Consider the following 41626-nt stretch of genomic DNA (forward strand, 5'->3'; position numbering starts at 1 on the left):
CAGACAGGCACAGTTGCTCAACATTTTCATAATATGCATTGAAAAGTGAGAAAAAGGGGTGACTATTTATGAATACGGTAGGCTTATTTTCAATTTTTTTAATTGGGATCGCTTCTAATTTAGATAATGCAGGTGTTGGGATTGCGTATGGCATTCGTAAAATTCGTATTTCGTGGTTTAACAATTTTATCATCGCATTCTTTGGATTTTTATTTACTTTACTAGCTGGATTTTTTGGGAACTGGATTGCATTATTTATTTCAGAGTTTACAGCAAACCTGATTGGAGCAATCGTTTTAGGGATAATTGGGGTGTTTATTTTATGTCAGCCTTTCTTGGGTCAAAAAAATACTGTAGGTTCTAAAGATGATAATGTACTTATGGGAATTTTACGTGATCCAGAAAAAGCAGATTTTGATGGATCTAAAACAATTAGTTTTTCTGAAGCACTTGTTTTAGGAGTTGCATTATCTATTAATAATATTGCAGGTGGGTTTGATGCTGGGGTAACAAATTTAAATCTTTGGCTTACAGCGACTATTTCTGGGGTGTTTAGTTTTATTTGCATAAGTGGTTTTGCATATGTAGGGAAACGATATTTAGCAGCTTACTTAGGGAAATGGGCGACGGTTATTGCAGGAGTGTTATTAATACTTATTGGGATTGATCAGTTGTTGTAAGGAGAGTAGAAAACAAGGTTCGAGTATTTCCTTGGAAATACAGCAAGGGATTGCATATATCGACGTACTTTTCTCCATACTAATACGGATTTCTTTTAAGAAAGGGGGATTTGTATGGGACGCGGGAAAGCATTTGATCATAAGAAAAAAGGGCATGATCATCAACCACCTAAAGGTGCGTTCATTCATAAAGATGTAAATGAACATACTTTGGAAGAGGAAGAGCTACCAGTAAATATTGAGGCGTATAAAAATAGTTTAAAAAAACATTAAAAGCACCTACATAGGTGCTTTTTTTACCGTATATCTTCAATTAATTGTTCGGATTCTTCATGCATACTGTACTCACTTAATACTTGAATGCAAAGCCACTTTAATTCTTCGATCGTATGCTCAAGTTCTTCAGGAAGCACATGGTGAATGTCTTCAAGTCCCATTCCGAAATGAATAAGTTCAAGTACTTGATCATCGATGTTCCGGTCCATTAATAGTTCAAGTACTTCTAAATTGAATATGTATCGGTGAGCTTCATCGAGTGAAACAACTTTTAGCTTTAAGCTTTCTACAATACTCAATATAAAAAGAAGAATTGTTTTTTCAAGAACAGGCTGTTTTCCCATTTGAAATATTAGTTTCATCTTTCACACCTCCACATATAGCGCTAGGTTGTACTATATTATTCAGGAGGGGGGAACAAATATGCATGATATAGAGAAACTTTCAGCACTGTTTTTGTAAGAGGATTGATAACTGACAAAAGTGAGGTTTTGGTGAAATAAAAAATCCTGCTAGTATAGCAGGATAACTCGCGATTAAAAAATACTCCAGCCTTCTTGAGCAGAAAGAAGTTCAAGAATTTTAAAACCAGCAATGCTATTTCCGTTTGCATCTAAAGCTGGTCCGAAAATACCGATTCCCATGTCTCCTTTTACGCAACCGAAAATACCACCGGCTACACCACTTTTTGCAGGGATACCAACACGAATTGCAAATTCACCAGATTCGTTATACATACCACATGTGACCATAAATGTTTTGCAAATTTTTGTAATATGTTTAGGGATGATTTGTTTCTTTTTATATGGATCATATCCATCCATTGCAAAAATTAAGCCGATACGTGCTAAATCGATGCAGTTTACTTCAACTGCACATTGACGAGTATATAAATCCATAAGTTCTTCAATATCACAATCGATAATTCCGTTTTGTTTCATATAATAACAAAGTGAACGGTTTAGATAAGCTGTCTCTAATTCTGAATCGGCAACTTTAGAGGAATAATTAATAGTAGGATTATCTGTTATTTCACGTACAAAATGAAGAATACGTTCCATTTTTTCCTCGTTATCTTTTCCTGCTAACATGCTTGTAATAGCTAATGCTCCTGCATTTATCATTGGATTAAGGGGTTTGGACGGACTTGTCGTTTCTAACTTAATAATAGAATTAAATGGGTCACCCGTTGGTTCCATTCCAACTTTAGAAAATACATATTCTTCGCCACGGTCTAAAAGGGCAAGGGCAAGTGTAATTACTTTGGAAATACTTTGAAGAGTAAATAGTGTTTGTGAGTTGCCTGCATGGATATATTCTGTTTCTTTATGGAAAATGGCAATCCCTAAATCGTCTGGATTTGCATTTCCTAGTTCGGGGATATAAGTAGCAAGTTTTCCTTTTTTCGTATATGGTTTTACTTGTTCTAACAACTGTTGTAAGTTGTTTGTTTCAATGCACTGCATAGTACCAACGCTCCTATTTTGAATTAACTAAGTTTACTTTTCCCGATATGCTCGGAAATAAATAATAACATGAAAAAGTGGAATGATAAAACGAAAGTTCAATGTGCTATAATAGGTCTTTCATTTCGAGTATTCTGTATTTTGAAAAGGAGAATTTTCCTTTTATATAACAGTTTGGAAATAGGAGATTTATCCATAAAAAGTTCGGAAATAAAAACTACACATCTATACAACTATATGTTATTATGGTTATGTAATAGAAAGCGTTTTCTAAAGCGTACTTATAATGATAACGATTTCATAAATTAGATTAGGGGGAATTAAAATGTTGCAGTTTTTACAACGTATTGGTAAAGCTTTAATGCTTCCGATCGCAGTACTACCAGCAGCAGGATTATTGCTTCGTTTAGGGCAACCAGATGTATTTGATATTCCTGTTATGGCACAGGCCGGCGCAGCAGTTTTTGATAACTTAGCACTTATTTTTGCAATTGGTATTGCAATCGGTCTTTCAGTGGATGGTAGTGGTGCAGCAGGTCTTGCAGGTGCAATTGGTTATCTTGTTATGAAAAATAGTATTGATGCACTTAGCAAAGGGTATTCAACTGCTGAATTACAAGGTAAATTAGGTAAAGTTCAAGATTTAATAGGTAATAGCGCAAATGTAGATCCATCTAAGCTTGCGGATACAATGACACAAGTATCTAAGGCTGCTGAATTATCGACTAAAGTAGATATGAAAGTCTTAGGTGGTATTATTGTTGGTGTTATAGCCGGACTTCTTTATAATAAGTTCCATAAGATTAAACTTCCAGAATGGTTAGGTTTCTTTGCTGGAAAACGTTTCGTTCCAATTGTTACATCAGTTGTGATGTTGATATTAGGAATTCTATTTGCACAAATTTGGCCAACAATTCAAAATGGTATTGATGCATTAGCTCATGGAATTGTTAATTTAGGTGCAATTGGTTCAGGATTATTTGGTTTATTAAACCGTTTATTAATCCCAATTGGTTTACACCACGTAATGAACACATACTTCTGGTTTGTATTTGGGGACTTTACAAATGCAGCAGGTAATGTTGTTAATGGTGATATTGCTCGTTTCCTTGCAGGTGACAAAACAGCAGGTATGTTTATGACTGGTTTCTTCCCAGTTATGATGTTCGGTTTACCAGCAGCATGTTTCGCAATGATTGCAGCTGCTAAACCAGAAAAGCGTAAAGCAGTTACTGGTATGTTAGCTGGTCTAGCATTAACTTCATTCTTAACTGGTATTACAGAGCCTATTGAATTCTCATTCATGTTCTTATCACCAGTATTATATGGTATTCATGCTGTACTAACAGGTCTTTCTTTATTCATTACAACATCACTTGGCATTCATGATGGTTTCTCATTTAGTGCCGGTGCAATCGATTACGCTTTAAACTTTGGTATTGCAACAAAACCAGTCTTACTAGCAGGTATCGGTTTAATTTACGCAGCAATTTATTTCATAATATTCTACTTCTTAATTAAGAAGTTCGATTTAAAAACTCCTGGTCGTGAAGATGACGATGAGTTAGTTGAAGATGGTGATGCACCAGTTGCAGGTTCAATTGGTGAAACTTACGTAGCAGCTTTAGGCGGAAAAGAAAACTTAACAGTTATTGATAACTGTGCAACACGTCTACGCTTACAAGTAAAAGATGCTGGTCAAGTAAATGAAGCAGCATTAAAACGTGCTGGTGCAAAAGGTGTTATGAAATTAAGTAATACAAGTGTACAAGTTATCGTAGGTACAAATGTTGAATCTGTTGCCGATGATATGAAAAAACACGTATAAATAATGAATAAGGGGATGTCCCAAAAGATTGATAACATCAATTTTTTAGAGGATATCCTCTTTTTTTGTTAATAATTTAACGGGAATCTTACTTTTGTAAATTTTCTTTTTCTTTTTTGTACATATAGGTTGGTAATATGTGCAGTGCGTGATAAAGTAGGGATGATATAGAATGGATTATCCATAATCTACTAAAACGAATCTTTAGTAGAGGAATTAAATTATTGGTGAGTAAGGGGAAAAAAGCAATTATGGATCAGGAAAAAAATAATACGAATGGGAAAGCACATCGGCCGATTGTATACATAAAAAGAACAATCATTCTCGTCTTACTATTATCACTTGTATATTTCATGTATATAAAAATTGTTGCGTATAATAAGAAAGAAGAAACTTTAAAAGCGGCAGCAGAAATGAAGAAACAAGAAGAGCTAAAAAAGAAAGAAGAAAAAAAGAAACAAGACGTACAGAAGCAAAAACAAAAAGAGCAGGAAGAACAAGTGAAGCAAGCGCAAGCTGCGGAACAGCCTGCTGAAGGACCACCTCAAGAAATTAATGAAAACGCTCAATTGGACCAGTATTTACAAAACGCAGGATTTAGCGGGACAGCTGTTATTGTGAAGAACGGAAAAGTTCTTCTGAATAAAGGGTACGGTATGGCAAATAAAGAGCAGCAAGTACCGAATAATTCAGAGACAACTTTTTATATTGGTTCTATTTCAAAGGCGTTTGTAGCAACTGCTATTATGCAATTGAAAGATCAAAATAAATTACAAGTAGAAGATACTGTTGCGAAGTATATTCCAGATTTTCCACAAGGTAATAGTATTCAGCTAAAACATCTATTAACACATACATCAGGGATTCCCGAATATGAGCAAGGAAAAGAAGATATTTCTCATGAAGAACTGATAAAGCGAATAGGAAATCAAAAGCGTATTGGTGGTCCAGGAGAGAAGTGGAAGTATTCCGATTCGAACTACTCTATACTTGCATACATTGCCGAGAAGGTAAGTGGACAGTCGCTTGAAGAATATATTAAACAACATATTTTTGCTACTGCTGGTATGAAACATTCTGGTTTTGGCACAGCGATAGAACAAACAAGATTCCCATCAACGGGTTATAAAATAGTAAATAATAATATGACAACACCTAATATTCCGAGCATGTCACAACTATATGGTTGTGGTGATATATATACGAGTGCACATGATTTATATTTATTTAATGAAGCGTTATACTCTGGAAAGTTAATTTCAAAAGCGAGTTACGATCAAATGTTTACAGCCGTGAAAAAGGATTACGGATTTGGCTGGTACGTAGACCCAGGAAGCTATTCGAATCACGGTGTAATGCCAGGTTGGAATTGTTTAAATGGATTTAGTAAAAATGGTAGTGTGTATGTTGTTTTATTATCTAACATTCAAAATAACATTAAATCATTTGGTAAAGTGAATAATGACATTTATACGATGTTGCGAAATATTGAAGTGTAAAAAACTATCCTTTTGGATAGTTTTTTTTTGCCCTGAAACAAATATTTCTTTTGAAAATGTATGCCTTACCTATCACAAAAATATCTATTTTGTATACATTAAGATGTATGGATGTAAAATTTTATAATCTAAAAATAATAGGAGGAGAAGTGTATGTGTCTGTTCAGAAAATATTGGCATAAATTATCAAGATTGTTTAATAGACAATTAAGCTATTTTTTAGATGATAAATTATTGCCTGCTGTGGAACGACTTTTATTTTCGCAAAACTTTGCAAGGTTTATTCAAAGAAACTCTAAGCAAGCTACGGAAGAATTTATAAAGTCAAGCCAATTTCAATCTATTATTTGTAACATTTTAAAAGAATGCAATACATCACCTTTTAAAGAAATTGCAAAGCAGTATTTAGGTAAAAACGTTGAAATTACGGTGACAGTTGGACAATTAACAGGCGTTATTGTAGCAGTCGGTGATGATTTCTTAACATTGCAAGAAGGTATAGGAACTGAAATTTTATTACCATTTACAAGTATTATATCAATTAAAGAAGTGTAAGAAAGGAGAGCTATATATGTTATTTACTGATGAATTACGTAACCATGTTGGTGAGTTAGTGCAAGTTGTTACAGCTGTAGAAATTGTTGCAGGCATTCTGTTATCTGTGACGGATGGGGCAGTAAGTGTTCGTACTTCTCCTTCTTATGGACCACCGGAAGATGTAATCGTGCGTACTCCTATTATTGCTTATGTTCGCTTGGAAGGGTAAGTGTGATACAAGTATGAGAGTATCAGTTGTTATTCCAGCGCACAATGAAGCGAGTACTTTATCACAAGTTTTAGTAGAAGTGGAGAAGCTCAAGCCTTATGAAATTATTGTAGTAGATAATGGCTCCACAGATGGAACGAAAGACATAGCGTTACAACATCATTGTCACGTGATTTATTATAAACATTCTCTTGGCAATGATGTTGGACGGGCTATTGGGGCTAGAGAAGCAAAAGGTGAAATTGTTTTGTTTTTAGATGGTGATATTGTTATTGGTAGTAAAGAGTTACAACGTTTCGTGAAAGGAATTCGACAAGGGCATCAAATTGTTGTGAATAATTTAACATGGTCGGTTTATTTAAAGATGAGACCACATTATACGACAGTTGGAAAGTTCATGTTGAATCGCTATTTGAATAAAAAAGAGCTTGTTGTTGGATCTTTAATCGCAATTCCACATGCGATGAGCAGGGAAGTTATCGAGAAACTTGGGTGGTGGAATTTAGCAGATCCAGCACTATTTCAAGCGATAGCGATGTCTAGAGGAGTAGATATTGTTGATACGGCTTCGGTCGATGTAATTCACACAAATAAGGTTCGTCCTGTGCATACAGGAACATCACCTGGTTCTCCTTATCCGAAAGCGACTAGCCGTATTATGGGTGATCATTTACGTGCTTTGCAATATGTAATCGAAACATATGGTAAACGCGGCGGTTTTTCGGAGGGAAACAGGGATAGGGAGTTTATAGGGAACTATAAACCAGTTGTATTAAAGAAGGAAAAAGCGAAATATAGTGCGATTATACCAGTGTCAGAAGAAAAAATGACGATAAGATCTGTTATACAAGAAGTGAAAAAAGCAGGGGTAGATGAAATTATTGTTGTCGCGAATGGAGCAGATTTTGAGACTGTTAAACAGGCAAAGTTAGAGAATGTTATCGTTATTGAATTCGAGGAAGCACTCGGACATAATGTAGCTCGAGCAATAGGAGCTATGCATGCCACAGCCGATATTTGTTTATTCGTTGATGGTGATTTTGTTATTCCAGCAAAAAAACTCACTCCATTTTTGCAAGCTGTTGAAGATGGAAGTGACGTGGTTTTAAATGATTTACAATGCTTATTAGATATGTTTCATCCTGCAGATCCAATTAGTATGGGGAAATATTTTATGAATTTAGTAGCGAAAAGACCGGATTTATGGAATAACTCATTAACGGCAGTACCACATGCTATGCATAAAAGGGTAATAGAGAAAATAGGATATAACTCGCTTGTTATTCCGCCATTAGCTCAAATGAAAGCTATTTTGGAGCTTTTTTCTATTACAGCAGTAGAATTTGTAGATGTTATAAAAACCAATCGGATACGCCCGGAGCAACATGGATTTGTAAATGGGCGTATTCCGGCATTTGACCGTATTTTCGGTGATCAACTTGAGGCGATTGCTTATCTATTGCAATATACAGACGAACGTGGGAGTTTTACAGATGGAGATCGCGATAGAGACACTATTCAACAATTGAGAAAGGAAGAAAAGAATACAGATGAATGCTAGTAGTAAAGTAGCTATTATTGGATTAGGGTATGTTGGTCTTCCTTTAGCAGTCCATTTTGCAGAAAGAGGACATACCGTACTTGGATTAGATAAAGATACTAGAAAAATAGAATCGATTATAAAAGGAGAAAGTTATATTCCAGATGTTTCTTCTAAAGTGTTGCAAAGTTTATTGACTAAAAATAAATTAATAGTAAATACACCAGATAAAGGTATTACTGATTTCCAAAATAGTGATTATGTTATTGTTACTGTTCCAACTCCAATTAATGAACGAAGAGAACCAGATTTAAGTGCCCTCATTTCAGCTTCGCATTATATACAACAAAATCTCCAAAAAGGACAAACCTTCATTTTTGAAAGTTCCACATATCCAGGCACACTTGAGGAAGTTATTATTCCTATTATTTCTCAAGCTGGCCAAAAGGTAGGAGAAGATTTCTATATCGGATATTCCCCTGAGAGAATTGATCCAGCAAATAGTCAATATTCAGTTCAATCTATTCCAAAAGTTATTAGTGGACAAACAGAAAAGTGTAAACAAAAAGTACAGGATTTATATAGTACCATTTTTGACGTAGTTGTACCTGTTAGTTCGCCGAAAGTAGCAGAGATGTGTAAGCTATTTGAAAATATTCAGCGCTTAGTTAACATCTCTTTAGTAAATGAGTTAAACACATTATGTGAAAGTTTAGGGATTGATTTTTATGAGGCCATTGAAGCGGCATCTACAAAACCTTTTGGATTTACTCCGTATTGGCCAGGACCAGGGATAGGGGGGCACTGTATTCCCGTAGACCCCTTATATTTTCAATGGCGAATAAAAAAGAATGGGGCAATTAGTCAATTAATTGAGGCGGCACATGTAATTAATGAAGAAATGCCAGAGAAAATAGTCCGGAAAGTAAAGGGCATGGTGCAATCACCCGGACTAGTTTTAATTGTAGGAATCGCATATAAGAAAGATGTAAATGATTTGAGAGAATCACCGGCTTTGCCAATTATTCAATTACTAATAAAAGAAGGATACGAGATAAAATACCATGATTCATATATTTCTTCCGCGGAAATTGGAGATAAGGTGTATCAATCTGTTGCTTTGGATGAACAAACAGTTAAAGAGGCAGGTTGTGTTTTAATTTTAACTGACCACTCTAATATCGATTGGAAGCTTTTTAAAGGAATAGACCGAGTAATAGATACACGGGGAATTATAAAGAAGGTGAGTGTATGAGTAAGAAATGTTTAATTACAGGTGGGGCCGGATTTATTGGATCTCATTTAGCTGAAGAGTTGGTGAGAAGGGGTTATGAAGTCACGATTGTGGATAACTTCTATAAAGGGAAAAATAAGTATCATAATGAGCTAATGAGAGAGATTCGGGTTATTCCAATAAGTGTTTTAGATAAAAATTCTATGTATGAATTAGTAAACCAACATGATGTAGTGTTTCATTTAGCAGCAATTTTAGGTGTTAAAACGACAATGGAAAAAAGTATAGAGCTCATTGAAACGAATTTTGACGGAACGAGAAACATTTTACAAGCAGCATTAAAAGGAAAGAAGAAAGTAGTTTTTGCATCTACTTCAGAAGTATATGGTAAAGGCAAACCGCCTTTCTCTGAAGAAGGAGATCGATTGTACGGGGCAACTTCTAAAATTCGTTGGAGTTATGCAGTTTGTAAAACGTTAGAAGAAACATTATGTTTAGGATACGCATTAGAAGGCTTACCTGTAACGATTGTTCGTTATTTTAATATTTATGGTCCAAGAGCGAAAGATGGTCCATATGCAGGAGTAATCCCGCGATTTATCCGTGCAGCTTTGCAAGGAGAAGACATTCTCGTATATGGAGATGGAAAGCAGACACGTTGCTTTACGTATGTGAGTGATGCGGTAGAAGCAACAATTCGGGCAATGGATGAGAAGGTAAATGGTGAGATTATTAATATAGGTTCTGAGAACGAACAGAGTATAAAAGAAGTAGCAGAAACAATAAAAAAACTAACGAAATCTTCTTCGAAAATTGTACAAGTTCCTTTTGAGGAAGTATATCCACATGGCTTTGAAGAAATTCCGAATAGAAGGCCGAACGTAACAAAGTTAAGAGAACTTGTTCAATTTCAAGCGACAGTAACGTGGGAACAAGGATTGAAAGAAACTATTAAATGGTTTCGTGAAGAAAACAATGGCTAAGTCGCTATCAGTTATTATTCCTGCAAGTAATGAAGTAGATACGATTTCAGACGTTATTCAATCGGTAAAACCGTTAAATCCAGTAGAGATTATTGTCATAGCAAATGGTTGTAATGATGGTACAGAAGAGGTTGCTGATCAGCTAGGTTGTAAAGTAATCAGGTATACAGAACTATTAGGAAACGATGTTGGGCGTGCAGTTGGCGCAAAACATGCGATAGGTGATGTATTACTATTTATAGATGGGGACTTTGCTATTCCAACTTCCAAATTACAATTGTTTCTTAATCCAATTTTACATGATCAGACTGACATCGTTTTAAATAATTTGGACGCATTGTTTTTAAAGAAACAAAAACCCCATTCCGTTACAGTGTGGCGTCAAATATTAAATGCAATGTTAGAGCGTGAAGAATTAAAGATAGATTCTTTATTATCTGTACCTCATGCGTTGACGAAAGAAGTCGTCCAAAGTATTGGATATGAATGTTTAGTTAATCCTATTGTAGCTCATTTACGTATAGCACAAAGTAAATGGAGAATTAACCGTCATTGTGCTATTGATGTTATTACGCCGAATAAATTTCGACCGATTGAACATGCTGCATATGGCACGAACCTTTCTCAATCTGAAAGACGAATGATAGGTGATCATATAGAAGCAGTTGCAGAACGAATAGTAAGCAGTGATATACGCGGGGGATATTATGATGGAAATAGGAAAAGGGATAGCGTCTATCATACTTTAAATTTCGAAGATTTTTATCAAGGATGGGGCGTTACATCCAATTTGTATAGAGAAAAGCAACTATCGGTTGTTATTCCTGTACAAAATGAAGAGAAAACAATTGGAAAGGTTATAGAAGAGCTTCGTAAAATTGAACCTTTTGAAATCATCGTTGTCGTAAATGGTTCGTCAGATAAAACAGCAACGATTGCAAAAGACAAAGGCGCAACAACCATTGTATATAAAGAAGCCCTTGGAAACGATGTAGGGCGTTCACTTGGAACTTATTTTGCAAAAGGAGAAATTGTGTTATTTATAGATGGTGATTTTGTTATTCCAGCTAGTGAACTATATCCTTTTGCAAAAGCTATTGCAGATGGAAAGGACGTCGCATTAAATGATTTAAATCATTATTTAGATTTAAGAGTACCACTTCATCTTGTAACTGCATTTAAGTATGCACTAAATTTAGCTTGTGATAGAAAGGATTTAGGGGTAGGCTCACTTATTGCGGTACCTAATGCATTTAGCCACAAGTGTTTGAAAGCAATTGGATATAAATCTTTATTGTCACCTTGTGTAGCACAGGTGAAGGCTCTTCTTTCTGGATTTGAAATTGCATGTGTATGTCGTGTTGAGGTTGATAAGATGAACCGTATTCGTCCCAGTGAACATTTTGCAAAAATAGGTCATCCTCCAGCTGTACTTCGAATTATAGGTGATCATATAGAAGGACTAGAGCAAATAATTGCATCAACAGACAATCGTGGCGGATTCTATGATGGCAATAGAAAAAGAGATGTTTTATAGAAGTAACAAAAAAAGTGTACAACATGTGTACACTTTTTTGTTCTGTTATAAAAACTATAACAGATTAGGAGATAAGAGTATTACAGCTCTACAATGGGTATTGTTCTTATATTACAAAATAGGACTCGTATATAAGGATACCAAAAAAATACAATTAAGGAAAGGGTTAATTTTAAAGACTTTTAAATGAAGTTAACACTATATATATAGTAGTTTGCTCAACATTTCACAAACATGTCACAACTATTTCGTTCACTTTCGTAAAAAAGTAGTATTCTAAGTGTGTAAGCTGTTATATAAAAAATCTTAGTCCTGTACTAATCAAAAATGGAGGAGATTAGGATGACTCAAGTATTAGAAAATGTTAAAAACGCATGGGAAAACTTTAAAGGTGAAAAATGGAAAGCAGAGATTGATGTTCGCGATTTCATTTTAAATAATGTAAACGTTTTCGAAGGAGACGAATCTTTCTTAGCAGAAGCAACTGAAGCAACGAAACAACTTTGGGATCAAGTAATGGATTTAACAACAAAAGAACGTGAAAACGGTGGCGTTCTTGATATGGATACAAAAATTGTTTCTTCTATTACATCACATGACCCAGGATACTTAAATAAAGATATTGAAAAAGTAGTCGGTTTCCAAACTGATAAACCATTTAAACGTTCTTTACAACCATATGGTGGTATTCGTATGGCAGAACAAGCTTGTGAATCTTATGGATACGAAATGGACAAAGAACTTAGTCGTATTTTTAGAGATTGGAGAAAGACTCATAACCAAGGTGTATTTGATGCTTATACACCAGAAATGAGAAATGCACGTAAATCAGGTGTTATTACTGGTCTTCCAGATGCATACGGTCGTGGACGCATTATCGGTGACTATCGACGCGTAGCATTATATGGTATTGATCATTTAATTGAAGCGAAAAAAGCTGATTTGAATTTAACTGGTGGTGTAATGAGCGAAGATACAATGCGTTTACGCGAAGAGTTATCTGAGCAAATGCGTGCACTTCAAGAACTAAAACAAATGGCTGCTTCTCATGGTTTCGATATTTCTAAACCAGCAACAAATGCACAAGAAGCATTTCAGTGGTTATACTTCGCATATCTTGCAGCGATTAAAGAGCAAAACGGAGCTGCAATGAGTCTTGGACGTACTTCTACATTCTTAGATATTTATATTGAAAGAGATTTAGCAAATGGTACTTTAGCAGAAGAAGAAGTACAAGAAATTGTAGATCACTTCATTATGAAATTACGTCTTGTGAAATTCGCAAGAACACCTGATTATAATGAATTATTCTCTGGTGACCCAACTTGGGTAACTGAATCTATCGGTGGTATGGCATTAGATGGTCGTCCATTAGTAACAAAGAACTCATTCCGTTTCTTGCATACATTAGATAATTTAGGACCAGCTCCAGAACCGAATTTAACAGTTCTTTGGTCTAAACAATTACCAGAGAACTTTAAAAACTACTGTGCGAAAATGTCCATCAAAACATCAGCAATTCAATATGAAAATGATGATATTATGCGTGCTGATTACGGCGATGATTACGGAATTGCTTGTTGTGTATCTGCAATGAGAATCGGTAAGCAAATGCAGTTCTTCGGAGCTCGTGCAAACTTAGCGAAAGCATTATTATATGCGATTAACGGTGGTAAAGATGAAAAATCAAAAGCACAAGTTGGTCCTGAGTACGCACCAATTACTTCTGAAGTACTAAATTACGAAGAAGTTATGCATAAGTTTGATATGACAATGGAATGGTTAGCGGGTCTATATTTAAACACATTAAATGTTATCCATTACATGCATGATAAATATAGCTATGAACGTATTGAAATGGCACTTCATGATACAAATGTTCTTCGTACAATGGCAACAGGTATCGCGGGTCTATCTGTAGTAGCAGACTCATTAAGTGCAATTAAATACGCACAAGTAAAACCAATCCGTGATGAAAATGGTATTGCAGTTGACTTCGAGATTGAAGGAGACTTCCCAAAATACGGTAACAATGATGATCGTGTAGATGAGATCGCTGTAAATCTCGTGAAAACATTTATGAATAAACTGCGTAAACATAAAACATATCGTAATTCCGTTCATACAATGTCAATTTTAACTATTACATCTAACGTTGTATACGGTAAGAAAACTGGTAACACTCCAGATGGACGCCGTACTGGAGAACCATTTGCACCAGGTGCAAATCCAATGCATGGACGTGATACAAAAGGTGCATTAGCTTCATTATTATCTGTAGCTAAATTACCATATGAAGATGCACAAGATGGTATTTCTAATACATTCTCTATTATTCCAAAAGCACTTGGTAAAGAAGATGATGTACAAGTACGTAACTTAGTATCTATGCTTGATGGCTATGCAGTAAAAGAAGGCCATCACTTAAATATTAACGTATTTAATCGTGAAACATTAATGGATGCAATGGAACATCCTGAGAAATATCCACAATTAACAATTCGCGTATCTGGTTACGCTGTAAACTTTATTAAATTAACTCGTGAACAACAAATTGATGTAATTAACCGTACAATGCATGAAAGCATGTAAATGAAAAAAGTGTCCCTTCGCTTTTAATACATAGCGAAGGGAGGCTGTTTCAATAAAGGAGGAAGTAACATGGTAAAAGGAAGAATACATTCTGTAGAGTCTTGTGGTACTGTTGATGGCCCAGGGATTCGTTATGTCATATTTACACAAGGTTGTTTATTACGTTGTCAATATTGTCATAATGCTGATACGTGGGAAATCGGTAAAGGTAAAGAAATAACAGTTGAAGAAGTGATGCAGGATGTGACATGTTACCTTCCATTTATTGAAGCCTCCGGAGGCGGTATAACAGTTAGCGGTGGAGAGCCATTATTACAGCTAGACTTTTTAATTGAGTTGTTTAAAAAGTGTAAAGAGGCTGGTATCCATACAACAATCGACTCTTCTGGTGGGTGTTATTCTGAGGAACCAGAATTCCAAAATAAGCTAGATATTTTAATGGATTATACAGATTTAGTTTTATTGGATTTGAAACATATCGATTCCAAAAAGCATCGTAAATTAACAGGGAAACCAAATGAACATATTTTACAATTTGCTCGTTATTTATCGGATAAGAATAAAGCGATTTGGGTACGACACGTATTAGTTCCTGGTGTTACGGATAATGAAGAGGATCTACAAAAACTATCTAGCTTTATTCAAAGTCTGTCTAATGTTCAAAAAGTTGAAGTGTTACCATATCATAAGCTTGGTGTATATAAATGGGAGGCGCTTGGACACAAGTACCCACTCGCAAATGTAGAACCACCTACTGAGAAAAATGTAGAACATGCTAAACATATTTTACAAGCGGTCTAATCCAAATATTGGATTAGGCTTTTTGCTTTCTTTACAATAAAATCTAGAGTATATATTGATAAAAGAGTATACTGAAAGTAGAATATCCATAATTTTGTACGGATTAAGTGGATAAATTTACATAATTGTAAAGGGAAATCAAAATAGTAAAAAGAATTAAGAAGTAAAAGAGTGAGTATCATGGAATAGAGAAGATTTGTAAGTTATTGCGAAAGCTCTTATAGGAAAGTATAATGTAAAGATATGAGCACAGATAGGATTAAGGGGTCAATCTTATATGCTTTGCATATCCACGACAGGTACATAGCTGAAAAGGGAATTATTAGAATCTGTTTATGTAATTTTTAAGGAAAATGTTTTTCCTATTGTCGTATATGCAATATGGAGAAACAAAAAGCTAGGAGTGGATTTGTTTGATAAAAAACCCCAAGGTTTTAATATTAACTGCACATTACGGTAATGGTCATGTGCAAGTAGCAAAAACATTAGAACAAACATTTCGCCAAAAAGGAATTGAAGATGTTATTGTATGCGACTTGTTTGGAGAATCACATCCATTTATAACTGACATTACAAAATATCTATATTTAAAAAGTTATACAATAGGAAAAGAATTATATCGTTTGTTTTATTACGGGGTAGAAAAAATTTATGATAAGAAAATAGCATCTTGGTATGCGAACTTTGGAAGAAAACGTTTGAAAACACTGTTACAGGTGGAGAAACCTGATATTGTGATTAATACATTTCCAATTATTGCTGTACCAGAATTGAAAAAACAAACGGGGATTTCAATTCCTGTCTATAACGTATTAACGGATTTTTGCGTGCACAAAATATGGATTCATCGAGAAGTAGATCGTTATTTTGTTGCAACGGATTACGTGAAAGAATTGATGGTTGATATCGGTGTACCTGCGGAACAAATTGTTGAAACAGGAATTCCAATTCGGAGTAGTTTTGAGTTAAAGGTAAATTCAGACATCATATATAATAAATATCAGTTATGTAAGAATAAAAAGATTTTACTAATTGTAGCAGGTGCTCATGGGGTATTAGGAAATGTAAAAGAACTATGCCAATCATTTATGTCAGTGCCTAATTTACAAGTAGTTGTCGTTTGTGGAAAAAATGAAGCTTTAAAACATGATTTATTAAGTTTACAGAAGCAAAATTCCGATGCATTAAAAGTGTTTGGGTATGTTGAAAATATTGATGAATTATTCCGAGTTACTTCTTGTATGATTACGAAGCCAGGCGGAATAACATTAAGTGAAGCAGCAGCGTTGCAAGTACCTGTCATTTTATATAAGCCTGTTCCAGGACAAGAAAATGAAAATGCGATGTACTTTGAAAAAAAAGGAGCAGCAGTTGTCATTCGCGATGATAGTGAGGTTTTCGCAAAAACAGAGGCATTATTACAAGATGATGTGAAGCTTCTTCAAATGAAAGAAGCAATGAAAAGCATCTATCTTCCAGAGCCAGCTGGTCATATTGTAGATGCAATTTTGGCAGAAAATCATGCAGAACCGCGTCATATACCTATTAAATCACCTGCTCTTGCACAATCTTTTACTTAATATGAAACCCTCTTTGTATATGTAAAGAGGGTTCTTTATTATTTTCAAAGAAAATTTAGCCAGTTATCCACAAAATAATAGCGCTTTCATTAAACGGTAAAGTCGGAATATTAACAACTATATCCACATTGTCCACAATTTTTAGAAAAATATCCACAATTAAAACAGCTGATATATGCTTTAATATAGAAAAATATTAAGTGTTTTTGAAAATTACTAACAATTGCATCAGTTTTGTGGATAAAGTTGTCCACAGCAAAAAAACCCCTTATGCATAAGCATAAGGGGTCTTTTTACTTACTTCTATCAGTCGAGAAAATTATGTAATGAAAATGAATAATTAGGGGGGAAACTTCTAATTATTCATTTTCACTTTAAATGCTTTTCGAGCGATATCCTGCTGCACGATCTGCTTTTTGAAATTCGCGTTGATAGAGAACTTCTTGTGTACTAGATAATGTGTTTTTTGCTTTATCACGTTTCTTTTTATCCATTACAAATCACCTCGTGTCTTAAAGTTACTATTTATCGTTTCCAAAGACATGAGGGGATATACGCATATGGAAAATGTTAATGATTGATTATCATTTCAGAAAATTTAGATTATGCTTCTTTTAATTGATGAGCATCTTGGAAGGTTGTATCTCGCATTGTAGCAAGTGTGTATTGATCTTTTGGAATTTCATATAAGTTATATACTTCTTCGTTTGCGTTAATTTCATCATATACGGCTTTTCTTGTTTCATTTGCTAGATTCACATATTGCAGTTTTTCTGCAGCTTTAATAGAACGAATATTTATTTTACGAATACGCATGAAAATTGTTTCAATATCTAATTCATAGAAAAGTTCACTAAAAAATGAATCTTTTGCCAATTTATTATAGCCTTTTCCATGATATGGTTTGCCAAGCCATGTCCCGAGAAATCCAGCTTTTTCTTGCACATCAAATAAAGTAATTGTTCCGATAGGGTTACCCCATTCATCTAAAATTGTGCGTGAAATTAATTCACCACGCTCTTCAGCTTCAATCGTTTGTTTCGTTAAGAATAAATATTCTTCATAAGAATAAGCCTTTTGACGCACAAAAGGGAAGACAGCTGGATCCACCATTAACTCGTATAGAACGTGGCTGTCGTGTAAGTCGCGTTTTTTCAACATACTAACTCCTCCTCACACGAGGGTAGCATGACGAAAAAACACCCCACCCTCGAAATTTTTATATCAATCTTTAAAAAATTTCGGGGTGGGAATCGAACCCACTAGAACCAGTTTCTAACGCTGGTGGCGCACCATTTGCCTTCCCCATTCATCAATTTGAAAATGATAATCACGACACAAATTGATTATGGTTTCATTCAGTTTATAATCGTATAATACTTTATCTAGTCAAAAAAATAAACTAGTTTTTTTTATTTTTTTTGTAAATTATTTTTCCATCAATCATAGTTAGTACAGGCTTGGCTAAATAATGGAAAGGATGATGAGTCCATAACACGAGATCGGCGTCTTTTCCAACCTCGATGCTTCCAATTCTATCCTCTAAACGCAAATTTCGCGCTGGGAATATGGTGATTCCTTCTAGTGCTGTTTTCTCGTCTAATCCTTCTCTTACTGCGACAGCGGCACAAATATTTAAATATTGAATGGGTGTATAAGGATGATCGGTTGTTATAGAAACTTCCACACCATTTTTGGATAATATATGGTAAGTATCCCATGTCTTGTTTTTTAGTTCGATTTTAGAACGGCGTGTCAGAGTGGGACCAACTGAAACCTTCAAATTGTGTTTCGAAAGCTCTTCAACAAGAAAGTGTCCTTCTGTACAATGTTCAATACGTAGATCGAGGTTGAATTCCGTTGCAAAGCGTAGCGCAGAACTAATATCATCTGCTCTGTGAGCGTGGATACGTACGGGTATTTCACGACGTAATGCTTTTAAAATAGGAAGCATTCGAAAATCAGCTTCGTGCCCGTAGTGTTGTGCTTCATAGAATGATTCCCGAAGTAACCCCATAATCCCCATACGTGTTATGGATTCTTTTGTTCCATTACTATGGACTTTTTTAGGGTTTTCTCCAAAGGCAATCTTTAAACCAGCAGGTTCTTGAATAATCATATGATCAATACAAGTTCCAGCTGTTTTTATTACACAAGTAGTACCCCCGATAATATTTTGACTGCCAGGCATAACGTGAACGGTTGTAATTCCATTTTGTACAGCGTCTTGAAAGGCGATATCGAGAGGATGGATTCCATCTAAAGAACGAATATGTGGTGTTGAAACTTCAGATGTTTCATTGGCATCATTTCCAGCCCAACCAGTACCTTCATCATAGAGACCAAGGTGAGTATGGACATCAATAAAGCCAGGTAAGAGATGGAGTGCTCGTGCATCTATAACGGTCATATCTTGAGTAGGTTGAATAAAAGGTTTGACCTCGGTAATTCGCTCTCCTGTAACGAGTACATCGCCTTGAAACTTTGGAGATGTAATAGGGTATACAATGGCTTGTTTGAGCAATATTTTCATAGGTACCTCATTTCTGTTACTTTATAATGCTAATGGAAGTTGAGGGAAAGTAACTGAAAGGTTATTTGTATGGTAATGCTTCGGATCCTAGAAAATGAAAGTTTTAAAAGGGCCCATGTAAAATTGTGTTTTAGAAGTACTACATTGTATGCGAAAGTATATTTTGTAATGCATGGTCTATTGCCGGAAATGTGTATTGGTATCCATGTTTAATTGCTTTACTAGGTAATACATGTTGCCCTTCTAGTACAAGTATGCTCATCTCACCTAATAAGGCGTGAAGCATAAATGAAGGGACAGGCAGCCAATGTGGTTTTCTCGTTGCAGCAGCGATGGTCTTTCCAAATTCCTTCATTCTTATAGGTGTTGGTGCTGTCATATTAAGAGGACCATCAATTTCTTTTTTGTGTATGATGAAATCCATCATACGAACGACATCGTCTATATGAATCCATGATAACCATTGTTTCCCAGAACCAATGGTGCCGCCGATATAGAATTGATAGGGAAGTAACATTTTTGGCAAGGCTCCGCCATCTGCACCTAATACAACGCCAAATCTTGTGTAAATTGTTCTTATTCCGAGAGAACATGCTTTAGCTGCTTCTTGTTCCCATAAAAATACTGTTTCTGCTAAAAAGTCATTTCCGGGAGTTTCTTGTTGCTCAGTAAAAGACTCTACTTCAGATGTTCCGTAGTATCCAATAGCACTTGCATTAATAAATGTATGTGGTTTTTTATGGAGTGCCTGCAATTGTTTAATGAGTCCTTTTGTTGTTTGAATTCTACTGTTTAAAATGGCTTTCTTTTGTTTCTTTGTCCATCTACTATTAATAGACTCTCCGGCTAGATTAATAACTACATCAATAGAAGAGAGGGGGAAGGTTTGTAAATCTGGTGTCCATTGAACATACTGAAGGTTAGGGTCGGAAGTTTCAGTAGTTTTTTTTCGTGTGAGGATGTAAACAGTATATCCTTTTTGAACAAAAAAAGTAGAAAGATATTTACCGATAAAGCCTGTACCACCAGAAATTGCGATTTTCACAAGTATTTCCTCCTCATTATATATATTCTTGAAAAGAAAAAATGTTCCTCGACTATGTTAAAATAATAGAGAGGTGAGAGTATGGCTGTCATTACAAAAATAGAAGTACAAAAACGATCGAAAGAACGATTTAATATTTATATTGATAAAGGCCAAGGTGAAGAGTACGGGTTTAGTGTGGATCAAGTAATCTTAATGAAACATGGATTACAAAAAGGCTTAGAAATTGATGAAATAGAGTTAGGAAATATTTTGTACAATGAAGAGGTACAAAAAGCATATTTACAAGCAATCTCCTATTTATCCTATCAAATGAGAACAAAACAAGAAATAGAAGATTTTTTACGAAAAAAAGAAGTGGGACAAGCCATCATCTCTGAAGTCGTTTCGAAATTATTACATGACCGATATATTAATGATAAAGAGTACGCTGTTTTATATACGCGAACGCAAAGTAATGTGAATCGAAAAGGTCCAACTGTTATTAAAAGAGAGTTGTTAAATAAAGGTGTTCAAGATTTACTTATTATGCACAGTTTACAAGAATATCCGAAGGAAAAGCAAATTGAGAATGCCTTGTTTCTCATAGAAAAGAAGAAAAAATCTTATCAAAAGCATTCTTTTTTACAAATGAAGCTAAAGTTAGATGAGATGCTTGTTCGAAAAGGATATTCTAGAGAAGTAATTCAAATTTGTTTGGAAGAATTGAAAGACGAAAGAGATGACGAAAAGCAACAAGAAGCGTTACACTATCATGGGAATAAATATTATGAGAAATATAAGAAGCATGATGGATGGACATTTGAAAACAAGATGAAACAAGCGTTATATAGAAAAGGATTCTCTATTGATGAAATTGAGATATTTTTGCAAATGAAACGCGAAGAGGAATGAGGAGAATAAGATGAATATGCCAAAACGCTACAGTGAAATGACACCGCATGAGCTAAGGGAAGAAATTGGCGCTTTGAAGGAGCAAGCAGTAAAAGCTGAGCAGCTTGGGATTGTCAATGAATTTGATGTATTAATGAGAAAAATGGCAATGGCTCGTGCTTATATGACGGATATAAACAAGTTCCGTATTGGTGAAATATATGAATTAGTAGAAGAACCTGGTGTATTATTTAAAATTACGTATTTCAATGGGGTATTTGCTTGGGGATATAAGCAAAATGATAATGAAGAGATTGGCATACCAATTTCCTTATTGCAAGAAAAATAAAAACCAGAGAGCACATATCTCTCTGGTTTTCATCTTTGGTAGGCGTTAAAGGAGATAGGAGATTCTAAAATTGGCGTTTTTTACATTCATTTGCCAATATAATGAGAGACTGGGTTTGTTGCGTCTGTCCGTTAACTTGCGCTTTCGCATGTTTTGGACGAGTCCACGTATGGTTAAATAATTCAGAACGACTATCTAAGCGATCACGGTAGCTCATCTTTATCACCTCGTGTAGGAAGTTAATTTAATTTGTACTACTCTTCCTGCTGATTTGCAGCACGCATACGTTCTTGTGGGTGCGTGTTAATTGTGCCGTTAGGTCGCTTCGAAGCGAAGCGTGATTTCGCTTTCGGCTGACCGTCGATTTTGCTGTTGTTTTTTGACTCAGACCAAAATTCGGCTTGTTTACCCATTGCGAACGCCCTCCTCCTCATCAGTTGATACCTCTTTAAGAAGTATCACTTATAGAATGTGCAAAACAGAAGAAACTATCCTTTAGAAATGAAGGGATAAATAGGTAAAAGGAGATTAGAACATGAATGATATTTATGAAGCATTAACGAAAGAATTATTAGACAAGAATGACAAGCTTTCTTACGGACAAGCTCGTGCATGGGTTGAATTACTTTGGGAAGATTTTCAAACAACTTATGCAAAATCAGGGCGTTATCAAGGTGAGGAAATGACTGAGCAAGTGGTACGATCATGGATTAATAATCATGGTGTACGCCTTCATGAAATGCGTACAAACAATCCGAAGTATAGTCATTTAATTAATCAAGAAGATCATTTGAAACATTAAAAAAAGCGACTTGAGTCGCTTTTTTTAATGTGGAAGTAATTCCAGTTTTTTTCGAAGTTTTTCTTCACTAAAAATCCATCCTGTATAGGAACTAATAATATTTAAATTATGGTCGAGCTGAACAATCGCGACAAATGGATAATAATCTTTACTTCGATACCGTAAATCAATGAATCGTACTTCGTAATAATGATCATGATCAAAAATATCCCAGCGATATACAGGAGAGAAAGATAGGAAGGCTGAGATGTTTTCATCTTGTTTAGCTGCTCGCATAATATCATTGTCTGGGAACGGTACCCGATCGAACTTGTCATATATCATGATGTTACCACGGTGCCATCTCGCAACGTAGTAATAATCAGCTGTAACGACTGCTAAATGATAATGATAAAATCGGTAAGAAGGAGAAATGATAATCTTTTCGACATTTTTGAAACGTTTGTGTACAACGCTTCTTATATTTCTGTGCATCATAATTCGTCCGATATAGTAAACAATCATTAATATATATGCTGCTAAGGCAGTGTATCCTTTATGAGAACCGACGAGCATGCAAGCAATTGCAAGTATATGGATAAAGAAAATTACGGTATCGAATGTATTAATCACGCCGAGTGCGACCCATTTTTTTGTGAAAGGCCGTAATGCTTGTGTACCATAGGCGTTGAAAATATCTACAAAGACGTGAAGGAAGACTGCAATAAATGACCAAAGTAGTAGATGAAGATATGGAGCGTCTGAAAAGAAGGCGAAAGAGATGCCACTTATAAGGAATGACCAAAGAATTACCGCGGGAATGGAATGAGTAACTCCGCGATGATTTCTTATATATTTAGCGTTATTACGCAATTTTAAAACTGTGTCAATGTCAGGAATGTTGGAACCAGCAATTGTAGCAAGCATAACAGCTTGTGGGCCAATATCACTTTGTGCTATGGCTGGATCTAATGTTGCTAAGCTACCTAAAGTGATACCCATAACAAGGTGAGTGGCTGTGTCCATAGAAATCCACCTCCGTTTTTTATTAATGTAACTCTTTTTATTCGATACCTCAAGTCCTTTGCCTTCAATTTCCTATGTCATCTTACTTAAATTTTTTCCTAAAATCTTTATAATAGTACTTATATGCAAAAAAATGAGGGGGATCAAGTTTGACACTTGAAATACTAAAAAATTTTAATATAGAGCAGTTTCAAAATGATTTAATTGGTTGGTTTGAAGAAGAACAGCGCGACTTACCATGGAGAAAAAATAAAGATCCATACCGCGTTTGGGTTTCGGAAATTATGTTACAGCAAACAAGAGTAGAAGCTGTAAAACCATATTACGCAAATTTTATGGGGAAGTTTCCTACACTTGAAGCGTTAGCGAACGCAGATGATGAAGAAGTATTAAAAGCATGGGAAGGTTTAGGATATTATTCTAGAGCACGTAATTTACATGCGGCAGTAAAAGAGGTAAAAGAAGTATACGGCGGGGTTGTACCGAGTGATGTAAAGAAAATTGAAAAGTTAAAAGGTGTCGGACCATATACAAAAGGCGCTATTTTAAGTATCGCATATGGTATACCAGAGCCGGCAGTTGATGGAAATGTTATGCGTGTATTATCTCGCATTTTATCAGTATGGGATGATATTGCAAAACCAAAGACTCGAAAAGTTTTTGAAGAGATTGTGCGTGAAATTATTTCGAAAGAAAATCCATCTTATTTTAATCAAGGTTTGATGGAGTTAGGTGCATTGATTTGCATTCCAAAAAATCCATCTTGCTTACTTTGTCCTGTACGTGAGCATTGCAGAGGATATGCTGAAGGTGTTCAAAAAGAACTACCAGTAAAAAGTAAAGCGAAAGCTCCTACAATGGTACCGCTTGTTGCAGGAGTACTTCAAACTGAAGATGGTCGTTACGTTATTAATAAACGTCCAAGTAGCGGATTATTAGCTAATATGTGGGAGTTTCCGAATATTGAACTTGGCGAAGGGATTCGAAGTCAGAAAGAACAGCTTATAGATTATATGAAAGAAAAGTTTGAGCTTTCGATTTCTATTGATGAGTACGCAATGAATGTACAACATACATTTACTCATCGTACTTGGGATATATTTGTATTTTACGGAAAAGTAACCGGTGATATTGTTGAAACAGATACATTGAAACTTGTATCGAAAGAAGCATTTGAGCAGTTACCTTTCTCTAAATCGCATCGTACGATTTATGAGAGTTGTGTTGAGAAAATTACAATGCAATAAACAAAAAAGTGTTCCCTAAATTGGGAACACTTTTTTAATCGTAAGAAATTTTTGTCCCATGAGTCCAACTGGCATCACCTTCTTGTAAGCCGCCCCTTGATTCGATCTCTATTACAATTTCTTTATAAATACTTTGCCCTTCCGCATTTAAATAGGGCAAAATCTGTTGTAATGAATGATGAAAATAAGCTAATTCATCTTCTTTCCATTCGTTTTTTGAAAGCATCGTTAGTTCAGTCATATCGCGTCCTATATACATATTTCCACCTCCATTTTCTATAGTTTGAATGAGTAACAAGAGATATATGCGGAATTTTTTTAAAAGAAAATTACGGATAGCTTCTAGTTGAATTGGTTACATTATTGATTGTGGAGGTGAGAAAGATGAGTAAAAAACAACAAGGTTATAACAAGGCAACTTCTGGTGCTAGCATTCAAAGTACAAATGCTAGTTATGGTACAGAGTTTGCAACTGAAACAAATGTACAAGCAGTAAAACAAGCAAACGCACAATCAGAAGCAAAGAAAGCACAAGCTTCTGGTGCACAAAGTGCAAACGCTAGTTATGGTACAGAATTTGCAACTGAAACAGACGTGCATGCTGTGAAAAAACAAAATGCTAAGTCAGCTGCAAAACAATCACAATCTTCTAGTTCAAACGAGTAATGAAAGAAAAACACTTCTCCAATTCGAGAGAAGTGTTTTCTTTGTGTGCGGGTCATTGTAATGAAAAGAAAGTGAACGACATAACTTCTAATAAGTCAACAAATGTTGTCAAAGGAGAAGGAAGTTAAAGATTAGAAATATGTAATTAGGAATAATAACTGATGAAGAAATCCAAAAGGGGGTAAGTAATGAACGATTTTGATAAGTTGGTGGGAGAACAATTGGAAACGATGGATGAGCTGTTAAAATTGCAATCACACTTAGAGAAGTATCAACAAATTGAAATGAATGAAAAAGATACGTGCGATAAAAAAGAACTGCATTTTATCCGTCAGGAAATATATAGAACAGAAGTAGCGTTGAAGATGTTACATGAGAAATTTGAAGAACAAACGAATAGTGTAATCCAATCTTTTACAACTGAAAAAATGATTTCAAATTTAGGATAAGATATATTATTGCCTTCAGGTGAAAAGTCCTTCAAATAGAGAGGGGCTTTTTCTATTACATGTCCTCGTTTATAAATAATACAGTACAATCCTTGTGTTCTGAGAAGATTGGGTATTATTGTATTCAACGATAAACCTCCTGCATATTCAGTGTGGAAAATAGAGTCTTATCCCTTTAGTTTTAAAATTTTGACAAAAAAGTTATAATAGAAGAAAAGTGAATGCCGTTCAAAGGGCATTTGCAGTTGAAAGAAGGGAGCATATATGGGATTTCCCAAAGAAGGAGAAAAAGTACAAATACATAGTTATAAACATAATGGCTCCATTCATAGAATGTGGGAAGAAACAACAATTTTAAAAGGGACACAGAGTCTTGTGATCGGAGCGAATGATCGTACAGTAGTTACAGAATCGGATGGCCGAACATGGATTACGCGTGAACCAGCAATTTGTTATTTTCATGCCAACTATTGGTTTAATGTGATTGGGATGCTTAGGGAAGAGGGCGTATATTATTATTGTAATTTAAGCTCCCCTTTTGCGTATGATTCTGAAGCATTAAAGTATATTGATTATGATTTAGATATTAAAGTGTATCCAGATATGACATATACGCTTCTAGATGAAGATGAGTATGAAAAACATAGTCAAATTATGCAGTATCCACCTGTTATCGATACAATTTTAAAACGAAATGTAGCACATTTAACACAGTGGATTCATCAAAGAAAAGGTCCGTTCGCACCAGACTTCGTAGATATGTGGTATGAACGATATTTAATGTACAGAAATTAAAACAAACCTGCAGGGGGCTTCCCGGCAGGTTTGTCCTATTAGAGGGGGGATTATGTGCAGGGCATAAAAAGATATTTACAATTTGTTAAACCATATCGATGGCTTATCGCTATTACAATTATTATTGGACTAGTTAAGTTTGGTATCCCACTTATTATGCCGTGGTTATTAAAGTATATTATCGATGATGTAATTCAAGGAGGAGGTTCACTTCAAGATAAAACATCTCAATTAATAACAGCGATTGGAATTGCTTTTTTTATTTTTGCGGTATTAAGACCACCGATTGAATATTATCGTCAATATTTCGCGCAGCGTATCGCAAATACAATACTGTATGATTTGCGGAAGTATATTTTTGGTCACTTACAAAAGTTAAGTTTACGTTATTACTCCAATACAAAAACAGGAGAGATTATTTCGCGTGTCATCCATGATGTAGAACAAACGAAGGATTTTGTAATTACTGGTTTGATGAACGTCTGGTTAGATACTGCAACAATTGCTATTGCCATCATTGTTATGTTTTCTATGAATATAAAATTAACATTTGTTGCGTTATTGATTTTACCTATTTATGTAATTGCAGTGAAATATTTTTTCGGACGTCTTCGGAAATTGACGAAAGAGCGTTCACAAGCGTTAGCGACGATGCAAGGGTATTTGCATGAACGTATTCAAGGAATGCAAGTGACACGTAGCTTTGCGTTAGAAGAGTATGAGGGGAAGCAGTTTGAAAAAAGAAATAATGAATTTTTAACGAAAGCATTAACCCATACAAGTTGGACGGCGAGAACATTCTCGGCAGTAAATACGTTAACAGACTTAGGTCCGTTACTTGTGATTGGTTTTGCAGCATATGAAGTAATTCAAGGGCAGTTAACGCTAGGGACGATGGTAGCTTTTGTTGGATATATGGATAGTTTATATAGTCCGCTTCGCCGCCTTGTTAATTCATCTACAACATTAACACAATCTTTTGCATCGATGGACCGTGTGTTTGAACTGTTAGATGAAAAATACGATATTGTTAATGTGCCAAATGCGGTACAAACGAAAAAATTAAATGGAGAAATTGTATTTGATAATGTTTCTTTTCGTTATAATGCAGATGAAAAAGAGATATTACACAACTTGTCATTAACTATGCAGCCTGGAGAGAAAGTAGCGCTTGTAGGAGCGAGTGGGGGAGGAAAGTCATCTCTTGCTAGTTTGATCCCGCGTTTCTATGATGTTTCTGAGGGAGCGGTTTATGTAGATGGGATAGATGTAAGAAAGTATAATATGAGAAATTTACGTAGTAATATTGGAATTGTACTGCAAGATAATTTATTGTTTAGCGATACAATTGGAGCTAATATATTATATGGAAATCCGAAAGCTACAGAGCAAGAAGTGATTGCAGCTGCCAAAGCTGCGCAAATTCATGATTTTATTATAGACTTACCAGATGGTTATAATACTGTCGTTGGAGAACGTGGTGTAAAGCTATCGGGCGGGCAAAGACAACGTGTGGCAATTGCACGAGTGTTTCTAAAGAATCCTTCGGTACTTATATTGGATGAAGCAACTTCGGCATTGGATTTAGAAAATGAAAGGTATATTCAAGAGGCGCTTCAGACGTTAGCTGCTGACAGGACGACGATTATAATCGCACATCGATTAGCGACGATTACGCATGTTGATACGATTATTTACATTGAAGACGGTGAGATTAAAGAGACTGGTTCTCATGAAGAGTTAATGCGAAAAAAAGGATTTTATTACAATTTATATCAACTTCAACATATAACAGAAACAGCTCCTTTAGCATAAAAGGAGCTGTTTTTTTATTCGTCTTCTTTTTTATCATCGATTTGGAGTTCTTTTTCTGGTTTATGGTATGTGTAGAAGCTATCTACAAGTAAATCTAAATGCTCTACTTCTTCACTATAGTTAATAATGGAAGAAATAAGAGGGAAGAGATGTAACCATGTTTTATATGCTTCTTCATCGTCCTTATTTTGATATTCCATAAAGATATCAATTAATTCTTGTTTACCTGTTTCAACTTCATCAAGCATCTCAACAGACTGTTGTTTTTTTGCTTTACCAATAAATTTTAATAAAACTTGTTCATGATAATGCGTTAATGAGTCAAGTTCGTTTTGGATAGATTCCTGAAACTCTTCTGGCATGTAACGCAGTTCGTTTTCAGTACGGTGTAATGATTTTAACGTACTTAAAGCACGGCTTGTTGTCGCTAACATTTGTCTGAATAAAACGAGCTTACGAATTTTTGCGAACTTTACTTTTTTCGTGTAGCTTCTTTCTTCTTTATACAGCAAATAGTAATGGTTTAATTTGATCATTTTTTCTTTCATACGATCAATATCAGTTTTTAGCGTTGTAAAATCAGAAGCTTGCCTGCTATTCATTCGAATCCATTTTACAATTTCTTCAGTATTATCAACGATACGATGATAAAGTTTTGTTTCATATTTCGGCGGCATAAATACTAAATTTACAAGTGAAGCCGCAATAATACCAATCATAATCGTCGCAAAGCGAAGTAAGGCAAAACTAAAGAAATCTTCGCCTTGATACTCCATAATGGCGATAACTGTTACTAAAGCAATTGATATTGTGTTTTCTAATCGTAATTGCAGTGTAAGAGCAATTACTAATATACATGTTAATCCAATAATAAAAGGATTATGTCCAAAAGCAGTAGCAAATGCGATAGCAAATATCGCACCGATTACATTTGCTTGAATTTGTTCAAGTGCGGTTAAATAAGAACGGTATACAGACGGTTGAACAGCAAAGATAGCTGAAATTCCCGCAAATACCGGACTCGGTAATTGAAGTAAAATACAAGCAAATAAAGCTAACGTGATGGCAATACCCGTTTTTAAAATGCGAGCACCAAGTTTCATACCCTTAATAAGATCCTTTCTCTTGTCATAATGAATGTACAACATGATACTATACATTCATTACAATATGTTAGCAAGTGATATTTTAGTGACGTTAAAAGAAATTAGTATTCATTTTATCGCGCTAATTGTGAACAGTAAGATTCCCGCCTCTAAATTCAGTAGCTGGATGCCGGTAAACGCTCAATTGCTGTAGGCTAATCAAAGTTTCACTTTATAATTTTTCCTAATTTCTTTTAAACATCAGTTTTTAGTAAAAAGACCTGCTGAATTTCAGCAGGTCTCAAATTGTTACTATAGATTACTATGAGAAGTGTACTTCGTCAATTTTTTCTTAATAATGAAAATTACTCATGTTACTCTGTTGAGATAGATGGATCTGCCTGTTCTTTTTTCGGGATAATTTCAAAAAACTGGTTCTGTATATCATCTAATAACGGGGTTAACAAAGCAACTTCCTCGTATTGCTCATGCTCGTTTAGTACACGAATATAGTCTAGCAATAATTCAGTTACATCTTTCAAACCATTTTTACTAATTGGTTGTAATGTAACATTTGCCCCTTTTGCGATTCTTCTTTTTAAGGCCTGTTCTGTTAAGCCTAAGTTTGAATCATGACGTAAATAAACAACACCGCCAGTCATGCCGGCGCAAATCCATGGACCAGGGTCACCTAAAACAAGCGCTCGCCCATTTGTCATATATTCAAAAGCAAACCCTTTAATATTGGAGTATGCCCCTATATTTCCGTGCTCTTTTTCACGGAGTGGTTTTGTTATTCTACCTCCAATTATCATGTCTGCCCCAGAAAGGCGAATGCCAGCGCGAGCATCAGCGTTCCCTTGCACGTATAGTGCCCCTTTTTGTGCACCATATCCAAATCCTTTTCCGACAGAACCGTTATAATATACTCCATCTTCTCCTTTTGATTTCGTTATATAAATACCACCACCAAAGGAAGTTTTACCAATGCCATCTTGTGCGCCGCCATTTACGTGTATAAATAAATTTTCACTATTGTAAGCACCTAACCCATTTCCGGGAATAGAACCATTCGTATACTTTAATGTAAGTGGTTCAAGTTGAGTAGCTTCATATAGTTTACTGCGAACGCGATAACATGATTCTAGACCACCCATAACGCGTTGCTCTACACCAACGCCTACTAATTCTTTTGAGTCAGCGGAATGAACGGTTTTAAATTGTTTTTTCGACACATCTTCTGTTTTTGTAACAGATGGATGTTCTATTATTTGTAGTAAATTACATAAGTTTAATAAATTTTCGCCTCGAACTTGCTCTAATAAATCAGAACGCCCAACAATTGCTTGTAAATTTGTATATCCAAGCTGTCCTGTTAATCGTTGTAGTTCTACACCGAAAGAGGTGAATAAATTTAACAGGCCGGCAACTGCGCTTTCTAATTCGCGCGGAACGAAGCGGCGTAATCCGTGTTCTTTTGCTTGTGCTTCAGACTCGATTTGTGTCGCAATTCCAACATGGCAAGTATCTAGATGGCACCCACGGCAAGTAGTACAGCCGATTGCAATCATTGATAGTGTGCCAAATCCAATACGGTTTGCTCCGAGGAGCATGATTTTCAAGGCATCATTTACACTTCGAATACCACCATCTGCCCAAATCTCTACTTTATGTCTCATACTTGCTTCTAATAAAGCGTTGTGAGCGGCTTTAACACCAATTTCTACAGGGAGACCTACATGCTGCAATGCGTGAATACGTGCAGCACCTGTTCCGCCATCGAATCCGCTAATGTTAATAAAATCAGCGCCAGCTTTGGCGATACCGACAGCAATTGTTCCGATATTAGGAACGACAGGGACTTTCACGGCTACTTTGGCAAGTTGATTAGCTGTTTTAATTTCTGTAATCATTTGAGCTAAATCTTCAATTGAATAAATATCATGGTTATTAGAAGGTGAAATTAAATCTGAGCCGATTGTCGCATTACGTGCTTCAGCTATTTTGGCTGTCACTTTTGAACCAGGTAAATGTCCACCTTCCCCAGGCTTTGCGCCTTGACCGATCTTGATTTCAATTAAGTTTGATGAGTTTAGTAGTTCGGCATTTACTCCAAATCGTCCAGATGCCACTTGTTGTCCACGTGTATGTGGGTATTTCCCAATCATATCTTTAATTTCGCCGCCTTCACCGTTCAAGCTAATCATATTTAGCTGATCGGCCGCTTCTGCATATGCGCGAAAGGCGATTTCGTTTTGAGAACCAAATGACATAGAACTAATAATAAATGGTAAATTATGATTTTGAATGCCGATAGATACTTCTTCAGTTGGAACGACATGTTTTGTTTGTTTCGTTTGAACAAGGTGTCTGATTGCGATTGGATTATTCTCTTCTAGTTCACTTAACTTGTCACGGTAATCATCATAAGAATTTCCTTTTGCAACATCGCCAATTGCTTTCCAAATTCGCGGGAATATATGAAATGATTTTCGCATTCTAATTTTAGGATTGTTATAATCCTCTGCTCGTATTTTTGCATCTTCAGTAAGTGATTCAAGTGAAAAAGCTAAATCATTTGAACCGAAGAAATTTGTAATTTGTAATATATTTGCAATTTCTTCATGTAACCCAATAGATGAATAGAGACGTCCGTAACCACGTAACTCATGAATTCCAATTGTTGAAATGACTTTTTCTAGTCCTTTATTAAGTGCATTATACAGATTCGTAATTGGTATTTTTGTTCCATCATTTACAGTCGCGAATAATAAATATGGATTAATACTATCTGCTCCTAATCCATATAGCGTTACAATGTCATGTAAGGAGCGAAGGGCACCAGAACGTATAACGAGAGAACAATTGCGGCGTAATTTATTTTCACTTAATGCTTGATGTACTTTAGCGGTAACTAAATGTGGATCAATCCACAAGCGTTCATTTAGATGGGCTTTTGCGTCATCTAATACTAGTAGAGAAGCACCATTGTTAACAGCAGCTATCGCTTCAGAACTAATGCGGCTTAATGCACATTGCAGAGTTTCTGACGAACTGAATGTAGCAGAGATTGTGGCGATAGAGTTATGAGTCATAAATAGCTCTATGAGTTGTTCATACGTAATTGTGTGTAATTCCTCTGCAATAGGTTGTGCCACGCTGCCTTCTAAAATAATTGGTGAAAGCATTTCAACTACAAATGGCCGTTTTGCGCCGCTTAATAAACTTGGACGCTCTCCAAGTACAGTACGTGTAGAGAAGTGTTCAATTTCACGGTCACGGTCAATTGCAGGGTTTGTAACAACAGCTACACTTTCTTTAATAAAGTCAGCGATATTTCGTCTATCAGTATCGAGTGCGGCAAGTGGTGAGTCATGCCCAAGTGAGCGAATGGGCTCAACGCCTTTTGTTGCCATCTGTTCAAGGAGCTGAATATGTTCTCGGTTCCATCCGAAAGCGACGTATTGTTTCGTTTCAACTTGAACAGAATCACATAGCCCTTGGATTTTTTTCGTTTCAGGGATAGATAAATTTAAATGATAATTGGTAGTATCAATTCGCTTTTTAAGACGGTTATATACTTGGATTTGATATTTGTCATATTCATAAAGAACAAGTTCATCTTGTTCATTCCATTTTAATCCAACCTTTTCTCCAGGGGCGAGTGGTTTTGGTTCTGCTACATATTTAGTTGGTGATACAACTCCAGGTTCAGAAGAGAAAATATAAGAGCTCTCTGTCTCTACTTTCCAGACTGGGCGTAATCCAAGGGAATCAACACTGAAAACAGCTTCATCTTTAAAACGGGAAATGATGCCAGCTGGTCCTTGTGCAAAATGTCCCCATGCTTCACGTATATACGTATATAAATCTTGTAAAGGTGTTTCATAAAGTTTAATTTCATTAATAATTGGAGGGAACAATATTTCCATTGCTTCAAATAAACTGTAGTCGTATTGAACAAGTAGAGTTTCTAAGGTGCGGTTTAAATCTTGAGAGTCACTGCCTCCAGCAGTAAGTGGTACATCAATCATTTCAGCTTGATCGCGTAATTTTGCGATTGTGTTAATTTCACCATTATGTCCGAGAATGCTAAATGGTTGTACACGAAAAAAATTAGATAATGTATTAGTAGAGTAGCGGTTATGTCCTAATGTCATAGTTGAAGCGATAAGTGGATGTTGTAAATCATTATAGTAGGCAACAAGTGTATCACCAGCACCTAGAACTTTATATACAACATGATCACGACTTAATGAAGCAACATGAATTGCTTCGTTTTCCTCTATTTTTATTGTGACAGAAAATAATGTTTGCTCAATATTTGTAATTTCGTTTTCTGCGATAAGGGCAACTTGCCAAAATAAAGGTTCTTCTTGTTTACCAAGTGGACCGAGTGCATCGGAGTTTGTTACATCATCACTTTCGAAAATGATTGTAAAATTTTTGTTGTTTAATTGCGTACGAATATAATCTTTTAAGATAGTAATGTTTTCTTTTTTATTTAGAAAAAAATGTCCAACGATAAAGTGGGGATGATCCACAATCGTTGGATTATATCCGCTACTTTTTAGTTTTTCATTCCAAAGCGCTTTTGGTACATCAATGTGAATGCCGATGCCATCGCCCTCACCATTAATGAAACCAGCTCTATGATTCATTTTGACGAGTGATTGAATGCAAAGGTCAATGTTTTCTTTTGTAGCAATTTTTCGTTTCTCCATAACGGAAACGATTCCACACGCATCGTGTTCTGCATTTCTATAATCTCGAAATAAAGACGGTGTCCATGTATTTTTTGTATTGAGCATCCGTCAATCCCCCCTCTTGTAAAAGTTAGAATAATCTTACTATTTAAGGTGCAAATCACCTTGTACACAGAGATAGTAATGCTGTAAAAGAATATAAAACAGATAATTATGAATAATTATACTATTAATACGGGATTTATGAAATAGAAAAAAGGAAAAAAGAAAGGTGAGCTTTCTTTTTTCCTTTTAATGACGGGATTATTTATTGTCTGCTAGGGCAGCAAATGCTCTGCCGACAGCTTCGATTGTATATTCAATATCTTCTTTTGTATGTTCTGTCGTTAAGAACCATGCCTCGTATTTAGAAGGTGCTAAGTTAACTCCTTCTTGAAGCATAAGCTTGAAGAATTTACCGAACATTTCACCGTCTGTATCTTGTGCGGCATCATAATCTTCAATTGTATTTGTTGTGAAGTATACAGTTAAAGCTCCTTTTAGACGGTTTAATGTAATGTCGATATTATGTTTCGTTGCTTGCTCTAAAATTCCTTTTTCAAGCATTGCACCAAGTTCATCTAATTTCTCATAAAGTCCTTCTTGTTGAAGCACTTCTAGACAAGCGATACCTGATGCCATAGAAGCAGGGTTTCCTGCCATTGTACCAGCTTGGTATGCAGGTCCAAGCGGAGCAACTTGTTCCATAATTTCTTTCTTACCACCGTAAGCACCGATTGGTAAGCCGCCGCCAATAACTTTACCAAGCGCTGTTAAGTCAGGTGTAACACCAAGTAAGTCTTGAGCACCGCCGTACATAAAGCGGAAAGCAGTAATAACTTCATCATAAATTACTAGTGCGCCAGCTTCGTGAACAAGTTCATTCACTTTTTCAAGGAATCCAGGTTTAGGCTCTACAATACCGAAGTTTCCAACGATCGGTTCTACAAGGATAGCTGCTACTTCATGACCCCATTTATCTAAAGCTTCTTTTAAAGTTTCTACATTGTTAAATGGAACGGTAATAACTTCTTGTGCGATACTTTGTGGTACACCAGCTGAGTCAGGAGTTCCTAAAGTAGAAGGGCCAGATCCAGCTGCCACAAGTACTAAATCAGAATGACCGTGGTAACAACCAGCAAATTTCATGATTTTTGTGCGACCTGTATAAGCACGAGCAACACGAATCGTTGTCATCACTGCTTCTGTACCAGAGTTTACAAAACGGACTTTATCTAATGCAGGCATTGCTTCTTTTAACATTTTTGCGAATTTTACCTCTAGCGCTGTTGGTGTTCCGTAAAGTACCCCATTTTCAGCAGCTGTTGTAATTGCTTTTGTTATATGCGGATGAGCATGTCCAGTAATAATAGGACCGTATGCTGCTAAATAATCGATATATTTATTTCCGTCTACATCCCAGAAATAAGCGCCTTTCCCGCGTTCCATAGCAACAGGAGCGCCGCCGCCAACTGCTTTAAAAGAACGAGAAGGACTGTTAACACCGCCAACGATATGCTCTAAAGCTTCTTTATGTAATGCTTCTGACTTTGTGAATTTCACTACAATTCATCTCCTTACAAAAATCTATGTATTATTCTAACATGTTTTTCGAAAAGACGTATTGTTTGTGATAGCGAAGGCAGTTGGGTAAACTATTCGTTGTGACATTTAGGAGGGGGGTCCGATTATGAAATCGGTAATTGAGGTACAAGGGTTACGTAAAGAGTTTACAGCCTATTCAAGTCGTCCGGGCTTAAAGGGTGCATTTCGCGATTTATTAAATCGTAATTATAAAATAGTACCAGCAGTAAATGATGTATCTTTTACTGTAAAGCAAGGTGAAATGGTTGGTTATATCGGTGAGAACGGTGCTGGTAAATCAACAACAATTAAAATGCTTACGGGGATTTTGACTCCGACATCAGGGCAAATCACAGTAAATGGAATGAATCCACATAAACAAAGAGAAGAATTTGTAAGAACAATTGGTGTTGTCTTTGGACAGCGCTCGCAACTTTGGTGGGATATTGCAGTCCAAGAATCGTTTCGTTTATTAAAGAAAGTGTATGGTGTATCAGACGCTCAGTATAAGGAGCATATGGAGCACGTAATTGAAACGTTAGATATAGGGCCTTTATTAGATAAACCAGTTCGAAAATTATCTCTTGGTCAAAGAATGCGTTGTGAATTAGCAGCAGCCTTAATTCATAATCCACCGTTATTATTTTTAGATGAGCCAACAATTGGGTTAGATGTACTTGTGAAATTGAAAATACGTGAATTTTTAAAAGAAATGAACGAACGTTATAAAACAACAATTTTATTAACTACTCATGATATTACGGATATTGAAGCTTTATGTGAGCGTGTTATCATGCTGGATGAAGGAAATATTATGTATGACGGTTCTTTAAAAAATCTTCGTACGCAGTGGGGAGCAGAGAAGGAAATACACTTTCAGTTTGTTGCACCAGTTTCCTATCAGGCTTTATCAATGGTTATGCCAGATAATCATGTTGTTTGGTCGAAAGCGAAAGAGGAAAACGCATGGGTTGCAAAAATTCCGAATGAAGAAGTTGTTATTTCAATGCTTATTTCTAAAGTAGTACAAGCATTTCAAATTAAAGATTTAAAAATTAACGAAGTGTCTACAGAGGAAATTATTCGTAACATTTATGAAGAAGGTATTACGCATGGGTAAGTATATTGAAATGATTCGAATTCGCTTTTTAATGATGCTTGCGTATCGCACAAACTATTATAGCGGGATTTTAATTTATACAATTAATATCGGCGCATATTATTTTTTGTGGCAAGCAATTTATAGCGGAAAAGAGAATATTGAAAGTTTATCTATTTCGCAAATGACTACGTATATCGCAATCGCGTGGATGGCACGTGCGTTTTATTTTAATAATATAGATAGAGAAATTGCGATGGAAATTCAAGAAGGCCGTGTGGCTGTAGAATTAATTCGTCCTTACAACTATTTAGGTATGAAAGTTATGCAAGGTCTTGGCGAGGGGATATTCCGTTTTGCATTCTTTTCCATCCCGGGCATGGTGATCGTTACGCTATTATTTTCATTGCAAATTACAACGAATTTTCAAACGTGGTTATATTTCTTCTTATCTTTAATATTTAGTTTTATTATTAATACACAAATTAATTTAATGACGGGAATGCTTACGTTTTTCTTATTTAATAATAGTGGAATTATGTATGCAAAACGCGTTGTTATTGATTTATTTTCAGGTCTATTATTACCAATTAGTTTTTATCCGTTATGGGCCCAAAAAGCAATGATGTTTTTACCGTTTCAGGCTATTAGTTATATTCCAAGTATGATTTTTTCTGAAGGTATACAGGGGAGTAAGTTGTATGAGGCTTTAGTATTTCAAGTGATTTGGGCAATTGTACTTATTATTCCAATTGTACTCATGTGGAGAACGGCGAGAAAACGTCTAATTGTACAAGGGGGATGATGAGATGCTATATATAAACTTATTTTTACAATATGCAAGTCAATATATAAAAACGAAATTGGAGTATCGAGGCGATTTTATCGTTGGTTTACTTTCTGATTTATCGCTTCAAGCAGTTAATTTAATATTTATTCTCGTTGTATTTGGGCATACACAAGCATTGAAGGGATGGAGTCGAGAAGAGGTAATCTTTATTTATGGTTTCTTTTTAGTACCATTTGCCATCTTTTCAGCTTTCTTTAATATATGGGATTTTAATGATCGATACATTATTAAAGGGGAGATGGATCGTGTATTAACGCGACCGATCCATAGCCTATTTCAAATTATATTAGAAAGAATGGAACTTGAATCTTTAATTGGAGCCATTACAGGGATTGTTGTAATGGGATATGCAGCTGTGGAGTTACAATTATCTTTTTACTGGTATGATTTCTTCTTATTTATATTGATGGTAGGAGGAGGAGCACTTGTATATGGAGGGATATTTGTTACGCTTGCGAGCCTTGGTTTTTGGTCGGATGCGAAAAGTTCAATTATGCCCCTTATGTATAACATAGGTAATTACGGGCGCTATCCTGTTAATATTTATAATCGTGTAATTCGTTTCATTTTAACGTTTGTTTTACCGTTCGCGTTTGTTGGAGTATATCCAGCAGCATACTTTTTAAGAAAAACAGAATGGAATAGTTATGCATTCGCGACGCCACTTGTTGGTGTTATCTGTTTTACGATTGCAATCAACCTCTGGAACCAAGGAGTAAAAAGATACCGTGGCGCGGGTAATTAATTATAGAAGCTTGTTCGTTTCTAAGGGATAAATCAGTCCTCCACCTCATACATATAAAATGAGGTGGAGGACATGTTATGGGGATTTATTCTATTAATTGCAGCAATCGCTATTTTGAAAAGTGTCCAATTATTATGGAGTTCTTATTCAGATTCAACGCGTTTTTTTTCGCTGTATAATTTGGCCACATTATTTTTGATCTATACAACAGTACTGATCGCGTTTGGATTAAGTTACGTTGTATTAGAGGAAATGGGTTTCGCAGTTTTGAAAGAGGACGGAGAAAGTTTGAACGTTCATTCTTTTCAACTCGTTGAAGTTTGTTTATATTTTAGCGCAGTTACTTTATTGTCTGTTGGATATGGTGACATATCTCCGATTGGAATTGGGCGATGGATTGCAATTGCAGAAGCGCTAATTGGATATACACTCCCTTTTGCTTTTGTGATGAGGTCTGTAATAGACAATGAAAAATAAGGAAGCATTTGTTATAGTAAAGGAAAAGAGTAGGAGTGATAACAATGATTACAGTAGGAGAAATGGCACCAGAATTCACATTAGAGGGAAGTAACGGAGAAGAAGTTAGCCTAGCTGATTTTCGCGGTAAAAATGTAGTTCTCTATTTTTACCCGAAAGATATGACGCCAGGATGTACAACTGAAGCATGTGATTTTCGTGATGCGTATGGAGTATTTCAAGAGAAGGATACGGTTATTCTTGGAGTAAGTCCTGATTCAGCGAATAGACATTTGAAATTCATTGAGAAACATGAATTGCCATTTACACTTTTAGTAGATGAAGATCATAAAGTAGCAGAGTTATACGATGTTTGGAAGTTAAAAAAGAACTTTGGGAAAGAGTATATGGGAATCGAGCGTTCTACATTCCTTATTAATAAAGACGGTGAACTTGTAAAAGAGTGGCGTAAAGTGAAAGTGAAAGGACATATTGAGGATGTTCTTTCTTATATAAAATAAATCTACGTTGGAGATAAAATATGCAGAAACAAGGCAAGTGTCTATACATATTTTACTGCCTTACATAAAGTGGAAGTGTAGGGCATACCTCCTCAGATGATAGTATTCCAAGTGCGATTATGTCGCACTTTTTTCTATGTAATATATGAAGAAAAAGGGAAAGATACATAAAAACAAGTCCTGAATATAAAAATAAACCACATACTTATAGTAGAAATATTGACGATTTATAAGAAAAGGAGTACACTCTTTATAAGAATTATAAAATAATAATCCGTATAGAATCGGGGTGCATGACGGTGGTCAAAGAAGAATTAAAAGAAGCGCTAGAAATGCTGAAAAATACGGGTGTACGCATTACTCCACAGCGTCATGCTATTTTAGAGTACCTTGTGGAATCAATGACGCACCCAACAGCGGATGATATTTATAAAGCATTAGAAGGTAAGTTTCCAAATATGAGTGTTGCAACTGTCTATAATAACTTACGTGTGTTTAAAGAGGTTGGACTTGTAAAGGAATTAACTTATGGAGACGCTTCAAGTAGATTTGATTATGTTACAAGTCAACATTATCATGTGATTTGCGAAAAATGTGGTAAGATTGTTGATTTTCCTTATGGAGGCTTGGAAAAGCTGGAAGAGGAAGCTGCGAAAACGACAGGCTTCGTTATCAATAGTCATCGCTTAGAAATTTATGGCGTTTGTCCAGAGTGTCATAAGGCGTAATATATAATAAAGAAAGAGGCTGACGGCTATACGTCAGCCTCTTTCTTTATTATATAAGGATTAGCGTGAGGTTAATCGGGATTTACAGTGCTAAGTTAGTAAGAAGGGTTAGATAAAAGTTTGTCGAATTTACTTTGTATTGGTGGAAATGAATTCTTGGAGGGGACATTTTGAAGAAATATGAGATTAAAAGTGACATTCCAACATTGGAAGAATATAAATATTTATGTGATTCTGTGGGATGGACTAATTATATGAACTTTGAGGTGGTGGAAATATCACTTCAAAATTCGATTTACTGTATAACAGTCAAGGATAATAATCAAATCATCGGCATGGGCAGAATTGTTGGTGATGGGGCTATCTATTTCTATATTCAAGATATAGTGGTTCATCCAGAGTATCAAAAGAATGGTATTGGAAAGAAAATAATGAATACTTTAGTAGAATACTTAAATCAGAATGCTCCAGATAAAGCATTCATTGGTTTGTTTGCGTCGCAAGGGAAAACGTCATTCTACGAAAAATATGATTTTAAAGATTATTCGCCTAACATGACAGGGATGTTTACTGTTATTTCGAAAAAATAGGTGTAATAAATTTAATAAAACAATTAAAAAGTTGATTTCTTAATAAATCAACTTTTTAATGAGTTGAAACGTTTGTAGTGTTGCAAACTCGTATTTCCCTTGATACTTATGATTTATAACTCTTCTTGTTATACTTTTCATCAAATTCTTTTCCTTCTAGATCTCGATCTAGTGTTAAAGGTTGATTGCAGTGCATACATGCATCGACACGGCCGAGCATTTTTGTTGGCTTATCACAGCTTGGACAAATAATTTGGATAGTCTTAGTAGATAACATACCAATCCAAAAGTAAACGACAGTGCTAGCGATAACAGCTAAAAAGCCAACCATCATAAAAGTTGTCATGATAATAATGTTTTCGCGGAAAAAGACACCTAAGTATGCAATGAAGAGGCCGATAAATACTAAACTTAATGCAAAGGTCCGGATTTTATTGATTTTGTTTGAATACTTAATGCTCATTCTCACCACACTCCTATAATAATAATATAACATAAAATTTAGAATTTTCACTCTTGTGTAACTTGATAAAGAGATAAGATATGAAATGGATAGGAGAGGAGCCATGAAGAATGAATGGGTGCTATAATGATTTTTAAGTTTTTAACGGGATGTGAAATTTTTTTGTAAAAAGTATTGACCCTGTATATACTGCATGATATATTAATAACCGTCGCTGATGCGGAAACGCAGAAAACGACAAAAAAGAAATTGAAAAACTTAGTTGACATTGAAAAATGAAGATGTTAACATAAGGAAGTCGCAAATGAGCGACCAAGTAGTTCTTTGAAAACTGAACGAAACAAACAACGTGAAACGTCAATTTTTATTTTTAGATGCTAGACAAACTAACTTTATTGG

At 35.5% G+C, this 41626-nt stretch carries 43 protein-coding genes and 1 pseudogene; 30 read left to right on the forward strand and 14 right to left on the reverse strand.

What is annotated here, in order from left to right; translation table 11 throughout:
- Window positions 1-68: 68 nt before the first annotated feature.
- The gene (ytaF, locus tag H6481_RS10355; protein ID WP_001098787.1) at window positions 69-680 is read left to right on the forward strand and encodes a sporulation membrane protein YtaF; all 612 of its coding nucleotides are present in this window, start codon (window positions 69-71) and stop codon (window positions 678-680) included.
- A 114-nt stretch (window positions 681-794) separates the two neighbouring features.
- Entirely contained in the window at window positions 795-953 is a 159-nt protein-coding gene (locus H6481_RS10360) for a hypothetical protein (RefSeq protein WP_000532409.1), read from the forward strand.
- A 23-nt stretch (window positions 954-976) separates the two neighbouring features.
- Here the strand turns inward: H6481_RS10360 and H6481_RS10365 are convergent, their stop codons facing one another.
- On the reverse strand, window positions 977-1318 hold the full coding sequence (locus H6481_RS10365) for a DUF3969 family protein (RefSeq protein ID WP_000766603.1): 342 nt from the start codon (window positions 1316-1318) through the stop codon (window positions 977-979).
- A gap of 174 nt (window positions 1319-1492) precedes the next feature.
- Window positions 1493-2422: a glutaminase A gene (glsA, locus tag H6481_RS10370; RefSeq protein ID WP_001149850.1), complete on the reverse strand. Its 930-nt coding sequence runs from the start codon at window positions 2420-2422 to the stop codon at window positions 1493-1495.
- Between the two features lie 69 nt (window positions 2423-2491).
- Here glsA and H6481_RS29105 point away from each other — a divergent pair.
- From H6481_RS29105 to H6481_RS10430, 13 genes and pseudogenes are all read left to right on the forward strand, one after another.
- Window positions 2492-2606 (forward strand): annotated as a pseudogene (locus H6481_RS29105) (transcriptional regulator).
- A 141-nt stretch (window positions 2607-2747) separates the two neighbouring features.
- The gene (nagE, locus tag H6481_RS10375) at window positions 2748-4250 is read left to right on the forward strand and encodes an N-acetylglucosamine-specific PTS transporter subunit IIBC (RefSeq protein ID WP_065481913.1); all 1503 of its coding nucleotides are present in this window, start codon (window positions 2748-2750) and stop codon (window positions 4248-4250) included.
- 251 nt (window positions 4251-4501) lie between these two features.
- Window positions 4502-5749 carry a serine hydrolase domain-containing protein gene (locus tag H6481_RS10380; protein ID WP_182811634.1) on the forward strand — a complete coding sequence of 416 codons (1248 nt, stop codon included), beginning with the start codon at window positions 4502-4504 and terminating at the stop codon, window positions 5747-5749.
- Between the two features lie 153 nt (window positions 5750-5902).
- The gene (locus tag H6481_RS10385) at window positions 5903-6304 is read left to right on the forward strand and encodes a DUF2642 domain-containing protein (RefSeq protein ID WP_078994466.1); all 402 of its coding nucleotides are present in this window, start codon (window positions 5903-5905) and stop codon (window positions 6302-6304) included.
- 16 nt (window positions 6305-6320) lie between these two features.
- A complete protein-coding gene (locus H6481_RS10390; RefSeq protein ID WP_000899471.1) occupies window positions 6321-6515 on the forward strand; it encodes a hypothetical protein in 195 nt (64 codons plus the stop codon).
- Between the two features lie 13 nt (window positions 6516-6528).
- The gene (locus H6481_RS10395; protein WP_259347365.1) at window positions 6529-8076 is read left to right on the forward strand and encodes a glycosyltransferase family 2 protein; all 1548 of its coding nucleotides are present in this window, start codon (window positions 6529-6531) and stop codon (window positions 8074-8076) included.
- Window positions 8066-9310, forward strand: a complete 1245-nt coding sequence (locus tag H6481_RS10400; protein WP_000994261.1) for a nucleotide sugar dehydrogenase — start codon at window positions 8066-8068, stop codon at window positions 9308-9310. The genes H6481_RS10395 and H6481_RS10400 overlap by 11 nt, the downstream gene beginning before the upstream one ends.
- Entirely contained in the window at window positions 9307-10272 is a 966-nt protein-coding gene (locus tag H6481_RS10405; protein ID WP_000037050.1) for an NAD-dependent epimerase/dehydratase family protein, read from the forward strand. Before H6481_RS10400 ends, H6481_RS10405 begins: the two co-directional genes overlap by 4 nt.
- Window positions 10265-11809: a glycosyltransferase gene (locus H6481_RS10410; protein ID WP_139213322.1), complete on the forward strand. Its 1545-nt coding sequence runs from the start codon at window positions 10265-10267 to the stop codon at window positions 11807-11809. Before H6481_RS10405 ends, H6481_RS10410 begins: the two co-directional genes overlap by 8 nt.
- Complete coding sequence (locus H6481_RS10415) at window positions 11778-11999, forward strand: hypothetical protein (protein ID WP_002094217.1); 222 nt, start codon at window positions 11778-11780, stop codon at window positions 11997-11999. Before H6481_RS10410 ends, H6481_RS10415 begins: the two co-directional genes overlap by 32 nt.
- 152 nt (window positions 12000-12151) lie before the next feature.
- The gene (gene pflB / locus H6481_RS10420) at window positions 12152-14401 is read left to right on the forward strand and encodes a formate C-acetyltransferase (protein ID WP_097987444.1); all 2250 of its coding nucleotides are present in this window, start codon (window positions 12152-12154) and stop codon (window positions 14399-14401) included.
- 69 nt (window positions 14402-14470) lie between these two features.
- Window positions 14471-15202, forward strand: a complete 732-nt coding sequence (gene pflA, locus H6481_RS10425; RefSeq protein ID WP_000238463.1) for a pyruvate formate-lyase-activating protein — start codon at window positions 14471-14473, stop codon at window positions 15200-15202.
- A 413-nt stretch (window positions 15203-15615) separates the two neighbouring features.
- A complete protein-coding gene (locus tag H6481_RS10430; RefSeq protein ID WP_053565322.1) occupies window positions 15616-16782 on the forward strand; it encodes a diglucosyl diacylglycerol synthase in 1167 nt (388 codons plus the stop codon).
- A 374-nt stretch (window positions 16783-17156) separates the two neighbouring features.
- On the opposite strand, the gene H6481_RS10435 is transcribed toward H6481_RS10430, so the two are convergent.
- The 4 genes from H6481_RS10435 to H6481_RS10450 all read right to left on the reverse strand — a co-directional run bounded on the left by H6481_RS10435 (window position 17157) and on the right by H6481_RS10450 (window position 20360).
- On the reverse strand, window positions 17157-17276 hold the full coding sequence (locus H6481_RS10435) for a YfhE family protein (protein ID WP_000358482.1): 120 nt from the start codon (window positions 17274-17276) through the stop codon (window positions 17157-17159).
- 109 nt (window positions 17277-17385) lie between these two features.
- Window positions 17386-17943 (reverse strand): GNAT family N-acetyltransferase, encoded by a 558-nt coding sequence (locus H6481_RS10440; protein WP_000914737.1) that lies wholly within the window; start codon window positions 17941-17943, stop codon window positions 17386-17388.
- Between the two features lie 241 nt (window positions 17944-18184).
- Complete coding sequence (locus H6481_RS10445) at window positions 18185-19315, reverse strand: amidohydrolase (protein WP_000698297.1); 1131 nt, start codon at window positions 19313-19315, stop codon at window positions 18185-18187.
- A gap of 139 nt (window positions 19316-19454) precedes the next feature.
- Window positions 19455-20360, reverse strand: a complete 906-nt coding sequence (locus H6481_RS10450) for a TIGR01777 family oxidoreductase (protein ID WP_053565321.1) — start codon at window positions 20358-20360, stop codon at window positions 19455-19457.
- An 81-nt stretch (window positions 20361-20441) separates the two neighbouring features.
- On the opposite strand from H6481_RS10450, the gene recX reads away from it, so the two are divergent.
- Window positions 20442-21254 (forward strand): recombination regulator RecX, encoded by an 813-nt coding sequence (gene recX / locus H6481_RS10455; protein WP_000268513.1) that lies wholly within the window; start codon window positions 20442-20444, stop codon window positions 21252-21254.
- Between the two features lie 10 nt (window positions 21255-21264).
- The gene (locus H6481_RS10460) at window positions 21265-21582 is read left to right on the forward strand and encodes a YfhH family protein (RefSeq protein WP_001057023.1); all 318 of its coding nucleotides are present in this window, start codon (window positions 21265-21267) and stop codon (window positions 21580-21582) included.
- A 64-nt stretch (window positions 21583-21646) separates the two neighbouring features.
- Here H6481_RS10460 and H6481_RS10465 read toward each other — a convergent pair whose 3' ends face one another.
- Window positions 21647-21799 (reverse strand): YpzG family protein, encoded by a 153-nt coding sequence (locus tag H6481_RS10465; RefSeq protein ID WP_000122093.1) that lies wholly within the window; start codon window positions 21797-21799, stop codon window positions 21647-21649.
- A 37-nt stretch (window positions 21800-21836) separates the two neighbouring features.
- Window positions 21837-21995, reverse strand: a complete 159-nt coding sequence (locus tag H6481_RS10470) for a small, acid-soluble spore protein K (protein ID WP_000517891.1) — start codon at window positions 21993-21995, stop codon at window positions 21837-21839.
- A gap of 122 nt (window positions 21996-22117) precedes the next feature.
- Here H6481_RS10470 and H6481_RS10475 point away from each other — a divergent pair, with 122 nt between their 5' ends.
- The gene (locus H6481_RS10475; RefSeq protein ID WP_000998159.1) at window positions 22118-22384 is read left to right on the forward strand and encodes a YfhJ family protein; all 267 of its coding nucleotides are present in this window, start codon (window positions 22118-22120) and stop codon (window positions 22382-22384) included.
- Between the two features lie 24 nt (window positions 22385-22408).
- Here the strand turns inward: H6481_RS10475 and H6481_RS10480 are convergent, their stop codons facing one another.
- Window positions 22409-23389 carry a metal-dependent hydrolase gene (locus tag H6481_RS10480; protein ID WP_000379115.1) on the reverse strand — a complete coding sequence of 327 codons (981 nt, stop codon included), beginning with the start codon at window positions 23387-23389 and terminating at the stop codon, window positions 22409-22411.
- Window positions 23390-23538: 149 nt separating this feature from the next.
- Between H6481_RS10480 and mutY the strand changes: the two genes are divergently transcribed.
- The gene (gene mutY / locus H6481_RS10485; protein WP_000171383.1) at window positions 23539-24636 is read left to right on the forward strand and encodes an A/G-specific adenine glycosylase; all 1098 of its coding nucleotides are present in this window, start codon (window positions 23539-23541) and stop codon (window positions 24634-24636) included.
- Window positions 24637-24670: 34 nt separating this feature from the next.
- Here mutY and H6481_RS10490 read toward each other — a convergent pair whose 3' ends face one another.
- The gene (locus H6481_RS10490) at window positions 24671-24895 is read right to left on the reverse strand and encodes a hypothetical protein (protein WP_000275439.1); all 225 of its coding nucleotides are present in this window, start codon (window positions 24893-24895) and stop codon (window positions 24671-24673) included.
- A 125-nt stretch (window positions 24896-25020) separates the two neighbouring features.
- Between H6481_RS10490 and H6481_RS10495 the strand changes: the two genes are divergently transcribed.
- The 4 genes from H6481_RS10495 to H6481_RS10510 all read left to right on the forward strand — a co-directional run bounded on the left by H6481_RS10495 (window position 25021) and on the right by H6481_RS10510 (window position 28361).
- On the forward strand, window positions 25021-25302 hold the full coding sequence (locus H6481_RS10495; RefSeq protein ID WP_000039034.1) for a gamma-type small acid-soluble spore protein: 282 nt from the start codon (window positions 25021-25023) through the stop codon (window positions 25300-25302).
- A gap of 188 nt (window positions 25303-25490) precedes the next feature.
- Window positions 25491-25751 (forward strand): YgaB family protein, encoded by a 261-nt coding sequence (locus tag H6481_RS10500; protein ID WP_000997586.1) that lies wholly within the window; start codon window positions 25491-25493, stop codon window positions 25749-25751.
- Between the two features lie 264 nt (window positions 25752-26015).
- A complete protein-coding gene (locus H6481_RS10505; protein WP_000506627.1) occupies window positions 26016-26546 on the forward strand; it encodes a DUF402 domain-containing protein in 531 nt (176 codons plus the stop codon).
- A 54-nt stretch (window positions 26547-26600) separates the two neighbouring features.
- Window positions 26601-28361, forward strand: a complete 1761-nt coding sequence (locus tag H6481_RS10510) for an ABC transporter ATP-binding protein (protein ID WP_001161604.1) — start codon at window positions 26601-26603, stop codon at window positions 28359-28361.
- Between the two features lie 14 nt (window positions 28362-28375).
- Here H6481_RS10510 and H6481_RS10515 read toward each other — a convergent pair whose 3' ends face one another.
- The 3 genes from H6481_RS10515 to hemL form a co-directional block, all read right to left on the reverse strand.
- Window positions 28376-29464 (reverse strand): aromatic acid exporter family protein, encoded by a 1089-nt coding sequence (locus H6481_RS10515; protein WP_000765787.1) that lies wholly within the window; start codon window positions 29462-29464, stop codon window positions 28376-28378.
- Between the two features lie 356 nt (window positions 29465-29820).
- Complete coding sequence (locus tag H6481_RS10520; protein WP_182811641.1) at window positions 29821-34257, reverse strand: glutamate synthase-related protein; 4437 nt, start codon at window positions 34255-34257, stop codon at window positions 29821-29823.
- A 198-nt stretch (window positions 34258-34455) separates the two neighbouring features.
- The gene (gene hemL / locus H6481_RS10525; RefSeq protein WP_000673245.1) at window positions 34456-35754 is read right to left on the reverse strand and encodes a glutamate-1-semialdehyde-2,1-aminomutase; all 1299 of its coding nucleotides are present in this window, start codon (window positions 35752-35754) and stop codon (window positions 34456-34458) included.
- Between the two features lie 127 nt (window positions 35755-35881).
- On the opposite strand from hemL, the gene H6481_RS10530 reads away from it, so the two are divergent.
- The 7 genes from H6481_RS10530 (at window position 35882) to H6481_RS10560 (ending at window position 40764) form a co-directional block, all read left to right on the forward strand.
- Window positions 35882-36895, forward strand: a complete 1014-nt coding sequence (locus tag H6481_RS10530; RefSeq protein ID WP_000843653.1) for an ATP-binding cassette domain-containing protein — start codon at window positions 35882-35884, stop codon at window positions 36893-36895.
- A complete protein-coding gene (locus H6481_RS10535; RefSeq protein WP_000521519.1) occupies window positions 36888-37679 on the forward strand; it encodes an ABC-2 family transporter protein in 792 nt (263 codons plus the stop codon). The genes H6481_RS10530 and H6481_RS10535 overlap by 8 nt, the downstream gene beginning before the upstream one ends.
- Window positions 37680-37683: 4 nt before the next feature.
- Entirely contained in the window at window positions 37684-38469 is a 786-nt protein-coding gene (locus H6481_RS10540; RefSeq protein ID WP_000965774.1) for an ABC-2 family transporter protein, read from the forward strand.
- 72 nt (window positions 38470-38541) lie between these two features.
- The gene (locus tag H6481_RS10545; protein WP_000964345.1) at window positions 38542-38946 is read left to right on the forward strand and encodes a potassium channel family protein; all 405 of its coding nucleotides are present in this window, start codon (window positions 38542-38544) and stop codon (window positions 38944-38946) included.
- A 44-nt stretch (window positions 38947-38990) separates the two neighbouring features.
- A complete protein-coding gene (bcp, locus tag H6481_RS10550; RefSeq protein WP_000633711.1) occupies window positions 38991-39446 on the forward strand; it encodes a thioredoxin-dependent thiol peroxidase in 456 nt (151 codons plus the stop codon).
- 299 nt (window positions 39447-39745) lie between these two features.
- On the forward strand, window positions 39746-40174 hold the full coding sequence (gene perR, locus H6481_RS10555; protein ID WP_000237829.1) for a peroxide-responsive transcriptional repressor PerR: 429 nt from the start codon (window positions 39746-39748) through the stop codon (window positions 40172-40174).
- Between the two features lie 170 nt (window positions 40175-40344).
- Window positions 40345-40764 (forward strand): GNAT family N-acetyltransferase, encoded by a 420-nt coding sequence (locus H6481_RS10560; protein ID WP_000759744.1) that lies wholly within the window; start codon window positions 40345-40347, stop codon window positions 40762-40764.
- A 106-nt stretch (window positions 40765-40870) separates the two neighbouring features.
- Here the strand turns inward: H6481_RS10560 and H6481_RS10565 are convergent, their stop codons facing one another.
- Window positions 40871-41227: a YgzB family protein gene (locus H6481_RS10565; RefSeq protein WP_000025058.1), complete on the reverse strand. Its 357-nt coding sequence runs from the start codon at window positions 41225-41227 to the stop codon at window positions 40871-40873.
- Between the last annotated feature and the right edge of the window lie 399 nt (window positions 41228-41626).

This window comes from Bacillus sp. ME78, from assembly GCF_903970865.1.
Lineage (GTDB): Bacteria > Bacillota > Bacilli > Bacillales > Bacillaceae_G > Bacillus_A > Bacillus_A cereus.

Excerpts from the sequence above, each read along its gene's own strand:
- ytaF (WP_001098787.1), top strand. The coding sequence starts at position 69 with ATGAATACGGTAGGCTTATTTTCAATTTTTTTAATTGGGATCGCTTCT.
- H6481_RS10360 (WP_000532409.1), top strand. The coding sequence starts at position 795 with ATGGGACGCGGGAAAGCATTTGATCATAAGAAAAAAGGGCATGATCAT.
- H6481_RS10365 (WP_000766603.1), bottom strand. The coding sequence starts at position 1,318 with ATGAAACTAATATTTCAAATGGGAAAACAGCCTGTTCTTGAAAAAACA.
- glsA (WP_001149850.1), bottom strand. The coding sequence starts at position 2,422 with ATGCAGTGCATTGAAACAAACAACTTACAACAGTTGTTAGAACAAGTA.
- nagE (WP_065481913.1), top strand. The coding sequence starts at position 2,748 with ATGTTGCAGTTTTTACAACGTATTGGTAAAGCTTTAATGCTTCCGATC.
- H6481_RS10380 (WP_182811634.1), top strand. The coding sequence starts at position 4,502 with ATGGATCAGGAAAAAAATAATACGAATGGGAAAGCACATCGGCCGATT.
- H6481_RS10385 (WP_078994466.1), top strand. The coding sequence starts at position 5,903 with ATGTGTCTGTTCAGAAAATATTGGCATAAATTATCAAGATTGTTTAAT.
- H6481_RS10390 (WP_000899471.1), top strand. The coding sequence starts at position 6,321 with ATGTTATTTACTGATGAATTACGTAACCATGTTGGTGAGTTAGTGCAA.
- H6481_RS10395 (WP_259347365.1), top strand. The coding sequence starts at position 6,529 with ATGAGAGTATCAGTTGTTATTCCAGCGCACAATGAAGCGAGTACTTTA.
- H6481_RS10400 (WP_000994261.1), top strand. The coding sequence starts at position 8,066 with ATGAATGCTAGTAGTAAAGTAGCTATTATTGGATTAGGGTATGTTGGT.
- H6481_RS10405 (WP_000037050.1), top strand. The coding sequence starts at position 9,307 with ATGAGTAAGAAATGTTTAATTACAGGTGGGGCCGGATTTATTGGATCT.
- H6481_RS10410 (WP_139213322.1), top strand. The coding sequence starts at position 10,265 with ATGGCTAAGTCGCTATCAGTTATTATTCCTGCAAGTAATGAAGTAGAT.
- H6481_RS10415 (WP_002094217.1), top strand. The coding sequence starts at position 11,778 with ATGATGGCAATAGAAAAAGAGATGTTTTATAGAAGTAACAAAAAAAGT.
- pflB (WP_097987444.1), top strand. The coding sequence starts at position 12,152 with ATGACTCAAGTATTAGAAAATGTTAAAAACGCATGGGAAAACTTTAAA.
- pflA (WP_000238463.1), top strand. The coding sequence starts at position 14,471 with ATGGTAAAAGGAAGAATACATTCTGTAGAGTCTTGTGGTACTGTTGAT.
- H6481_RS10435 (WP_000358482.1), bottom strand. The coding sequence starts at position 17,276 with ATGGATAAAAAGAAACGTGATAAAGCAAAAAACACATTATCTAGTACA.
- H6481_RS10440 (WP_000914737.1), bottom strand. The coding sequence starts at position 17,943 with ATGTTGAAAAAACGCGACTTACACGACAGCCACGTTCTATACGAGTTA.
- H6481_RS10445 (WP_000698297.1), bottom strand. The coding sequence starts at position 19,315 with ATGAAAATATTGCTCAAACAAGCCATTGTATACCCTATTACATCTCCA.
- recX (WP_000268513.1), top strand. The coding sequence starts at position 20,442 with ATGGCTGTCATTACAAAAATAGAAGTACAAAAACGATCGAAAGAACGA.
- H6481_RS10460 (WP_001057023.1), top strand. The coding sequence starts at position 21,265 with ATGAATATGCCAAAACGCTACAGTGAAATGACACCGCATGAGCTAAGG.
- H6481_RS10465 (WP_000122093.1), bottom strand. The coding sequence starts at position 21,799 with ATGAGCTACCGTGATCGCTTAGATAGTCGTTCTGAATTATTTAACCAT.
- H6481_RS10470 (WP_000517891.1), bottom strand. The coding sequence starts at position 21,995 with ATGGGTAAACAAGCCGAATTTTGGTCTGAGTCAAAAAACAACAGCAAA.
- H6481_RS10475 (WP_000998159.1), top strand. The coding sequence starts at position 22,118 with ATGAATGATATTTATGAAGCATTAACGAAAGAATTATTAGACAAGAAT.
- H6481_RS10480 (WP_000379115.1), bottom strand. The coding sequence starts at position 23,389 with ATGGACACAGCCACTCACCTTGTTATGGGTATCACTTTAGGTAGCTTA.
- H6481_RS10490 (WP_000275439.1), bottom strand. The coding sequence starts at position 24,895 with ATGTATATAGGACGCGATATGACTGAACTAACGATGCTTTCAAAAAAC.
- H6481_RS10495 (WP_000039034.1), top strand. The coding sequence starts at position 25,021 with ATGAGTAAAAAACAACAAGGTTATAACAAGGCAACTTCTGGTGCTAGC.
- H6481_RS10500 (WP_000997586.1), top strand. The coding sequence starts at position 25,491 with ATGAACGATTTTGATAAGTTGGTGGGAGAACAATTGGAAACGATGGAT.
- H6481_RS10505 (WP_000506627.1), top strand. The coding sequence starts at position 26,016 with ATGGGATTTCCCAAAGAAGGAGAAAAAGTACAAATACATAGTTATAAA.
- H6481_RS10515 (WP_000765787.1), bottom strand. The coding sequence starts at position 29,464 with ATGAAACTTGGTGCTCGCATTTTAAAAACGGGTATTGCCATCACGTTA.
- H6481_RS10520 (WP_182811641.1), bottom strand. The coding sequence starts at position 34,257 with ATGCTCAATACAAAAAATACATGGACACCGTCTTTATTTCGAGATTAT.
- H6481_RS10530 (WP_000843653.1), top strand. The coding sequence starts at position 35,882 with ATGAAATCGGTAATTGAGGTACAAGGGTTACGTAAAGAGTTTACAGCC.
- H6481_RS10535 (WP_000521519.1), top strand. The coding sequence starts at position 36,888 with ATGGGTAAGTATATTGAAATGATTCGAATTCGCTTTTTAATGATGCTT.
- H6481_RS10540 (WP_000965774.1), top strand. The coding sequence starts at position 37,684 with ATGCTATATATAAACTTATTTTTACAATATGCAAGTCAATATATAAAA.
- H6481_RS10545 (WP_000964345.1), top strand. The coding sequence starts at position 38,542 with ATGTTATGGGGATTTATTCTATTAATTGCAGCAATCGCTATTTTGAAA.
- bcp (WP_000633711.1), top strand. The coding sequence starts at position 38,991 with ATGATTACAGTAGGAGAAATGGCACCAGAATTCACATTAGAGGGAAGT.
- H6481_RS10565 (WP_000025058.1), bottom strand. The coding sequence starts at position 41,227 with ATGAGCATTAAGTATTCAAACAAAATCAATAAAATCCGGACCTTTGCA.